The organism is Dethiosulfovibrio salsuginis (genome assembly GCF_900177735.1).
Taxonomy (GTDB): domain Bacteria; phylum Synergistota; class Synergistia; order Synergistales; family Dethiosulfovibrionaceae; genus Dethiosulfovibrio; species Dethiosulfovibrio salsuginis.
The window spans coordinates 1-57671 of the sequence record NZ_FXBB01000015.1; the positions used below are offsets into that span (position 1 = coordinate 1).

The following is a 57671-nucleotide window of genomic DNA, read 5'->3' on the forward strand; positions in this document are numbered from 1 at the left end:
ACCCTGTGGTACGGCAGAGATCCGATAATAGCTGGGGCAAATTATGCCAGCTCCCAACTGTGCTCTGAATGTGGCTACAAAAACCCACTGGTAAAGGATTTAGCCCTAAGGGAGTGGGTGTGTCCAAGCTGCGGCGTTCGCCACGACAGGGACGTAAATGCGGCACAAAACCTACTGAAACTAGCTCTGCCCACCGAAATTAGCACGGCAGTGTAGCTTTGGTACTCACGAGGTCGGGACGACCTTCAGAGCCTGGGGAAACTTGTCTCGTTAGAGATATTGACCAGGAAGCCCACACTTCTATAAGTGGGGGTAGTTCACGGAATATGCCGTACTGCACCGGCAGGGGCTTGTCCAGCCCAAGATACTGTACCACCGCCTGGACCTCCGCCTCGGTGGCGTTCTCCCTGACCATGAGGTAGACCGGGTTTCCCATGACGCTGGTGAAGACGAACACTATCAACGAGACCACGAAAAGGACCAGTACCAGCTGAATCAGTCTCTTCACTATAAACCGGAACACTTAACCGCCTCCATCCCTATGGCCGAGGGCGACGGTCCTTTTACCTCAGACCTGTCGCCCCCGTTTTTTTTGTGGTCTAGTCCTTAAACTCGATGTCCCAGGCGTAAACGTACTTGTTGCTTCTGGGCTGGTACTCTATGCGGCTGTTGTGGGCGTAGATATCCTCCTGGAAGTGAAGGGGGATGTAGGAAACGTCCTCCGCCGCCATGGCCCATACCTTGCGCATAATGCCGTCCCTCTCCGCGGGGTCCGCTGTGGCCATCGCCTGGTCTATTAGTGCGTCCGCATCGGGGTTGAGGTAGTAGCCTCTGTTGACCCCGCCGTAGCCTTCCTTGATCGGACCGTCCTGGGTGATGCTGTAGATCATATCCAGAGCCATAAGTGCGCTCTCGCCGCCTGAGTCGGCCCATCCGGTCATGCAGAAATGGGTGTTATCGCCGTTGCGGTTGTTCGCGCTTATATAGGAGAAGAACACCGTCCTGGACATTAGGTTGAGGTTCACCTTTATGCCCACCTTCTCAAGGTATCCCGCTACTGCGCTGGCTATGGCTCCGTCGTTGATATAGCGGTCGTTGGAGGCGTCTAAGGTGATCTCAAATCTATAGCCGTCTTTCTGCCTTGGATAGCCAGCCTCGTCCAGCAGCTTCTCCGCCAGCTTGGCGTCGTAGCCCAGCCTCGTGACGTCAGGGTTGTAGCCGTTGAATCCCTTTGGAATGTAGGTCGCGGCAGGCACGGCGAAACCGTTCATTATCTTGTCCACTATCTCTTCCTCGTTGATCGCCCTGTAGATAGCCTCCCTAACCCTACGGTCTTTGAGAGGGTTGGTCCCGTCTGGGGACTTCAAAGGCGACGCAGCGTCCTTGGAGGGAGCGTCGGTCCAGCCTGCCAGGTTCAGGTATATCACCCTCATGCTGGGCTCGGTCAGGATCTTTATGTTCTTGTTCCGCTCCAGGATCTTAAAGTCCCTGACAGGAACGTCCACCACCAGGTCCACCGCACCGGAGAGCATGTTGGCGGTTCTGGTTCCCTCGTTGGTTATGGGCTTGAAGGTCACCTTCTCCGCCTGGGGAAGCTCTCCCCAGTAGGAGTCGTTCCGACCGAAGACAAGCCTGTCACCTCTGACGTGCTCTATCAGCTTATATCTGCCCGTCCCCACGGGGTTAAGGGCTATCCAGTCGTTCTCCTTGCCCTAGCAGGTCTCCTTGTCCAGTATGGCGAGGTCCTTAAGGTGGGCCAACAGAAGGGCGTTAGGGGCCTTGCAGACGACCTCCACGGTGTAGTCGTCGATCTTTTTGTAGCTCTCCACCGTCGAAAGACAGTAGGTGAAGGCCGATCCCTCTTTAACCTTGGACCGATCGAAGGAGAATATCACGTCGTCGGCGGTGAAATCGTTGCCGTTGTGGAATTTGACTCCCTCCCTGAGATGGAAGGTCCAGGTCTTTGAGTCATCCGATATGTCCCAGCTTTCCGCTAAAGAGGGCTCTGGTTGAAGGTTCCTGTCCGGCGCCACCAGGCTCTCGAACATATGGAAATTCAGGGCGTTTGTGATGGTCTCGTTGAGTGGATATGGATCCAGCGAGTAGGCGTCCCCCGCTAGGGCGATAACCACCTCCCTGGAAGCTCCCATGGCTGTCGCTGCCATCGACGATACCAGCAGGGCCGTTCCGATAAAACCGGCGATTCTCTTCTTCACGATGTCTATTCCTCCCTTTTCTGCGTTTTTTTGCATACCGATGCATCCAAAGAAAGTATCCCTTGTTGTATCCATAATATCCGTTGCCAAATTAAAAGTCAACTCGGCAAATTGCGAAAGTGGTGTTGAGGTTTTTTGCTTGACAGATCGGATCAAAAGGTGTATAAATCCACCAATGCGTTTAAGACTTTCGGTCTGGAGGCCGGGGAAGGAGAATCACCGTGATAAACCTCAACAGCAAAAACAGCATGGCTGGATTCTTCTTTAGCTTTTATTACTACGTCAACGTGGGGCCTCCTGGGGAGACCGACGTCTAGGCGTCGTGCTCGTTTTTTCAGGACCGGTCCCAGGTTGGGACCGGTCCTTTTTTTATACCTATTTTCTGTTTTGCTCAGTACATCGCTAAACACAAAAAACATCACCGAGAAGGAGTGAACGATATGACAGGAGCTAAGCCGGAGTTCAGCGGTCTGAAGGATGCCCTCAAAAGAGTGTGGGAGGTGAAGGGCGTCTATTACCGCAGGATGGCCGAGATGGGGATTAGCCCTGACGACGTCAACTCCATGGAGGACTTTCAGTCCCTTCCTCTGACCACCAAAGAGGACATCAGGGACAGCTACCCCACCGGGATGATGGCCTGCGACCAGGCCAAGGTGGTCAGGTTTCACGCCTCTTCCGGCACGACGGGAAAGCCCACGGTTGTTCCCTACTCCGCAAAGGATCTGGATATATGGACCCAGTGCATGGCCCAATGCTTGAGGACCGCCGGGGTCACGGAGAAAGACGTATTTCAGGTCATACTTGGCTACGGCCTGTTCACCGGGGCTCTGGGATTTCACTACGGTGCCGAGGCGGTCGGTGCGGCGGTGGTCCCAACAGGAGGGGGATTCACCGACAGACAGCTGACCCTGATGGAGGACCTAGGGACCACCGTCTTCACCAGCACCCCGTCCTACGCCCTTCACCTGTGCGAGGAGATAGAGGCCAGAGGCATCAGGGACAGGCTAAAGCTTAGGCTGGCCATCTTAGGGGGGGAGGCCTGGACCGAGGCCATGAGGGACGAGATAGAGTCCAGGCTAGGTGTGGTGGCCCTGAACTCCTACGGCCTTTCGGAGATACTGGGGCCAGGGGTCGCAATGGAATGCCCCGACAAGGTCGGGATGCACTTTAACGACGAACACTTCTTCGTCGAGATACTGGACGAGGCCGGGAGGCCCCTTCCGGTAGGGGAGGAGGGGGAGATAGTCATCACATCCTTCACCAAAGAGGCCTTCCCCCTGATCCGCTACAGGACCAGAGATCTGGGGAGGCTGGTGGAGGCCCGGTGTTCCTGCGGAAGATCCGGCCTTATGCTGGACAGGGTGAAAGGAAGAAACGACGACATGCTGATAATCAGGGGGGTAAACGTATTTCCCTCCCAGATCGAGGCGGCCTTGGGACAGGTTCCGGGGCTTACGCTGAACTACATCATAGAGGTCGAGGAAAAGGGCCATCTCAAGGATATGACGGTCCTCTGCGAGTCCAGAGACTTCCTCGATCCCGGCCAGGGTAAGGAGCTTTTCAACCGCTCTTCCTCCAGGCTAAAAGAGATACTAGGGATAAGGGTGAACTTCCGTCTTCTGGAGCCGGGCACCTTGGACAGATCTACCGGCAAAGCGGTAAGACTGAGAAAAGTAAGCTGAAAAGGGGAGGTATTACGATGCAGTCCAACGAGATGAAGAAAACAGCGGTGGTATCGGAGTTAAAGGGAAACAACGACCAGAGGTCTCCCCTTTTCGACGTTGAGTACGGCCCAGAAGGGGCCTGTATGGCCTACAGCGATGTGATGGTAGAGGACAGACGGAGATAGTAAAGTGAGAGGGAGCCACTTAAGTGGCTCCCTCTGTACACGAAAAAATATTACGCCCCAAGCTGTTCTCCTATAGAATCAAGTATTAGCTGTGTGCTTTCTGGAAGAGGAAAAGATATCTCATCTACAATATTAAACATACAAAAACATTCACTTGAAAAATCAAAAATAATATAGTCGTTATCAAAACAATCAACTATTGGTAGTATTTTTTTGCTTACAAAATCCACATTAAGCTCTTGCTCTGCATTCTCGACTTCATTGATGCCCAAAATCCGCCAGCTATTTTTTTCGTTCACTTCAATAAATTTATTTTCAAATAAAAAAAGCGATAAAATTAACCTATTTATCTTTTTAACGCTATAGATGCTTTTTATAAGAGACATTTTGCTCTCTGTCAGAGAAAGTTGGCTCTCAATCGTTGTTTCTCGAAGTTCTTTCATTAGGTCGTTTAACTGCATTTTTGCACCTCCACCCTTGCTTAATGACGAAGAGAATTAGCTATTTTGTCGTAGGGGCCATTTGGTCTATGGATTCCTTGTTTATCGTGGTGGTCACTCGCGTGCATAGGAGCTATATTATCAGCCGTGTTTTTGCCGCCAAACTCCAGAGGTTGAATGTGATGCGCGTCATAACGATCTCCGGCTCTACGAAGAAGCTTTCCACTTTTTGTGTGTACATCGGTTTTATATGTAGGCCATTTTTGATCGTTATTTTTTTCCCAGCCCTCTATGATTTCATCTTTGTTCCCTGCGAACTCTTTTTTTCTTTCTGCGTATTCTTCTGGGCCAACTTTTTCCCAGTCGTCAACGTTTATCTCTTTGTTATTGCCTATGGCCTTATCCCCGACCTCATCGTTGTATTTACGTCCCTCTTGCCTAATGTCTATTTTTTCCTTATTGTCGATGTCATCGTATTCTGACTGGGAACGCTCATGTTGATTATTCCAAGATCCATCAAAATCAGATCCTGTCCGGCTGTTGTTAAAGCCCCTTTCTATGTTCTCTTCCCCTCTATTCCATGGACCATCAAAGCTGCTTTTGATCTGACTTTGAGCGCCCTTCTCTGCTTCTTTGCCTATATCGGTGCCAACATTGTTCCATGGGCCGTCAAAACCAGCTCCTGGCTTTTCTACGCCTGTTTTTCCCAATCCCTCAGCTATCTCAGGTATAACTTTTGCTATCTCTCCTCCTGTTATCACGAAGATCCACCCCTTTTTTAGTTAGCCATTTTCTTCATGATTATTGAGCGACGAGGGTTGCCAGCTAAGACTGTCCATAAAAAGTCTTCCCTTAATGCCTTTTTAGACTTTGTTGAGATAGTTGAGTCAAAAAGCAGTGTTTTAATGCCTTCCTCTAGAAAGTCATCCAGCGTACTGTAGTCCTGGTCGCTATCTTCCCATGATGCAAAAAGGCGTTTTGGAGTTTCTCCGTCTATTTTGTTGATGTAATAGCCAAAAAAGGGTGCTGTAAGATGGTCATGCATCAGAAGGTATTTCATGTCTGATCTGATCTTTTCCAGGTTTCCTTTGTTGTTGAACCAGTAATCCACAAACTCCTTATTCATTGAGATGCATTTGTCATAGCACCCAGGATATGTGCTATTAAGGCTTGAAAAGAGTGCTGATATATAAAAAATGGCATGACATGCAACATCAACCGTTTCGCTCCGCCGGACTCGACGTTGTAACTGTTGGCGGAAAGAAGCTCTAATTGTTTCTAGATTTTCAGCTTCTCCAGATAGCACAAGTAAGAAAGCCCCTATTATACCGAGATAAAGCTCCTCGTGGAATTTTCTAAAGTCTTGCCGGGCATAAAAAGTGGCAATACCGGGTATTTTTTCAAAGCCAGGGTAACGCATAAAAACAAAGGAATTTTCTCGGTGAAAGCTTTGCATATCGTTGGAGATGGCGTTGTCATCCAATATTTGGCATCCAGGCTCTTTTTCGAGGTCGATCTGAACGAGAAAGGCTTTATCCATTCCTTCTCGATGTATTACCGCTTGCCCCGGTTCTAGGAGACAGAGTTCTCTGCTCTGTTCGTCGGTTAGGTTCATGGTCGCCCCCACATAGTCACGGTCGTCCTTGGCAAGGGTGCGGTGAATGATTTTTACATTTGTGTTTTTTATCACATCTTCGGCAAGTTTTGATGGTATCTGATCAACTACGATTATCCCTTGCCCAAATTCTCTAATTTCGGATATCACATTGGTGAAAGTCTCTACAGCCTTGCCTCGTGAATTGCCAACCTCTGGAGAGACGTAATCTGGTACTCGTTTCAGAAGACGATGTGACTCTTCGATCAAGAGAACATGTTTTAGGGATGAGCCTATTCCACCTCTTTTTTCTCGATATTCATAAATCGCTGAAAGAAGAAGCCCCATCAGAAAGCATTTTTCTTCGTCGTCACCGATGTATTTTAATTCCAAGACAACCTTGTTGTTTAAAAGTTTATCGATCGGTGTCGATCGACGGGTGTTCAACATGAGTCCCTTACTTCCGGTTAACAGGCTTGATATTCGTGCCTTAAGAGCTGCTGAATAGTTCATGGTTTGCTCTATAGCATATTTTTTTGAATTAACTACGTCGTCTATTTTTTCTAGTAAATCTTGGAGCGTCGGTAAATAATCGTAAAAGTGCTCACTTTCAATATTATCGAGATAGCGGTTGGAGGAGGTTGCAAGTTCCCATCCTTTATCCTGATAAATCCCGATGATGGCCTCTTCCAGCATGTAGGGCATAGCTGCGTACATGGGAAATGCTGCACTAAAGACAGCCTTCAGAGAGTCGATATGAGTTAGAAGCTCACATCCTGGAACAAACTCAAAAGGATTGATTCTAAACGGAGAGATCGATTCAGTTCCTAGCGTGAAAATTTTTAGGTCGGGCATCTTTTTCAGCATTTGACGATATTCAGTTTTTGCTGGCTCTATTACCATGAAAGGCAGCTCTATGTCTCGGAGTAGCCGAATACAGGTGTTTGTCTTTCCTGAGCCTGTTACGCCACAGACGAAAGCGTGCTTTTGTAGTAAAGAACGAGGTATTTGATAAGGAAGCTCGTCAAGAGGCTTCCTCTTGTGTACTACACGACCTATCCGAAGGGCGTTTTCAGAAAGAGGAGCATAGTTGACGCCAAAAGCAGGGGCTTCACGTAGAGTTATTCCCTGTACCTCTCTGCGAGGTAAATTCATAACTATGGAAAGCTCTTCTGTGTTCAACGGTGTTCCTATCCCCCCAAGAACAGGACCGAGAGGATGCCCAAGATTTGTGGATTCTATCTCTTCCCACGCCTTATCAAGAACTTCCTGAGAATATTGTGCGGGCTCACGTCGTATTTTTTCAAGAATATCCGTGCTTGTTTTATCATCAGTATTTGCAATTATGCTTATTAATCTATCTACGCTTCCTGAGGCTATCTTTTTGGCCATATTTGCAATTCGTACACCCCAACCGATCGAATCGTTTAGTTCATTTTTCTGGATGCCGTATCGTAGCAAGTTGTATTGAGGATTGTTGAAGTTTGCGAGGTAGGCCATAACCGCATCAGTCTGGAGAGGAAGAGCACGAATTGGCTCCCAATATGTTTCGTCTCCGGCTAGCGAAGCTCGTAAAAGTCCCTGTCCTCTTAGTTGAGTGTATTTATCGCTTGTTAGGAGATAGATCCCTACGTTCCAAAATCCTAGGTTTTTTCCGCGCTGAAGACGTCTTATGTAACTTTCACATAGTTGTTCGCAGTGCATCGCAGTTCTGTTCAGAACCTCCTGAGATACGGAGGAGCTACGATTCCAACCTTTGGCGTAGCCGCCGAAGCCGCCACCTCCAAGGGTATTACCTGCGGTGTTCGCTATAGAGCGAGTGAAGGAATGCATTTGGGAGGCTGTGTTAGTGTTGGCTATAGACCTTCCGACACTTGAAGCTAGAGGCATTCCCATTGCAGAAGCGGCCATAGGAGCGGCAACTGAACCAAAGATACCTCCTATTTTGGCTCCTAATGTCGCTCCAATAATAGTTCCAGCTCCAGGTACTATTGATCCGACAAGTCCACCTAATAGACCACCGACAGCCATAGAAGCGGCTCCTCCAGCGGCAATAAGAGCTCCACCACTTCCTAACCTTGTGCTTCCCTCCTGAGTGCCTATTGTCTCTGATTGGCTATCGGTCGTTCCGTCCGTTTCAGCTGTTCCGCCTGTGCTGCTGTTCATAACTCCTCTCATGCCGAACATCCCAATGTTAACGGTGTCGGATGATCCCTTCATTTTTTGAACCGTTGCCTTGACGTTGGCATGGACATCCGATGAAAGGTCAAAGAGATTTTTTACCATTCCGTCCACCATAGGAACCCCTACCGGCTCAGCAATGCAGAGGAGAACGTAGTTCTCCCCACGCATTGCTTCGATAAAGCGATCTATCCCTTGTACATAGGGTCCCTTGCTATCCCGGAGAGATGGAATTCCTGTAAAGGCGGTTACCTCTCCGTGATCAAGCAACGGTACGACAACCTCGTTCTGAGTTTCCACTGCCGAAAGTGGCTTGAACTTAGCTCCAAGGAAGTTCCCGTGGATCGTCTGTCCAAGCATGCGAGCGTATTGGTCCGTTCCAAGGGTTCCGGCCCGGTCTCTCCTTTTGGCTAGGCCGTAATAGAGTGAAGTTTTTTGCTTATCGCCATGGATGACGGAGATAACGTTGTGAGAATCGTCCTTCATGGATGCTAAGACATTCTGAAAGTGCATCAGGTGCAGTCCAAGATCGACTTCCCCCTCATGGCTGATTTCGTCCATTCGAATCATTCGGAGGTCTGTGCGGTAGTCAAAGTTGCTTTCCGCGACGTTTTCACACAGTTCAAGGCGATCAGGACGCAGAAAATCAAAGTATCGTCTTTCTAAAGCGAATAAAAGATGTTCGTCAAAAGCAGGAACAGTCTCCTGAATTTCTTTCTGCGAAAGAAGCAATTTATTCATCACGTTCTGCCGCCTCTCTAGGTGTTTTTTTATTTGATATTAGTTTTTGAGCGGGAATCTCTCTATCTCCTGAATATCCTGGTTGTCCTTATCGCGCTTATACAGGAGAACCTCATCTTTTGTTACTACAGTTATTGTGGTGTTGAGTAAAGCGGATAGGTTCTCAATGGTATTGTCTTCCCCCAGTAGCCCTTGTTTTATCAATAGCACTACAGACCAAAAACCTCTATGCCAATCTAAGGGAGGAATTATAATGGGTGGATTTTTAGGGTCATATGAATTGTTTTTGTAGACATTTTTAGGGCTAGTGTCTAAAAATACTATTTTCAACGAACCCGTTCTTGCTAAATCGATGATCTTTATTTCAGTGGTATCGTTCTGATCGCTACCCCCAAAAGGCGACCATCCTGATGTCTTGCTAGGGGAGAGGGTGACGTCGGTGCTCACCTCCGAATTTGCCAAACGTCTGATAAGAACAGAATCAGATCCTGCTATTTTCATAATATCCTGTGCATTTAACTGAGGGGAGACTATGTCCGAACTATCTTTCCAAAGTGGTACATAGGTAAACCCAATCTGCTTATCCCCAGAAGCAATCTCTGTCTTTGATGTTTCTAAATTTTCTTTAGATCCTATAACTATTTTGAAGTCATAGGAATCATTTTTTTCGGTTGCAACTGTTTTATTTAGTTGCCATGACTCTACGGAGATGATGTCTAACTGCTCCTTGGCAAACAAGATTCCTTGAAGGAAATCGCTGTTGTCTGATTCTTCCTCCAAAGCACATATAATTTTGGTGTTTTTTGGATTCGATATCTGAGGTAGTAGTCCTTCCTTTTGAGCTTTTGCCGATGTTTCTGTTGAATCATCGGATGATATGTTCCTATCTATCTGTGTAGTTTCATTATTCTGCGCTATAAATTCGTTTTGGGATTGTCGTGTTCCCAATATATTAAACCGGTCCGATAAAAACCATCCCACGATAACTAAAGTCGCAACAATAAAAGCTGTTTTAAAAATCCCTCTACTCGAAGATGGTCTATCCGATGGTGATGGTCTGTGAGCCTTCTTCTCGGAAAAAATTTCTTTTTTCTGTTCTTTAGGTTCCGTCACGAGATGTTGTTGGGCCATTTCCTTTGTTATTGAATGTAACGCTAGTCCCTTGACCATAGTCTCTTGAGGATTTTCGCTCCATAGAATTTTTGCTTGGGAGAAAATAGACTCTATTTTTTCACGGACGCACCAAAGCTGTGCCGCTCCTCCGGCAAATAATATAGTCCCAATATCCTCTGGCTGTAGAAATGCTTTGCTTAATGCTTCCCAAACGGGCTCCATGATTTGGGGCATGATGTCCTCGAATAAGGCGTCAATTTCTGAACGAGAAAGAGAAATCAGGACGTTTTGATCCTCAATCCCGAAATTTTCTTCTATCTCAGGAGTTCCATTGGTGACGGCTACCGATAGACGTTCTTTCAGCCTTGTGGAAAAAGCAGCAGTTTCCTCTTCGGAGGGAAGGTTCCCCTTAAAATCACCCTTGCTCAAAAAATCATTCAACTTTTTGTCGACCAATAAATTTATCTGTTCATCAAGCTTATTCCCACCACAAGAAGGATTTCCTGTGGCTGCAAGTTGCTTCGGATTCCCCTCTGCATCTAATTCCGCCACTGCGATGTTCATCGATGCACTCCCTAGGTCGTAGATAAGGATCTTCCCCTGCCCTAGGGATGTTTCACTGTTGAGCTTTTTTAGATAAGCTACTAACGCGCTTGATTCGTCGATAATTCTTACATTGGGAAAGCCTGCTTGCTCAACAGCCTTTATATAAGTGTTTTTTTGGATTTCATTCCAACCAAAAGGATATCCTATGGTGGTGACAGATTCGGCAATAACTGACGACTCCGACATAGTGCGTCCATTCAAACAAGCTTTCTCCAGATCGACTCTAATCTCACCGAGAAAAGCCACGATGATTGCATCGGCAGAAAGGGCTCCGTTGCTCGCTTTTACAAGATCTTTTCCACCTAAAAAAGACTTCAATCCTCCTTTGGCGCAAGGGAAAGATACTTTCCCTTGCTGGAGATTTTTCTGTTGAGAGTTTTTTTCACAGGCGTATATCTTAAGGTATTCAATCTCCTCATCGGTGTTTTGACTCAACGATTGAGGTGAGCATGTATAATAAGCCGCCAGTTTTTTGGAGCCGATGTCTATCGCAAAAAAATGATTCATCTAGCTCTCCCCCTTTATTTTTTGAATCTATTTAGTATTTTCTATTGTTACATCCAAGTGAACTTCGCACCCAGACCCCACATTTAACCAGCCGCTATAATTTGAGTTGGGTATTCCCGTATAGTCTAATAATTCTCCGGAGTCAGTATCGATGTCTATCATGAAAATGAATAGTCTAGAGTTAGATTTTGTATACCAAGTAAAGCTTTCATTGACGGTTCTCTGGGGTGTATCTGTATATGATCGCTGGTCTCTAGGAAATACTTTGATAGGGAGAAAATCGCCATTTTCGTATATGGCTATCACAAGTTTAACGTCAGGATCCCCTTCCGTAAGTCTTTCTCCCCAAGGACTATAATTAGTTTCTTTTTTTGCAACCTCACTATTTATGCGATATTTATTTATTTTTATTGAATATTTATCAATATAATACTCTAAACTAGCCCCCATGGCTGACGCTGCCTTGCTAACATTAAATAAAAAACAATAAACATCAGAATTAATTCTAAGTGAATCTATGGAATAGAGTTCATCTATTAAATGCTTTTGATAAACTGCATCGGCAGCTTTTGAAGTTGTTAATGGAAAAGATTGGACATCGTAAGGATGCTTGTTATAACGTTTATAGTAATCGATAGCTGTCTGTGCATAGGCAGAAAGGGCTTGTTTTGCCTCCCATAGCTCAGGGATACTGCCTTTAACATCTAGCGTGGATAGCTCCTTTTGTATGGCTGTTATTAGGGATATATTTTTATCCTCTTGGGCTTTTTCTAGTTTTTCAGCTACATACATTATTTCAAGTAATGTTTTTTCGTTGATTTGTTCTTGAGATTTTCTTGAAGTAGGTAGGTTAGTAGTTTTGCTGGAAATCGATTCTGCTGTTCCGCCCGTGTCTTTTAAACTATTATTAGTTTGATTTCCTGACACAGAAAACAGAGCGAATATTGCTACTATAAAGAAGCTGATAACGCATATTTTAAAGATATTTATCTTTTTGCCTGTTTTTTTGCTCGTATATGGATCTGGTAACATAGGATAGGTTTCATCCGATGAGGAAGAGTTGCTTTTATTCCCGTAAGGTGTCTTTATTACAGCTTGGTCTGAGCTTTCAGATGTCGCTCTTATTTGCTCTTTACCACATACCAAGACCTTTGAGTAAAGAGCTAAGCCCTTCGATACAGCTTCTTGTGGATTTGCGCTTCGAAGAATCTGGGCGTTGGGGAACATCTCCTTCAACTTTTCTCGGGCAAAGTAAAATCTTCCAGATCCGCCGGTCAATATGACTATGTCTATATCGGATGCGTCTAGCGAAGCTCCGCTCAGGGCATCCCATAATGGCTCTGAAAATCTAGTTATCAAATCAGCGTTCATCGTTTCAAAGGATGTGACGTCCATAGAAAACGTATCTCTGTCACCTTTACACTGTAAAATAGGGATAGTTTCGCTTGCTGAGTTACCTTTACCCTCGACAGCGATAGAAAGTTTTTCCTTCAATCTGCGTGAATGACGGCGTACCCAGGCCTTATCTCTGTTCGACATTTTTGTTTTATAGGTCTCTTGAAGTAGCTTTTCCTCCCAGGCTGAGGCGATTATCTCATCAAAGTTGCGTCCCCCAAGATCGGCTATTCCAGACGTGGCGATAACTCTTGGTTCCTCTGCGCCGGTCGTAGATATGATCGCCACATCGGAGGTTCCTCCTCCAAAGTCATATACTAAAACTTTCTGGACCTTATCCAGAGAAAGGTCTCCGAGGTAATAATGGTAATACAGTGCTCCTATTGGCTCTTCACATCCCTCAACGTTTGGAAAGCCGGCTTCCTCTGCCATCGAAATGGTAGCCTTTCGTTGAGCCTCACTCCAGCCGGAAGGGTGGCCGATAACGGTCTTTATCCCCTCTTTTGCGTCAATTTCCTTTAGAGGTGAGTTGCCGAAAAGCCCTCGTTCAATCTTTTCCCTCAGGTTGCGGAGAAAAATGATTCCTATATCACGAGCTGTCCCTGGTCCTTCTGGAAGCTGCAATATGTCCTTTGACGCTACCTTTAACTTAAATTCGTAAAACGTCCTTTCTGGTGCATCCCCTATCTCTTCCCAAGCTCTTAACCCGATGATCTCGATCTCATTTCCATCGGTTAGGCGCACCACACTTTCCGTTGTCCTTTGATTATCGATCTCGATGAGTTCTGGTTCAAAGGTTGCACTGATTCTAGTGCATGATATTGCGGTTGTGGTCGTTCCGAAATCTATTCCAATTAAATATTTCACTTAAAGCACCCCCCTATAAAAGTAATGTGGTTTGTTTTTTTGCGGTCATCGTTAATGTTGTTTATTTCATGTGCATTGTTTCCCAAGAGTTTATGGCAAATCTCTTTGTCTTGATAATGCTAGCACATATTAGGCTATCGTTGTAGTTCTAAAATAAATGTCCTGGCTTTTTATGATTATATGCGGAACAGAATAGTAACTCCGGGGGCATGTCAGCCACTATAAACTGGACAAATCCCCCTTCGGGATGGCTTATGGTCTCTATAGGTGTTGGGGTGGGTATGTCGTATCCGTCTTTCTCCCTGAAGTATAGACATTCCTCCAGGACCGCCTGAGCCTCGAGTATCACTTCCTCAACGGTGTCGCCGCAGGTAAAGCAGTTTTCCAGATCGGGAAAACGAGCGGTCCAACCGTCGTCGTCGGGACATATAATTGCGGGGTATCTGTAGTGTTTAGGTGGCATATTTCCAGCTCCTTCCGTGGTAATTTCAGAATCTAACCTAAAGGTCCAGCTGTCATTTTATCTGCCATTCTTCGCTATTTCCATGAGCCTGTCAACGTGCAAGAAAGTCTATCGATAATCCATATCAAAAAGCCCCCGGCAGTCACACCGCTGAGGGCTTTTTTGTTGTAAACTTATCCGAGGCTAACAGAGCTATCGAGAGGAGGTTTTTATATGGGAGAGGCGATAATAGATGTCTCCGGCCTGGGGAAGTCCTTCGGGGCGGTGCAGGCTGTGAAGGACCTGTCTTTTCAGGTGTTTAAAGGGGAGATCTTCGGCTTTTTAGGCCCCAACGGGGCGGGGAAGACCACAACGATCAACATGCTGACAGGCCTGGCAAGGCCCGATACTGGGACCATAACCATAGGGTCGACGGACTGCACCTCCGACAGGACGTTGGTCCAGCACCTCATGGGTATAGTTCCCGACGAGAGCTCCCTGTACCCCGAGCTTACGGGTTTTGAGAACCTGTGTTTCTGCGGTGCCCTCTACGGCATGAGGAAGAGTGACAGGGAAAAAAAGGCCAAGGAGCTGTTGGAGAAGGTTGGCCTTTCAGAAGCAGGAAAGCGTCGTTTCGGCGGCTATTCAAAGGGGATGGCCAGGAGGCTGTCCATCGCTGCGGGGGTTATCCACGAGCCGCCTATACTGTTTTTAGACGAACCCACCACCGGCATAGACGTTATGAGCGCCAGGACTGTTCGGTCTATGCTCAAGGAGCTCAACGACCGTGGAACCACGGTTTTCATAACGACCCACTACATGGAGGACGCCCAGAGGCTCTGCGACAGGGTAGCCTTCATAAACTCGGGCAAGGTGGTCCGCTTCGGCACTATGGAGGAGCTTCTGTCCGAGGACAGTGAGCAGGTGTTTTTTTCCCTGTTCCCCTACGACGGTGAGGGGCCTGTTGAGTCCATGTCACGGCTTTTCCCCGATATTTCCTTCAAAGATCAGGGAGAGGGCCTGTCTGCCTGGTCGTCGTCGCCTATCCCTGTCGGATCGGTGGTCTGTGCTCTGGAGCGAGAGGGATGGTCGGTGGCGGAGGCTAAAAAGGTTCCCCTCACGCTGGAGGACGTGTTTATGGCGATAACCGAAGGGGGGAAACCGCTGTGAGAGACTTTACGCTGCCCTCTTGGTGGATACCTTTTTGGAATATCCTTCTAAAGGATATAAAAGCCTACTATCTCAAGCCCCCTAACATCAGCTGGGGGATAGTGTTCCCTCTGGTCTGGACGGGGATGTTTCTCATTCGGTCCGGTGGGTCCATCGAGGACGTTCAGGGGCTTATGCCGGGGATAATATCCCTCTCCATACTTTTTGGCACCACCTCGGTACTGGCGGTGACGGTGACCTTCGAGAGGAAAGGGCGATCTTTCGACCGGCTCCTTCTTGCCCCTCTGTCTTTAGAGGCCCTCATGGCGGCGAAGACCTCCGGGGCCATCGTCTTTGGGGTCCTAAACGGCATGATTCCGTTTCTGATGGGAACTTTTATCTACGATCTGTCCCAGGTCTCTGCCCTGTATATCGGGTTTGTCGGCCTGTTGATGTCGGCGGTCTGCACTTTTTTGGGGCTGTTTATCGCGGTGTCGGTGAAGGAGGTTTTCGAGGCCCAGACTTTGTCGAACTTCTTCCGCTTCCCCATGCTGTTTCTCTGTGGGCTGTTCTTTCCCATCGAGGTTCTGCCGGTGTTTTTAAGGCCTCTGTCCTATCTCCTGCCTCTGACCTACGGTGCGGACCTGCTTCGCTGGATCCTGAAGGGACAGGGGACCATCAGCCCTATGGTGGACTCTGTAGCCCTGGTGGCTTTTGCCGGAATTCTCTTCGTCTTGAGCCTGCGATCTATACGCAAAAGATGGATATTATGATACTATCGATCTGAAGCGTTCCATATAATTTCTTTACTAGGAGGATACCTGGATATGAGAAAAATAAGTGTACTGGCGGCGTTTTTAGCGGTGGCTGTTCTCGCCGGGACGGCTTTGGCCTCTCAATCGGTCAAGGCCTACACCACGCTGGAGGAGCCTCTGGCTAAGGCCCTGTTCGACCGGTTTACCGCTGACACGGGCATAGCGGTGGAATGGGTGAGGCTCTCAAGTGGCGAGGCTGTGGCCCGTATGGAGGCTGAAAAGGCAAATCCTCAGGCATCCGTGTGGGTCGGTGGGGTGGGAACGCTCCATATCGACGCTAAGGCCAAGGGTCTCACAGCTCCTTATCGCTCAAGGGTCGCCAAGAACGTGTCCCCCAAGCATAGGGACGCCGACGACTACTGGATAGGTCTCTACGTTGGTCCTATAGCCTTCGCCATGAACACCGAGAGGGCCAAGGATCTGGGGCTCTCCATGCCCACCAGCTGGGCGGACATGATCAAGCCTGAGTACAAGGGATACATCAGGATGGCCAACCCCAGCACCTCCGGCACCGCCTACAACGTCATCACCAACGTGATCCGCATATTCGGCGGAGAGGAGCAGGGATTTGAGTATCTGGCCGCCCTGAACGCAAATATCGATCAGTACACCAAGTCCGGTTCCGCTCCCGGAAAGAACTGCGCCATAGGCGAGATCCCCATAGCCATAGGCTACCTTCACGACATGATCCGTCTAAAGGAGCAGGGAGCTCCTATAGAGATAGCGGTACCCTCCGACGGAACTGGATTCGAGACAGCCTCTATGTCTATGGTCAAAAACGGCCCCAACCCCGTAGAGGGCAAGAAGCTCTACGACTGGGTGCTCGGAAAGACCGCCCAGGATATCGTAGCCCAGTGGTACGTTATTCCCCTCTCCGAGGAGGCCGAGGCCCCTAAGACCGGTTTCAGCCTAGCGACTATGGTCCTCGTCGATCAGGACGACCAGTGGGACGCGGCTAACAAAGCCCGCCTTGTGGAGCGTTGGAACAAGGAGATCCCTGGAAACAAATAGTGTTTTCCGCCGTGGTATAAATCGGACAGGCGGGGCGGAGCTATGCGCCTCGTCTGTCTTTTTTTAGGAGGTTGGAACTCTATGTTCACTAAAAAGAGAGTATGGCTGGTGTTACTGTCTATAGCGATTTTCGCCCTGATGGACTGGTGGATAGTCAGCAACATCACTGGCTCTTTCCTGTCCCTTCAGGAGGGCAGTCGCAGTCAGATGATGGAGACCACCGTCGAGTCCGTTCCCGACCAGGACGTAGATGGCTGGATCCATAGGTTGATGAAAGGCGATCGGCCTTTCGATCTGGTTTACGTCCAAGGCCTTCCTGGGCTGGACGAGAGTGTGGAGGTCCACGGCGAGGGCTCGATTTTAGATTACTATAGCTCCTCCGTAGGGGTTGGCCCTTTCGATAGGGCGGTGGAGAGCGTTTCCTACAACGAGCCTTTCACCTTCGCCTCCTCGGCCAACTGGGGTGACGGTCCCAGGCAGGTGGTGTTCGCCCCGGTGAAAGATTCGGAGGGCTACGTGTCCTCTATGGCGGTGTTCGCCTTCCCCATCTCCGGCGACCTGGGCTATCTGAGGCTTGTTAGGGGCCTTGGACTGCTGGCTCTGGCTTTTTTCTCCGTGATGATTATGGTAGGCCAGTTCAGTCGAGATCCTTTCACCGGATACGTTATCTTCGGTCTGTTCGCCATGGTGGCGGTTTTCGTGGCCTATCCTCTCTTCGAGGCGGTGAGGCTGACCTTTATGAAAGACGGTGCCTTTTCCCTGGAGACCTGGAGGTCCGTCCTGAGGGGGCGACAGTATATGGACGCCCTGAAGGGCAGTATCTCCCTTGGGGTTTTGACGGCGACCTGTTCAACTTTGGTGGGGTTCCTGTTCGCCTTTATCCTAGGTCGAACCAGGATAGCTGGCAAAAAGTTCTTCGGTGCCATGGCGACTCTGCCGGTAATATCGCCGCCTTTCTCTTTAACCCTGTCGGTTATCCTGCTGTTTGGGAACAACGGTCTCGTAACGAAACAGTTTTTAGGTCTCGACGGCGTGAGCGTCTACGGTCTGCCTGGGCTGGTTCTGGTCCAGACCATGGGGATGTTCCCTATAGCCTTTTTAACCATGGCCGGGATACTGGAGTCCATCGATTCGACCCTGGAGGACGCCGCTATGGACCTGAGCGCCAACAAGTGGACGACTTTCTCAACTGTGACACTGCCTCTGGCCATGCCGGGGATACTGAGCGCCTGGCTGCTGGTGTTCACCAACTCCCTTGCCGATTTCGCCAATCCTCTAATTCTGTCGGGGAGCTTCCGGGTCCTGTCCGTCGAGGCCTATATGGAGGTCACAGGGATGAACCGTCTGGACACAGGGGCGGCTCTGTCGATTATGTTGCTTCTGCCCACCCTTACCGCATTTTTGGTCCAGCGTTTCTGGGTTACCCGACGGTCTTTCGTCACAGTGACGGGAAAGCCTTCCGGCAGGCTAACAGAGCTGACCTCAAGACCCGTTAAGGTAGCCCTTGTGACCGCTATGGTGCTGATAGTCGCCTTTTTGCTGTCCCTCTACGGGACCATCGTTGCGGGGTGTTTCGTCAAAAACTGGGGTATAGACTACAGCTTCAGCCTTGAGAATATAGTCGAGGCTTTCCAGAGGGGAAAGACCGCCCTAATGGACACCACAATGTTGGCCGCCATGGCGACGCCTATCGCCGGTATCACCAGCATGATAGCGGCTTTGATGTTGGTTCGCAGGAAATTCCCGGGCAAGAGGTTTCTTGAGGCCCTCATAATGACCCCTTTCGCCCTTCCCGGGACGTTGGTAGGTATCAGCTATATTCTGGCCTTCAACAAGGCCCCTATCATACTGGTTGGGACCGCGGCGATTATAGTCATAAACTACGTGGTGAGAGAGCTCCCCGTGGGTGTAGAGGGAGGAGTGGCCTCTTTAAGGCAGATAGATCCCTCCATAGAGGAGGCGGCCCAGGATCTCGGTGCCGACAGTCCTACGGTGTTTAGGACCGTTGTATTACCTCTAATCCGCCCGGCCTTTATATCGAGCCTTTCCTACACCTTCGTGAGGGCCATGACCGCCGTCAGCGCTGTCATTTTCCTTATATCGGCCCGGTGGTATCACCTGACGGTGCTCATATACAACTTTTCCGAGAACCTTCGGTTCGGCCTTGCAAGCGTGCTGGCCACCACCTTGATAGTAATAGTCCTTGGGACCTTCGGCCTGATGAGGCTCCTGGTCCGTCGCAACGAAAACCTTGAGAAAAGCCTCAGCCTATAGGGGGAGTTTAAGATGAACCATCACAGCAAAAGGGTCGCCCTTGAAGGGGTGGCAAAGGTGTTTAAAGATCCTACCGCCGGGAGGAACGTCACCGCCGTCAAGGACTCGGATTTCGTCATAGAGCCAGGGGAGCTGGTGACCCTTTTAGGGCCTTCCGGCTGCGGAAAGACCACCACCCTCAGGATGATAGGGGGATTTGAGGTTCCCACCAGAGGCAGGATATTTATAGGCTCCGACGACGTGACCTATCTGCCTCCAAACCAGAGGGACACGGCGATGGTGTTCCAGAGCTACGGCCTTTTTCCCCACATGAACGTCTTCGACAACGTGGCCTACGGCCTTAAGCTCCGAAAGGTGCCGTCTCAGGATATAGAAAAAAAGGTGACCGAGTTTTTGAGGATGGTGGGCTTGGAGGAACTGGCAAAGAGGCCCCCTTCGAGGCTTTCGGGAGGTCAGCAGCAGAGGGTGGCACTGGCTAGGTCCCTGATAGTGGAGCCAGGGGTGCTGCTCCTGGACGAGCCTCTTTCCAATCTGGACGCCCTCCTCAGGGAGCAGATGAGGGTGGAGATACGGCGGATCCAAAAAAGCCTCAACATCACCGCGGTATACGTTACCCACGACAGAGTGGAGGCCATGAGCCTTTCCGATAGGGTTATCGTCATGGACAGAGGTGAGGTCGTCCAGATAGGGACTCCCTCCCAGATATACTGCGATCCGGTCAGCTCCTTCGTGGCTGGCTTTGTGGGGAAGGTGGCCTTTTTCCCCGGCAAGGTAGTGGAAATTATGGAAGGGCGTCACAGGGTTTTGGTCAAGGGGATGGAGTACTCCCTGTCTTTGGCCTCCCCTGAGCTCAAAGAAGGGGATCAGTGCAACGTGATGTGTCGCCCCGAATCTCTGGTCATGGACGAGCCGGGGAAGGGGGTCACCGACGGCAAGGTGATAACCAACGTCTACCTCGGCCACAGTCTCGAGAGCTACGTCGACACCGACCTAGGGGAGATGTTGGTCCAGATAGATAACCCAGGAGGCAAGAGGATCTACGCCGAGGGAGAGCCGGTTTCCGTCGGTTTTAACCCTGACTGTGCCAAGGCTCTGCCCCTTTAGGATCTATTGGGCGAAACAGGGCGCAGGCGGGACGGTCTCTCCGAGGGGACTCAAGTGTGAGTTTTTAGAGGTTCCCTATTAGTGTTTGTGATGGCATTCTCTATTCTTAATATCCCATTGGCATATTCCCAACTCTCCTGTATGATGCTTTATGTCCGACCATGTTGTATATTGGATACAAAGGAGATGCTTTTATGGAGATGCACATGATAGATGAGGCTCGCCGCTGTATAAGGTGTGGAGCCTGCGTTAGAGGATGCCCCGTTCATACGGAGATACCGGAGATGATTCGACTGCTGATGGACGGTCAGATACTTTCCGCCGGGGAGATGCTTTTCCACAACAACCCTCTGTCGGTGGTCTGTTCACTGGTCTGTCCCCAGGAGAAACAGTGTGAGGGCCACTGCGTTTTGGGCAATAAGGGAGCCCCTATCCGTATCAGCGATATAGAGCACTACATATCGTCGTTCTATCTGAACGTGATGAACCTGGAGCCAACCGCAAAGAAGGGCAAGAGCGTAGCCATAATAGGATCGGGCCCGGCTGGGATAACCATAGCTTTTCTCATGGCGTTGAGGGGCTACGATATAACGATCTATGAGGGAAAGGACCAGATAGGAGGGGTGTTGCGATACGGCATACCACAGTTCCGTCTGCCCAAGGAGGTCATAGACAGGCTGGATATGCAGCTTAGGCGTCTTGGGGTGGTGATCCGTCCCAACACCACCATAGGGACAAGCATCACCATGGACGATCTTTTCAGGGACGGCTTCTCAGCCGTGTTCGTTGGAACCGGGGTGTGGCGTCCCAGGCCCTTATCCATCCCAGGGGAGTCGCTGGGGCATTGTCATTTCGCCATCGACTACCTTAAAAATCCCGACGTCTATCGTCTTGGCAACAAAGTCTGCGTCATAGGGGCTGGAAATACCGCCATGGACGTGGCCAGGACGGCCCTCAGGCATGGGGTTAAGGACGTTATAGTCATGTACCGAAAGGGCTGGGACGATATGCCTGCAAGAAAGATAGAGGTTGAATACGCCCAGATAGACGGGGTGCAGTTCATGCTGGATGCCTCCCCTGTGTCCATAAACCGAAAGGGAGTCAGGTTTTCCAGGGATGGCGAGGAGGATTTTCTGGACTGCGATTCGGTCATAGTGGCGGTGAGCCAGGGGCCTAGGTCCCTGATAGGATCGGAGAAGGACGGCATAGAGGAGAGGCAGGGATTTTTGGTAGCAGACGAGTGTGGCAGAACCTCCCGCCCGGGGGTCTTCGCCTCCGGCGATGTGGTCACCGGGGCGAAGACCGTGGTCGAGGCGGTAAGGTTCTCAAAGAAGGTCGTCGAGGCTATGGATTCCTACCTGAGCGGTGAAGGTGTCACGGACTGAACTATAGAGTCCCACACCGCCGTGACCGCCTCTCCTCGGTAGACCATGGTGTCCATCGGTCCGTCCCAGGGGGTTTTTGTCTCGTCCCAGTCGGGGAAGTTTACCTTTATGAGCCTCACAAGCTCCGATCTTGAGACGAAGTTGGTGCCCTCGCTGCGGTAGTTTTTTCCGAAGGCCTTAGCCAGCATGTCCATGACCTGAAACTCCTCCATCGGGAGGATGGCCCCGAACATCTTTGGGGACATAGGCTCCAGAAAGCCGTAGAGTGTTGCCGCCTGGACGCCCCTCCAGTGGCGGTGGTCCAGCCCTACGTCGTGGAAGGAGAAAAGGGATATCCTGCTTCTGCCCTTTAAAATTTCGTCCTGCACCAGTATGACCGGCAGGTCTCTAGGCTGAAGGCCGTATCTCGCCGACAGGGCCGCCGTGGCACCGGCGGCCTGTCCTGTGAGCAAGGTTATAGGCTGTAGCCTGGTGGCACCGTTGGCCAGCCTCGAGACCGACAGGTTTTTCTCCGCCGCCAGAAGTCCGTCCACTTTCTCCGGTATTAAAGTACCGTAGGGAACCTGAAATACCCCTTCGTCGGACCTCCACTGGTGGGGATAGTCCTCTATCGTCTCGTTTAGATACGATTCCAGGCTTCCTCTTAGCCTGGATCCGTGGATATCCATAGGATACTCTCCTAAGGCTATGGAGTTGGTTCTGTTGACGAGAGCTCTGCCGAGCTGAGGGGATCTGGCGGAGCTCTTCGCTGTTAAGGTCTCGATCCCTACGATCCTCCGGCTCTCCCGGACGTAGGGAATCGGCGGGAAGTGGGCCAGCAGTCCATCGTTGCCGTCGTCCAGGACGATAGCTCTCTCCCTGACCGAGTCTCCTCTGCCGTCGTAGCCCTGGGAAAGGTCTACCGTCCAGTCGGTCATTCCAAGCTCGGTCTGGATATAGTGGATCAGCCGGAGGGTCCGGTTTACCGCCTCGCCGTTGATGAGCCTGCGGTAATCCCTGTCCTCCAGGTACCTAGCGGTGAGGCCCGTATGGTCCCCTCCGTTGCCCGGCACGTCGTTGCCCCAGTTGAGCCCCGTCCTGGTTATCCACTTCCATGTCTCCGAGTCCCCTCCATCGATAGGGTGAGGATTTTCCCGGTCCGGCAGTCCTCGATAGGCTTTGAAGCTTGGGACGTCGAAGGGGTAGTTTCCCGGCCAGGTGGAGCCGTCAAGCCTGACTACCTTTCTGAATCTCCCTACGTCTCTCCGGTATCCCTCCGGTTCCTTCGCCGTCAGTTCAGGCCCTATGTTACTTTGCTCCCTGATAACCGCTACCCAGGTTATGTCCTGGATCTCTCCGTCCAGGTTTATGTTAGGGGACACCGAGTTGCCCGATCTGTATCTGGCCGGGGTTAGAGGTATAAAATCGCCACACTCGGTGGCGTCGATGGTGACCTGCCCTTTTAAGGTGGTCTCTACCCCGTTTTGGTCCCTGAAGGAGACTCCCTTTACCCTGTTTCCGTCCATAACAGCCTTGATGACCTCTTGGTGAAGGTAGAGGTCTACCTTACCGGGCTTTGCGGTGGACAGCATCTCCAGGAGAATGGCCTCCGCCACCACCGGTTCCGCCGCTATGGTGTCGGTGGCCCAGTAGCATATGTTGCTCGCCGTCCCTGTGGCATCGTAGCTTTCCCTGATCCTCTGTATAAACTCCAGGTAGATTCCCGAACGGTTGTGGGTCACGTCGTCCATGGTGGAGACCGCCGCCGCGGTTATCTGACCGCCAACCCATCCTGTCTCCTCCACCAGGGCCACCGAAGCTCCCGATCTGGCTGCCTGCACCGCCGCCGCCGACCCTCCCGATCCAGCTCCTACTATAATCACGTCGTAGGCTTTACCCTCGCCGTTCGCTGAGGCGGGATGTGCAGCTAGGATAGGGATAATCGCTAAACATAACGCTAAAAATCGTCTCAATCTGTTTGTTCTCCTTTGTATTTAGGGTAGTTTTACAACAGTAAAGCCGAGTATGGCCTGTTTCCAAAGGATCATGCCTAAATAATCCTGTAGAGGTTTATCGGTCGTCCTACGGACCGGTGTTCCTGATCCACCGAGGCCTGGCCTATGGATACCAGGTGTTCCAGGTATCGCCTTGCTGTTACCCTCGAGACTCCCGTTGTGGCGGCTACCTCGTCCGCCGAGAGTCCTAGGTCCGATTCGTTAAGGCAGCACAGGACTTTCTCAAGCTGTATGGCGCTTAGCCCTTTAGGCAGGCACCCATCTCTGGTCCTCCTGGCTTCCCGTCTCATTATGCTGTCTATGTCCTTTTGATCCAGCTCGCCTTTCTTTTTGAGGTAGGTTCTGTAGCCCTCCATCGCCTGGCTCAGCCTTTCGTAGGTGAAGGGCTTTACGACGTAGTCGAAGGCCCCAAGCCTCATGACCTCCCGAACAGTATCTATCTCGTGGGCCGCCGATACCACGATGACGTCCAGATCCCTTCTGTCCTGTCTTATGCGCCTTAATGTCTCCAGGCCGTCCAGTTCAGCCATGTATATGTCCATTATTACGAGGTCTATATCGGTTCCCTTCAGTGCCTCAAGGGCCTCCTTGCCGTTTTGGGCCGTGGCCTCCACGGTGAAGCCGGAGAAAGATTGGACAAACCGTCTGTGTATATCCATGACCATAGGGTCGTCCTCGACGATCATAAGCCTTATGGGGTTCAACGATTATCACATCCGTTCGGAAGGTTTATCAGGAACTCGGTATATGCCCCCTCCACCGAGTCGAGGGATATCTCCCCTCCGTAGGTTTCCACTATGCTCTTTACGCTGTGGAGCCCTACACCTCTGTTAGTGCCTTTTTTGGTCGAGAAACCTTTCTCGAATATCCTCTCTCTCAGCTCTTCCGGTATCCCGGGTCCTCGGTCTTTTACCGATACTATTATCTTCCCCGATTCGTCGAATATAGCGAGCTCCAGGATCCTCCTATCCACCGCTACCTCCAGCAGGCTGTTCATGCCGTTTTCAAGCAGGTTTCCCACTATGACGACGAGAGAGTTTGAGTCTATTCTACCCTGAGGCCCTAGGTAGCTGTCCGGGTCGATCTTAAAGTCGATTCCCAGCTCCCTACACTGTCCCATTTTGCCAAGTAAAAGCCCCGCCACAGACGGGTTTTTTATCCTGCTGGTGATAAAAGACATTGTCGAGTGGGTGAACTGGACGGTCCTGGATATGAAGGAGAGGGCTTTGTCCGACTCCCCTAGCTGTATAAGCCCGCTGATGGTCTGGAGTTTGTTCATAAATTCGTGGTTGCTCACTCTGAGTGCGTCTAAATAGCGATTGACGCTGGTCAGTTCCTCCGCCATGGCGGTTATCTCCGACATGTCTCGAAAGCTGGCGATCGCTCCTACCACTTTGCCCTTGGAGGTTATAGGAACTCGGTTGGTCATGATCCTGATTGCTCCCAGCAGTTGCTCTCTGTCGTATTCCGGCACGCCGGTGTTCAATACCTCCGGGAGGCGGCTGTTAGGTATGGCCTGTTCAACCGGTTTTCCTATGACGCCCGATCCAGGCAGTTCAAGAAGCCCTCTGGCCTGGTTGTTGACTAAGGTTATTTTGCCCTCGCCGTCCACCGCCACTAATCCCTCTCTGACCGAGTCCAACATCGCCTCTTTTTCCCACAGAAGTCGGTCTATCTCCTCGGGCTCCAGCCCTCTCATAGAGCTTTTCACCTCGTCAGCCAAGGTCGTCGCCCCTATAACCCCTACGATAAGCCCCAGCAGGAGAGCCAGCAGTATGTTAATGGTTATGCTCCAGATTTCCCGTCTGACGTTGTCCAACAAGGTTCCCACCAGCACCGCCCCGACCTGAACGCCCTCTCTGTATATAGGCACAAAGGCCCTGAGGGACGGTCCTAGGGTCCCTACTGCCCTGGATATGTAGCTTCTGCCCTGGAGAGCCGGCCCCTCGTCTCCCCCTACCACCTTTTTGCCGATCCTCTCTGGAACCTTGTGGGAATATCGGATGCCCCTCATGTCGACTATCACGATAAACTCAGCGCCGGTCTCCCTCCTGATGGAGTCCGCCAGTGGCTGAATCTTCGACGATCCGTCGGTTTTCCCCACGTTTTCGACTATGTCCGGGATTGTGGCTACCGCTATGGCTATGTTCATGGTGTTTTCCGCCATTCGCCTCTCAAACTGATGTATCACCGTGGTTCTCACCACGAAGCCGGTCACCAAAAGGCTCAGGGCGAACAGGCCTAGGATCAGAAAAATCAGCTTTCCCCTGAGGGAGAGCTTTTTTCCAGGTTGTAACCAAACAGTCATGTCCATCATCTCCCAAAGGGGCTGTGTATGGACATTATAGCTTTATCTGGGATAACATACCGACGGCTACAGATCGTGGCCTGAACTTTATGTTCAAAATCATTTTTTATGTCCGAATAGGTTGTCTATATGCCTCTGTCGCTGTAAATTGAGACAGTAGAGTTTTGTCCGGCCTATCTGGGAATTGCGAAGGGAGAGTTTGCTATGAGCGACATGGATATCTACGGTGAATCACTGGAGGCCCACTCCAGGGCTAAGGGAAAGTTGACGGTGGACAGCAAAATTCCGGTGGAGGATATGCACGATCTGGCGGTGGTCTACACCCCTGGCGTGGCCGAGCCCTGCCGAAAGATCCACGAAAATCCCGACGACGTTTACACCTACACCACCAAGGGCAACATGGTGGCGGTTGTCACCGACGGCAGTGCGGTCTTAGGCCTCGGGGATATCGGTCCTGCCGCCGGTCTGCCGGTTATGGAAGGTAAGGCGGTGCTGTTCAAGCGTTTTGCTGGGGTCGACGCTTTTCCTATATGCGTAGGCAGCAAGGAAGTCGACGTTGTAGTCGAGACTACCGCCATGATCGCCAGCGGTTTCGGCGGCATAAACCTGGAGGATATCTCCGCTCCACGGTGTTTCGAGATAGAGAGAAAGCTGAAAGAGCGGCTGGATATCCCGGTGTTCCACGACGACCAGCACGGAACGGCGGTCATAGTCCTGGCGGGGCTTATAAACGCCCTTAAGATAGTGGGTAAGTCCATCGAGGACGTCAAGATAGTTATGAACGGCGCCGGTGCCGCAGGGATCGCCATATGCAAGCTCCTTCAGTCCGTAGGTGCCGGAAACGTCGTCCTCTGCGACAGGGCCGGAGCGATTTACCGGGGCAGAGAGGCCAACATGAACTGGATCAAAGAGGAGATGGCCCAGGAGACCAACCGAGACAACGAGAGCGGCGAGCTCGGTGACGTCATAAAGGGAGCGGACGTGTTCCTGGGGCTGTCGGGCCCGGGGCTCTTTACGTCCCAGATGGTGGCGGAGATGGCCAAAGACGCAATAATATTCGCCATGGCTAACCCTACGCCGGAGATATATCCTTCCGAGGCACTGGAAGCCGGGGCGGCGGTGGTGGCCACCGGCAGAAGCGATTTCCCCAACCAGATAAACAACTGTCTAGGGTTTCCCGGCATATTCAGAGGGGCTTTAGACGTCAGGGCAAGGGATATCGACGAGTCCATGAAGCTGGCCGCTGCCTACGCTTTGGCCGGTCTAGTTAGCGATAGCGAGCTGTCACCTCAGCACATAATTCCAGAGGCCCTCGATAAAAGGGTGGTGCCAGCGGTAGCCCAGGCGGTAGCGGAGGCCGCCCGGAAGTCCGGTCTGGCTCGGGTCTAGAACGGGAAGGGAGACGGTATCTATGGTGCAGTCGGAAAACAGGTCCTTTACGATAGGCGGAATGTCCCCGATGCTTTTCGGGGTGGCTATGGCTTTGGTGATCGCCGCGGTGCTCCTGGGCAAGTTGCCTAAGGGCATGATAGGCGCTTTCGCCGTTATGATGACCTTAGGGGCCATAATGGACGTCATCGGCAGCAAAACCCCTCTGGTCAACGAGTATCTCGGTGGAGCTCCTCTGGTGTGTATTTTCGGCACCGCCGCACTGGTCTATTTCGGGATTATGCCTGAGGATACGGCGAAAATAGTGTCCGATTTCATGAAAGGCGGAGGGTTCCTTAATTTCTACATAGCTGCCCTTATCTGCGGCAGTATCCTTGGTATTAGCTCCGACCTTCTCATCAAGGCTGGGGTGAGATACGCTTTTCCTCTTATCGCCGGTGTTGTGGTCGCCTGTGGATTGGCTGCGGGGGCGGCCGGTCTCATGGGTTACGGTTGGCAGCAGGGGATCATGCACATAGCTATGCCTATAATGGGTGGCGGTATGGGGGCGGGGGCCGTGCCTATGGCCCAGATATTCAGCTCCGTCACCAAGATGGAGACGAAAGAGATACTCTCCATCCTGATCCCTGCACTGGCTCTCGGGAACGTTATGTCCATAGTGGCGGCGGGGCTGCTGGATAAGCTGGGCAAGATGAAGCCCTCCCTTACAGGCAACGGACACCTGATGAAGGACTTTAAGGTCGAGAAGGAAGCGGAGATGGTCCCTAATCTGGAGATGATGGGGACGGGGATAACGGTCTCCTGTCTGTTTTTCGTCTTAGGCAATCTACTGAACAAGTTTGTTCCTATGATTCACGGCTACGCCCTTATGATAATAGCGGTAGCCTTCTGTAAGATATTCGACCTGATTCCCGAAATAGTCCAGAAGAGCTGTAATATGTGGTATAAGTTCGTAGCAAAGAACTTCACCGCCGCCCTTCTGGTGGGTATAGGGGTGGCCTACACCGATTTAGGTGCGGTCATAAACGCCATCTCGGTGCAGTACGTGGTTCTGGTTGCGGTGGTCGTGCTAGGTGCGGTCATAGGTTCCGGCTTCGCCGGTATGATGGTGGGCTTCAATTTCGTCGAGTCCGCCCTGACAGCGGGGCTCTGTATGTCCAACATGGGTGGGACCGGAGATGTGGCGGTCCTTTCCGCCGCAAAGCGGATGGAGCTTATGCCTTTCGCCCAGATTTCCTCCCGTCTCGGAGGCGCTTTGATTCTCATAATGGTGAGCCTTATTCTGCCGATTTTAGGTTAGGGGAGGTCTATAAGAAGCGCCGGAGAACCCCTCCGGCGCTTTTGTCTGTGGGGGTGCTTTTATGGACGTGGTTAAGACCGCTGTTGCGGGCTCCATGGAGTCCAACGACGCTATGGTCACAGTAGAGCCCGGTGTCGAGGTTTCCGTTACGGTGGAAAGCGTGGTCATGGCCCAGTTCGGAAGGGCTATAGAGGATTCGGTACTGTCGGTGCTTCGTGATATGGAAGTCTCCGACTGTTCGGTAACGGTAAGGGATAGAGGAGCTCTGGACTGCACCATCCGAGCCAGGGTCGAGGCCGCTGTCCTCAGAGGAAGCAGGAGTACCTCATGAGGCGGCGAAGTCTGCTCTTTGTGCCGGGAAACAACCCCGGTATGGTGGTGAACTCCCAGGTGTTCGGCTCCGATGGTGTTATATTCGATCTTGAGGACGCGGTAGCCCAGGACCAGAAGGACTGCGCTAGGATACTGGTCCGAAACTGTCTCGCTTTTTTTCGGTCCTGGAGGGGAGAACGGATAGTCAGGATAAACTCGTTGGACACCCCTTTCTGGCGGGAGGACGTGAGAGAGATGGTCTCAGCTGGAGCGGATACGATTATGTTGCCTAAGGTCCAATCGGTTCAGGACCTGATCTCCCTGGACCAGGCCCTCTCGTCGGAGGAGGCCGGTGCTAAGAGCCGCCTGTCGGTCATGGCGCTTATCGAGACCCCTGAGGGGGTGGAAAACGCCAAGGCCATAGCAGGAGGCCCCAGGGTCGGCGGCGTGCTCCTCGGTGCGGAGGATCTGACCGCTGCTTTAGGGGTCCAGAGGACCAAGGCAGGTTCTGAGATATCCTACGCCAGAGGGCGACTGGTGATGGCCGCAAAGTCCTGCGGTGTCGACTGTATAGATACCCCTTTCACCGACGTCGACGATATGGAAGGTCTTAAGGCGGATTCGGAGCTCGCCAGGTCGTTGGGGTTCGACGGAAAGGCGGTTATCTCCCCTCGTCACGTGGAGGTGGTGAATCGCTCCTTCACCCCTTCCGACAGGGAGATAGAGTGGGCGAGGCTGGTGGTGGACGCCCTCGAGGCTGGGGAGAGGTCGGGCAAAGGGGTAGTCTCGGTGGGAGGCAAGATGGTGGACGCTCCCGTCGCAGCCAGGGCCCAAAAGATCCTTGCCCTGATAGGAGGGGATTAACGTGGGTTTGGATAAAACGGTGGCAGGGCTGGCTCAGGCCCTTGCAGAGGCGGGGCTCAGAGATGGCATGACGCTGTCCTTTCATCATCACCTTAGAAACGGCGACGGGGTGCTGAACATGGCCCTGGACGGAGCGTCGTCCCTCGGCGTTAAAGGTTTAAAGGTCGCCGCTAGCTCTATCTTCCCCGTCCACGCTCCACTGGTCGGCCACGTCAAAAACGGCACTGTCACCGATCTGGACGTAAACTACATGAGCGGTCCTGTGGCGGACTTGGTGTCCTCCGGTGGAGTGAGCAGCACCGTCACCTTCAGGACCCACGGTGGTCGTCCTAGGGCTATCGAGTCCGGGGAGCTATCCGTCGATATCGCCGTAATAGCCGCTCCCACCTGCGACTGTCGGGGGAATATATCCGGGGTTATCGGTCCCTCCGCCTGTGGCTCTCTGGGCTACGCCATGGCCGACGCCGCTCACGCTAAAACGGTCATAGCTGTCACCGATAACCTGATTTCCAGGGTTGTTCCGGCCTCTATAGACCAAAGCCTTGTGGATATAGTCGTTCCGGTGGGTTCCATCGGCGATCCGTCGGGGATAGTGTCGGGAACGACGAAAATCCCGAGAAATCCCGTCGCCCTGACCATCGCCAGGTACGCCGCCTCGGCCATAGACGCATCTGGGCTTTGGCGTGAGGGAGTGTCGTTCCAGACAGGAGCAGGGGGAGCGTCCCTTGCGACGGCCCTATATCTCAGGGAAATCATGGTGGACCGTGGTTTTCGAGGGAGCTTCGCCATGGGGGGAATAACCTCCCAGATGGTCCGTTTTCTCGAGGATGGACTGGTGGACAACCTTTACGACGTCCAGTGTTTCGACTTAGACGCCGTTCGTTCCCTTGGAGTAAATCGAGGTCACGTGGAGGTGTCGGCGTCCCTCTACGCCAGTCCAGGCAATAAAGGCCCTCTGGTGGACGATCTGGACGTGGTCATACTGGGTGCGGCGGAGATCGACCTGGACTTCAACGTAAACGTCCATACAGATTCGTCGGGAAGGATAATCGGCGGTTCCGGCGGCCACAGCGATACCGCCGCCGGGGCCAAGCTTACGGTGGTGGTCGCCCCTCTGGTGAGGGCCAGGCTTCCTATGGTGGTGGACAGGGTCATAGCGGTCAGCACGCCGGGGAGCACCGTGGACCTGCTGGTCACCGAGAGGGGAATGGCGGTAAATCCCTCCAGACCCGAGCTTAAGGAGGCCCTTGAGAGGGCCGGATTGCCTGTATTCTCCATCGGACACCTGAGGGATATAGCCCTGTCCATGACCGGGATTCCCGAGGAGGTCAGGCCACAGGGGCGGGTCGTGGCGGAGGTGGAGTACAGGGACGGTAGGATAATAGACCGTATCAGGGCTATCGAATGAATAGCTCTCTACAGTCTATTCTGAGGGCCAGAGAGGAGCGATGGGAACTTAGGCAGGAGCTAGTCAAAGAGTATCGTAAGCCACTTTTGTCCCTCTCTATGGTCATACCCGGTCCCGATAAGAACCGTCCTGGGGTGCTAGACGGTTTTATCGCCCTGCTTCGGGCTGTGGAGGCTTCGTTGGGAGATAGAATTTTACAGACCTCCCAGGTTTACGGCGAGGACGGACCGTCCAGACATTGGGTGGTCGATATGGCTCCTAGGGGCCTAAAGGCCTTGTCCGTAGGTATAGAGGAAGACCATCCTCTAGGGAGGCTGGCCGACCTTGACGTCCTATGTGAGGATGGAGAGCCTTTAGGCCGTGTCGATATAGGATATCCTCCCAGAAAGTGTCTGCTCTGTGACAGATCGGCAAAGGAGTGCGGTGCCGCAAGGGTCCATCGACTGGAGGAGCTTATAGAGGAGGTAGACCGTATTTTAGGGAACCTCTAAAAACGCTGCTCCTCGGAGAGATCGTTCCGACGTAGCCCATTTGAGCCCGTATGCTCGACCTGCCGTCGTGTAGTGCGAATGGGGCGACAGGACGTCGCCCCAAGCCGAGGGGGCACAGGACGTGCCCTCCGAGGCGGTTCGTACGAAACAGGCAGGTCGAGTATACGATTGGGCGAAACAGGGCGTAGGCGGGACGGTCTCTCCGAGGGGACTCAAATGTGAGTTTTTAGAGATTCACTTCAAAAGAACAGGGAGAGGATCTCTAGAGGTCCTCTCCCTATTTTCGTCTTACTGAGGTTCTTTCACCGGTTTTTTCCTGCCCCTGGACGCCAGCACTTTACGGAAGTGTCTCATCTCCACCGTGGGCTGCCCGGTCTCTCCAGCCCGGATGTACTCCCTAACCGCATCGGTGGCCGCCATACGGCAGATCATGGATATCTCCCCTCCTGTAGCCCCTTCGGTGGCTTTGGCGAGCTCCCCTAGATCTACGTCCTGGGCGAGAGGTTTTTCCCTTAAGTTGACCTGGAATATGGCCCTCCTGCCGTCGTGGTCCGGCAGAGGCAGCTCTATGACCATATCGAACCTGCCAGCGCTGAACATCGCCGGGTCTATCAGGTCGATTCTGTTTGTGGTCGCCAGAACCATGACTCCGTCCATGTCCTCCATGCCTCCCATCTCGGAGAGAAACTGGCTTATGACTCGATCGGTAAACTGGGAGGAGGCCCCTCCGTCTTTTCCCCTCACCGGGACCAGCGATTCAATTTCGTCGAAGCACAGCAACGACGGGGCCGCCTGCTTTGCCTTTCTGAATACCTCCCTGATGGCCCTCTCGCTCTCGCCTACGTAGCGGGACATGAGGGACGGGCCTTTAACGGAGATGTAGTTCGCCCCGCTCTCCCTGGCCAGTGCCTTCACCATAAGGGTCTTTCCCGTCCCCGACGGGCCGTGGATCATTATTCCCTTAGGTGGAGAGATCCGAAACCGACGAAAGACGTCGCCGTGCTCCAGGGGCCACTGAACCGCTTCCCTCAGCTCCATGGCCACGTCGTCCAGTCCTCCTACGTCGTCCCAGGTGACGTTAGGCCTCTCGACGAAGACCTCCCTTATGGCGGAAGGCTCGACCTCCCGTAGCGCTGAAGAGAAGTTCTTCATGTCTATCTCCATGGTCCTGAGCCTATCGTAAGGGACCTGAGGGTCCTCGAAGTCCATAGAGGGCATTATCCCCCTCAAAGCCGCCATTGCCGCCTCTTTGGCGAGTACCTCGAGGTCCGCCCCTACGAAGCCGTGGGTTACCTCGGCGATTCTGCTTAGGTCCACGTCTCTAGCTAGAGGCATCCCTCTTGTGTGGATCTGGAGTATCTCCTCTCTGCCCTTTCTGTCGGGGATAGGGACCGGGACCTCTCGGTCGAACCGGCCGGGCCGTCTCAGAGCGGGGTCTATGCTGTTTGGGAGGTTTGTCGCCGCTATGACAACTATTTGACCTCTGGCCTGGAGTCCGTCCATCAACGCCAACAGCTGAGCCACTACCCGCCGCTCGACCTGTTTTTCTCCGCCCATTTCCTCCCTCTTAGGGGCTATGGCGTCTATCTCGTCTATGAAAATTATGGACGGAGCGTGGGCCTGGGCCTCCTCGAAGACCTGTCTCAGCCTCTGTTCGCTCTCGCCGTAGTATTTTCCTATGATCTCCGGTCCAGATATATGGGTGAACCAGGCCTCCGTCTCGTTTGCCACAGCTTTCGCTATGACCGTCTTGCCGGTCCCGGGAGGTCCGTAGAGAAGTACCCCTTTCGGTGGCTCGACTCCCAGTCGCAAAAAAGCCTGGGGAAAACGGAGTGGAAGCTCTATCATCTCCCTTATTCGGCTCAGCTGGCCGGAGAGGCCTCCTATGTCTTTGTATTTGACCCCTTCGTTTCTGTCTCCAGCGGTCCTTTTCTCCACCGTGAGTTCAGTAGCGGGCCCTAGCATGACCGAACCTCCGGGCTTGGTGGATACTATCTGGAAGTCGCAGTCCCTGCCGCCGCCCAGGGAGAGCCTGATTCGATCTCCCTTTATCACCGGCAGGCCCCCTATCTTTTCCTTAAGGGGCTTAGGGTCCAGGTCCTTCTCCAGTAGGTGCATGGTGGTCATAGGCTTTATGGTCACCTCCATGGCGAAGTCCACCTGGACCTTGTGTACCGAGACCCGATCGTCCAGGGACAGCCCTGCGTTGCCTCTGGTCAGGTTGTCCATGAACAGAGCCTCCTGCCCACAGTTATCGTGGTCTGTCGCCAGAAGCCTGACAGGGGTTCGCCTGGTTCCCTTTATCTCCACTATCTCTCCGTCGGACAACCCCAGCCTTCCCATGTCGGCGGGATCCATTCTCACTATCCCTCTACCTATGTCCTTTTTGCTTCCGTCCTTGACCTGCAACATACCGAGACCTCTTTTCGAGTGAACTTTTGTACATCAATTTTAGCATAAAAAACAGGTGTCCCATCGCATTTTAGGATATCATGTCCTATACTGAAAGGTCCAGCAGGATATAAGGGAGTGTGTTTTATGGCTGAAAGCAGAAAGAGCGTAGCGGAGATAAAGGCGCTGCCTGTGGGGGAGAAATTCTCCTCCATCGGAGTGGTGCTGGAGATACACGAGAAAAAGGACAAAAACGGTAAGAGTTTCTGGACCCTTACCATAATGGATCAGACCGGGGCCATAGACGCCAAGGTCTGGGGAAACTCTCAGTGGTGGGACTATAAAGAGGGCGTAAAGTCGGAGATAAAGGATCCAGCCTCTTCGAGCCTTGTGTCAAACCTGAAGGGAAGCACCATCGGGGTCAACGGCACTGTTGCGGAGTTTAAGGGCAAGAGCCAGTATAACTTCAGTCAGGTCTATTTGGTGGATCAGGAGAAGGAAGAGTATCGTCCCGAGTCCTTCGTCCAGACCGCTCCCATAGACCCCTCGGAACTGGAGGAGAGGTTCGACCTCCTGGTGGAGGGCTGTTCCGGGGAGATCGGGGATTTCCTTCGTTTTCTATTCGACAAAGAGGGAGAGACCTGGAAACAGTTTCGGATAATGCCCGCCGCGGTGTCCCATCACCACGCCTACGTCCATGGACTACTGGAGCACTCTATCACCGTGACCGAGTTGGCACTGTCCATGGCCAAGGCGGTTCAGGGGCCCGCCAGGCCCGACCAGTCGACGGTGGTAGCAGGTGGGCTTCTGCACGATCTCGGGAAACTGGAGGCCTACGTTCTGAACCCCGGGCCCGGTATGACAGTTCAGGGAACGGTCATAGACCATATCGCCCTGGGCTTCAGCCGTTTCAACCGTATGGCGGATGACTTTGGCCTGTCGGTGACCGCCAAGACAGCCTTGGGGCATATACTGCTCAGCCACCACGGCCATAGGGAGTTCGGATCTCCTGTCCTTCCTGCCACCCCAGAGGCCCTGGTTGTCTCCGCGGCGGACGAGCTCGACTTTAAGCTCTTTTGCTGGAGTGATTCGGTGTCCCAGCTTAAGGGCGGAGATCTTCCTGAGGACTCAATCTCCGAGCTCAATTACTCCACCCAGAGGCGCTTCTGGAAGTGGCGTCCCGATCAGGAGTGATAGCTTGGACCGGTTCAAGGTGTCGTCCCATCAGGACGGTAGGCGGCTGGACAAGGTAATCAGGGGAATATGGCCCTCACTGCCCCTCGGAGCCATGATGAAGGCTTTCAGAAAGAAACAGGTTCGAGTGGACGGGGTAAGGGCCACCTTCGATCAGCGGCTAATGGAGGGCCAGGAGGTGGTGGTCCCATGGGAACCGGCGGAGGATCCGGTTGTGGTCTCGAGCAAAGGTTCGCTGGAGACCATCTACAGAGATGACCATCTCTGGGTGATAGATAAACCTCCCGGCCTTCTGAGCCAGCCTGACAGCAAAGGCGGCGATTCGGTGGTGACCAGGGCCCAGTCTATAGGTGGGGAGTTCAAGCCTCAGGCGGTTCACAGGCTGGACAGAAACACCTCCGGCGTGATGATACTGGCCCTGTCGGGAAAGGTGCTGAGGGAGCTCTCCTCTATGTGGAGAGGTAGGGAGATCACCAAAACCTATTGGGCGTTGGTCTCAGGGGAGATAAAAGAGGCCGGTCGGGTCGACGCCCCTTTGCTAAAGGATCAGGATAGCAACAAGGTCAAAGTAGACCGTAGAGGACAGGATGCCCTTACGCTGTACACCCCTCTGGCCAGTGGAGAGGGTTGCACCCTTTGCGAGGTGGTTCTGGTCACCGGCCGAAGCCACCAGATAAGGGTCCACATGGCCCATATCGGTCGCCCACTGTTAGGGGATATCAAATACGGTCCTCCTCACCAGAGGGAGAGGCGACCTATGCTTCACGCTCGGTCCATATCCCTCTCCATGGCGGCCACTGGGGACCTGCTTTTTGAGGCCCCTCTGCCCGACGATATGGTCCAGGCCTGTCTGAAGAGATCGGTGGACCTGGATTCCCTATAGGGCATCCCTGGAAACTCGCCTTTGAGTCCCCTCGGAGAGACCGTTCCGCCTACGCCCTGTTTCGCCCAATCGTATACTCGACCTGCCTGTTTCGTACGAACCGCCTCGGAGGGCACGTCCTGTGCCCCCTCGGCTTGGGGCGACGTCCTGTCGCCCCATTCGTACTCAAAGGCGGCATGTCGATTATACGGGCTCAAATGGGCTCCGTCGGAACGGTCTCTCCGAGGGTCAGCGTTTCAGAGCTTCCCTACAGGGCATCTAGAACATTTTTTTATGGACTGACGAGAAATACCAAAATATGTGTTGTGTCATATACCCTCTCATGGTATAATAGGTTCAGTAAATCATACCATGGAGGTGTGGATTGTGAGAGATCTTAAATTAAACGTCACAGATAGAGCTAAAGAGAGAATTATGGAGATAGGGCCGGAGGTCACCGTCTTTCAGGGTACCATCGGAGCTGGCTGAGGGGCCAGACAGGCCGTTCTCGTGAAGAGCGGCGCACCTGAGTCCACCGACAGCTATCAGGTACTGAAGTCCGACGGTATGTCCGTATGGGTTCCCGAGTATTTGGGGTTTGACGAAGATACGGTTTCAATAGACCTTCAGGGTTTTCTCTGGATGGTCAACCTGGTGGTTACCTCCGCCTACGTGGAGGAGACCTCGGGCTGCGGCGGCTGTACCGGCTGCCACTGATAAAAAAGAGCCACTCCCTAGGGAGTGGCTCTTTTTTTACATCGCCGGTATCGCCGACTCTACCCTGCCGGGGTAGGCCTCGAGGCCCGCTTTCAGTATGTCCATGGCCTTCGCCAGGTCCTCGTCTTTCAGGACGTAGGCCAGTCTAGCCTCGTTTCTGCCAAGGCCAGGGGTGCTGTAGAATCCCTCGGCGGGGGCTATCATAGTGGTCTCGTTGTTCACATCGAAGTGCTCCAGCATCCACACCGCAAACTTCTCTGCGTCGTCTACAGGCATCTTTATGACCACGTAGAACGCCCCTTTAGGCTCTTCGCATATAACCCCGGGCATCTCCTTAAGTGCTTTGTAGAGGGTGTTGCGACGCTTCTGGTATTCCTCGTTTACCTCGTCCAGGTAGGACGTAGGAGTTCCGTAGAGGGCGGTCGCTCCGACCTGCTCCAGTGTCGGGACGCAGAGCCTTCCCTGGCAGAGTTTGAGGACCTGCTTGGAGAAGTCCTTGTTTTTGGACGCCAGAGACCCGATCCTGGCTCCGCAGGCGCTGTACCTTTTGGAGACCGAGTCGACGATGATAACACGGTCGGCGATCTCGGGCAGGTTGCCGAAGCTGGTGTACTTAAGGCCGTCGTAGACGAACTCACGGTATACCTCGTCGGCGACGATGGACATGTCGTGTTTCCTGACTATCCGGGAGAGCATGTCCATCTCCTCCCTGCTGTATATGACCCCTGTAGGGTTGCCTGGATTGCTCAGGACGATGGCCCTGGTCTTCGGGGTTATCCTGCTCTCTATCTCCGCCTCCGAGGGAAGGTGGAATCCCTCCTCCGCTTTTGTGGTGATAGGGACTACGTTGACGTTGATGCAGCGGCTGAAGGCGTTGTAGTTGGCGTAGAAGGGCTCCGGGACCAGTACCTCGTCTCCTGGATCGCAAAGGGCCATCATGGCGAACATCAGGGCCTCGCTGCCTCCGTTGGTTATCAGAACCTCGTCTGATTCAAAGTGCATATCGTATCCCTTGTAATACTCGATGATGGCGTCGATGAGTTTAGGATCTCCAGGGGATGTGGCGTAGGCTATGACGTCCTGGCTGAAGTCCCTTATGCTCTGGAGGAAGGACGGCGGAGTCGTTATATCCGGCTGGCCTATGTTGAGGTGATACACCTTCTTACCTTTTGCTTTGGCTGCTGCTGCGATAGGCACTAGTTTTCTGATAGGTGATTCGTTCATTGACCTGATGCGATCTGAAAACCTCACTGACAACATCTCCCTCGAAAAAAAATATTGTTTGAGTTTCCCCGAGTTCATGATAACATAGAAAGGGTCGAATTTATATTGCGAATAATTCTTCTAGGGCGGTTGATCCAAAGATTTTGTCTCGACTTCCCTTTTTCGTGATTTTTTCGACGGATATTCAAGCCCATGCAGAGAGGCTTTCGAGGAGGTGAAGGCGGTTAAGGTGTAGAGACCGTAGGCAAGAGGTGCCCCCGAGTGGGGCGTGGAGGCTTTCTGAGTTATATACACGAGGAGGGGTTTTTCTCCATGGAAGCGGTAATGAGGATTAACGGCATAGTAAACGGTTTTGTTTGGGGTCCCTGGACCCTTACCCTTTTGGTCGGTACCGGTATTTATCTGACCGTCATTTTAGGAGTTCCTCAGATAAGGTATTTTGGTTTTATGTTCAAAGAGGTTTTCGGCAGTCTAGGCAAGAAGCAGGGTAAGACCGAGGGATCGATCTCCTCCTTCGCAGCCCTGGCCACGGCCCTGGCCTCCACGGTAGGTACAGGCAACATAGCCGGTGTGGCCACGGCCCTCCACCTCGGCGGACCGGGCGCTCTTTTCTGGATGCTGGTCTCCGCTGTTTTCGGCATGACCACCAAGTTCGCCGAGGTTACCCTGGCGGTCCACTTCCGGGAGAAGGACGAGGGTGGTCAGTGGAGAGGCGGCACCATGTACGTCCTGGAGAAAGGTACTGGCCAGAAATGGCTCGCCTGGGCGTTCGCCTTCTTCGCCTCTTTCGCGTCCTTCGGCATAGGCAACGCCATTCAGGCCAACTCCACCGCCGAGGGGCTTTCCCTGGGATTTGGGATACCTCACCTTGCCACCGGTATAGTACTGGCTATCCTGACGGCGGCGGTCATAATGGGCGGTATCTCCGGTATAGCTAAGGTGACCACCTATCTGGTCCCCTTCATGGCGGTTTTCTACATAATCGGAGCGGTTATAACCGTAGGAGTCCACGGCGCTAACATACCTGATGCCTTTGCCAGCGCGATGAAGTACGCCTTCTCCGACCCTATGGCCATGCCCGGCGCTATTGCGGGATGGTCCATAAAGGCAGCTTTGACCAGAGGTATAGCGAGAGGAGTCTTCTCCAACGAAGCCGGTCTTGGATCTGCGCCTATGGTCCACGCCGCCGCTACCGTCGATCACCCTGTCCGTCAGGGAGTCTACGGGCTGTTTGAGGTTTTCACCGACACCATCGTGATCTGTACCCTTACGGCTCTGGCGATCCTCACCTCCGGCACCCTTATAGCGGAGCCCACTCTCACCGGTGCCCAGCTGAGCCTCTCGGCTTTCCAGTTGGTTCTCGGTCAGACAGGGGTCATGATACTCTCCGTGGGGCTGGCCCTTTTCTCCTTCTCCACCATACTGGGCTGGTACTGGTACGGCGAGACCAGCGTGACCTACATCCTCGGCCACAGCAAGCCGGTGGTCAACGGATTCAAGATCCTCTGGATCGTGGTCCTTCTGGTCGGAGCTTCCGGCGGGGGCGGGAAGTTTCTCTCCAACATCTGGGATATGTCGGATACTATGAACGGCCTCATGGCCATACCGAACCTGGTGGCCCTGCTCTGGCTCTCCAGCGAGATCAAAAAGCTGGTCAACGACTTCGACGATAAGCGTCGCAAGGGAGCCTTGAAGTAGGATCTTTCAGGTACAAAAAGGGGCGAGGGACCTTCGGTCTCTTGCCTCGGTTTTTTGCGGATAAAACAAAAGGGGGATGTTTTCTGTGGGATACAGGCCTAGCAGGATGGAGGTCAATCTGGAAAACGTGGCTTTTAACTACCGATCTATAAAAAACCACGTAGGGCCCTCCGTCCAGGTTATGTCGGTGATCAAGGCGGATGCCTACGGTCATGGGGTGCTTGAGGTGGCTAGGTGCTTGTCTAAAGAGGGATGCCAGCGGTTTGCCGTGGCTACCTCCGACGAAGCCTTTCACCTCAGGGATTCGGGGATAGGGGAATCTATCCTCATAATGGGCCCCACCTCCTACGGTGCTGCCGGAGAGATCGTTCGACAGGGGCTGGCGGTGTCTATCACCGATATGAACATGGCCAAAGCTCTGAGCCAGGCGGCGGTCAAAGAGGGATCCCGTGGGGTTATTCACCTCAAAGTCGATACAGGCATGGGGCGAATCGGCTTCCTCCCCGACGAGCTTCCCTCCGTCCTCGACGAGATAACCGCCCTTCCAGGTCTCCATCTGGAGGGCCTTTTTACCCATTTCGCCACCGCCGACGAGGGGAGGCTGGACTATACGGAGACCCAGTACGACCGTTACCTGAGGGCCCTGTCGATCCTCGAGGATCGAGGTGTAAGGGTTCCTCTAAGGCACGTATGCAACAGCGCTGGGACGTTAAACTCTCCGGAAAAGCACCTTGACTGTTGTCGGCCTGGGGTAATCCTCTACGGTATGTGGCCTTCATCGGACTGTATAAGGCCGATAGAGCTGAGGCCTACCTTCGAGGTTAAAACCTCTATCGCTGCCCTCAGGACTTTGCCTCCAGGTAGCGGTGTCGGCTACGGTCTTCGTTACATGACAAGAGGGGAGGAACGTATAGCTGTTTTGCCTATAGGATACGCCGATGGTCTATCTCGAGCTTTTTCGATGAAGATCAACGTGTTGGTTAAAGGCAGGATGGTCCCCCAGGTCGGCAACATCTGTATGGATCAGACTATGATAAACGTCACCGGATTGGACGTGTCGGTAGGCGATGAGGTGGTCATAGTGGGCAAACAGGGCGATCAGGTTATCTCTCCAGACGACCTCGCCGGAGCTAGACAAAACACGATTAATTACGAAATACCGATCATGTTCAGCAAAAGGGTTCCTAGGGTATACGTGGATAAAAGCAATTCTCAATAGACAGACTTTATTGGGGTTGGTATTGACGGGGAAATAGTGCTAATATCATGTGGGAATGTGGTTGTTATGCGATAAGTTAAAAATCGCACATTTTGCAGGAGGTGTAGTTTTATGGCAGTGGTGAAGCGTACTTCCGATAACGTGTTGCTCGATACGGCTCTTAAGAACTTTTATGCAGCGGCAGAGGAGATGGGCCTTGACGATGGTCTTGTGGAGATCCTAAGCCGTTCGGAGAGAAAGACCTGTGTGTCTATCCCCGTGGAGATGGACGACGGCTCTATCAAGGTTTTTGACGGATACAGAGTTGCCCACTCTACCGCTATAGGGCCCGCCAAAGGCGGAGTCAGGTTCCACCAGGAGGTCTGTGTGGACGAGTGTGAGGCCCTCGCCTTTATGATGACCTGGAAGTGTTCCCTCGCCGGGATCCCTTACGGCGGAGGAAAGGGAGGGGTATGCTGCAACCCTCTTGAGATGTCCCTTAAAGAAAAGGAGAGAGTCTCCCGTACCTTTGCCGCTCGCATCGAGCCCGTCGTAGGAGCCTGGACCGATATCCCTGCCCCTGACGTGAACACCGGTGGCCCCGAGATGGTTTGGTTTATGGACACCATCAGCAGAATGCGCGGCAGACTTGAGCCCGCGATATTCACCGGCAAGCCTATCTCCCTTTGGGGATCCAAAGGCCGTACCGCCGCGACTGGACTCGGTGTGGCAACCTGCGCTATCGAGCTTCTGAACGTCCTTAACGTCCCTGTAGAGGGAGCAACCGTGGCTATTCAGGGATTCGGCAACGTCGGAACCTACGCTGGACTCACCATGATCGACGCCGGTGCCAAAGTCGTAGCGATCAGCGACATCACCGGGACCTACTACTGCAAGGACGGTCTTGACATAAAGAAGGCTGTCGAGCACGTCACCAACCATCCCAAGAAGCTCCTTGAGGGCTTTGAGCAGGCCGGTCTCGAGAAGAAAGACCTGGCGGACCTTGTCCTAGTGGACTGCGACGTTCTCCTTCCCTGCGCCCTTGAGGGAGCCATCAACGGCAAAAACGCCGACGGCGTGAAGGCCAAGTACATCGTCGAGGGAGCCAACGGCCCTGTCACCCCTGAGGGAGACGCCATCCTCGACGCTAAGGGAGTTCTCGTCGTGCCCGACTTCCTCGCTAACTCCGGCGGAGTGGTAGGATCCTACTTCGAGTGGTGCCAGGATCTTGGCGGTTTCTTCTGGACCGAGGAGGAGTACAACCAGAGGCTTCTCCGTATCATGACCGACAACTTCAAGACGGTCTGGGACTACTCCCAGAAGAACAACGTCAAAATGCGTCGGGCCGCCTTCATGGCAGCTATCCAGAGGGTTGCCGATGCGGTGAAGATGAGAGGCGTATTCCTCTAGTATTCGCCACAATCGTTACAGCTAACGCCATCAGCGGGGCCTTTGGCCCCGCATTTTTTGTGCCTTGACATAGGAGAATCGGGCTGTTATAGTATCAGTAATGATTACTGATACTGAATGGAGGAGATATTATGTACCGTATCAACGATAAGGTTCAAGATTTCTCGACTATGGCTTTCCACCAGGGAGACCTGAAAAACATAGATTTTTCCCAATCTGACGGTAAATGGCGAGTGATGTTCTTCTACCCCGCCGATTTCACCTTCGTATGTCCTACCGAGCTCGGGGAGATGGCGGACTACTACGATAAGTTCGTGGAAGAGGGAGCGGAGGTCTTCAGCGTAAGCACCGATACCGAGTTCGTCCATATGGCCTGGCACGAGGCATCTCCTACGATAGCCAAGATAAAGTTTCCTATGCTGGCGGACCCTAGCGGGAAGATAAGCAGGGACTTCGGTGTATATCTGGAGGATTCCGGTGTCGCTCTAAGAGGGACTTTTATCGTAGATCCTAGCGGCGTTCTGAAGGCCATGGAGATCCACGATCTGGACATAGGCCGCAGTGCAAAGGAGCTTCTTCGGAAACTTCAGGCCGCCAAGTTCTCCGCCACTCACGGCCAGGTATGTCCCGCCAGTTGGGAGCCTGGAGACGAGGGTATGGTTCCCGGTAAGGATTTAGTCGGAAAGATATAGGAGGGGTTCTGAATGGAAGACCATGGTAAAATACTGGAGGCCCTTTCCTCCGGTCCTATGAGACCTGGGGAGGTTGCCGACGCTACAGGATTGGACAAAGATTCGGTCTCAAAGGCCCTAAAAAGCCTTAAGGCCGAGGGGAAAGTGATATCCCCTAAGAGGTGCTATTACGGCTTGCCCTAGGGGGTGTTAGCCTGGGGGTGAATGTATGGTTATACAGAGACGGTCTAAACAGAGGGATGCCGTCCTCGCCGTGGTCTCTCAGGAGGGGCTCCACCCAACCGCTGAGGACGTCCTCTTTAAGGTTCGGGAGGAGATGCCTAAGGTAAGTTTAGGTACGATCTACAGGAATCTGGATCAGCTCTGTGATTCCGGCGCTATATGGAAGCTTCCGGTCTCCGATGGCCCCTGCCGATACGAGGGAAATCCCGAGAGGCACCTCCACTCTATGTGCCCTCACTGCGGAGCTGTTAAGGATGTTTGGCCCTCTGGAGATCCTCTCGATCGTTCCTCTTTGCCTGAGGAGTACGGAGAGGCGGACTATAGGTTGCTTTTGATATCGCCTTGCGATAAGTGTAAAGACGGTGGATAGCCCTAGGGCTGTCCACCGTCTTTTTGCGGACTAGGGATTCAGCCTGTATATGGTCCTAGGCCAGGGAATAACCTCCCGTATATGATGAAGCCCGCAGATCCATGCGACGGTCCTCTCCAGCCCTATGCCGAAGCCGCTGTGGACGAAGGTTCCGTAACGACGGAGGTCCAGGTACCACTGGTAGGAATCCATGTCCAAGCCGTCGGCCTCCATCCGGGAGACCAGCTTGCCCAGATCGTCCTCCCTCTGGGAACCTCCTATGATCTCTCCGTATCCCTCCGGTGCCAGCAGGTCGGCACAGAGGACCGTCTCTACGTCGTCGGGATTCTCCTTCATGTAAAAGGCCTTGGCTCCTTTGGGGTAGCACTCGACGAATATAGGCCTGTCGTACTGTTGTGTAAGTACGGTCTCGTCCTCCGCCCCTAGGTCGTCGCCGAAGGCTATAGAGCTTCCCAATTCGTTCAGCTTGACCACCGCGTCTCTGTAGTTGATGTGATAGAAGGGTCCCTCTGTGACCGATTTTAGGGGGTCTAAGTCCCTCTCAAGGAGGGCCAGCTCCTTGGGGCAGTGCTCTAATACCTGCTCTACTGTGTATCGGACAAGCTCTTCCTGGAGGTCCATGTTGTCCTTGTGGTCGTAGAAAGCCACCTCCGGCTCGAGCATCCAGAACTCGGTGAGGTGCCTTCTGGTCTTTGATTTCTCCGCCCTGAAGGTGGGGCCGAAACAGTAGACCTTTCCGTAGGCCGCCGCTGCCGCCTCGGCGTAGAGCTGACCTGTCTGGGCCAAGTAGGCTTTCTGGTCGAAGTAATCCAGCTCAAAGAGCCCCGAGGCACCCTCCCCGATGGCTCCGGTGATTATAGGGCTGTCCACCAGCATAAAGTCCTTATTGTGGAAGAACTCCCTCCAGGACCATATGATCCTCTCCCTGACGGTCATTATTGCTCTCTGTCTCTGGCTTCTGAGCCAGAGGTGTCTGTTGTCCAGCAGGAAGTCGACGCCGTGGTCCTTTTTGCCGATAGGGTATTCGTCGGTGGGGTTGTGGACCACCTTGATCGACGACACCGATAACTCCACCCCTGATGCGGACCTATCGTCCGCCCTGACCGTTCCGGTCACCTCTAAAGAGGTCTCCATCCAGAGCTTTTTAGCCTCGTCGAACGCCTCCTCGGAGACCTCGTTTTTCACCATAACCGCCTGGACGAAACCCGATCCATCCCTTATCTGGAGAAAATGGATCTTCCCGGAGCTCCTTTTGTTGTACATCCATCCCTTGATGACCACCTCTTCTCCTAGGTGACCTATCATTTCTTTGATGCTTATCCAAGGTGTTCCCATGAGTAAAGCCTCCTCGTCGTTCTTTATCTTCCCGAAACAGGGCAAGTATATGATACACTAAGTTTGAGATTTCATTTTGTCACAGTGGGAGGGCTTTGCTTGGATTTTCCTCGACTTATGATAGCCGACGAGCGGCGGGAAGATGTAATTCCCCTCGGAATCGTTCTGGCGGCCACTATCAGATCAATGGGGATTCCTCTGAGGCTTTTTGCCGGAGGGATCGACGACCGCTATCTCAGGATGCTTTCCCTGGGAACCGGTCAGGAGGTATTTTCCATCGATCCTCTTCAGTTCAAAAGCGAATCGGAGGTTCGGTTTTTCTTCGGGTCTATGGCTAAGGGAGACTGTCTGAATCTAATTCTATCCCCCTTAGGGGTTGCCGTCGCCGAGGACCGAATGGTGATTAACCAGGGCACCGTGGACTTGGCCAGGATCCTCGACTGTGGCGTGGTCTCCATGGTCCACGCAAACCCCTTGGCAAGTATCACCGCCAGGGTGATGGCAGGGGTATGGGAGAGATTTTCGAAGGAAAACGTAGACCTCTACGGCGCGGTTTTTTCCTCGGTCCTTAATCCCAGGGAATACCAGCTTTTAGAGATAGAGCTGGGACGGTCCATTCCGTCTATGGCCCTGGGCTACGTCCCTAGATACATGGAGAGGCGTATGATTTCGGTGGTGGATCTCTGTTCCGATCCAAGGGTAGCTCAGCCTATAGTCACCTTAGGTTCCCAGCTTAAGTCTATGACGGGGCAGATAGACTGGTCCGCTCTCATGGCTTTCGGTGAATATCGAACTAATCTTGACGTGCCAGCAAAATCCATAGAGCCTCTGTCCGGTGCTCCTGCTGTGGCGATCATTACCGACGACTCTCTTTCCATGGGAATAGATAACGATATAGCCCTCTTTCGGGCTATCGGATGCCGGATTATCCCGGTGTCTTTGACCAGGGAGATTGTCCCACCGGAGGCTAAAGCGATCTACTTTCCTCACGGGCTAGGGCACGTGGCACTGAAGAGGCTGATCAACAACCGTCCTCTGTTCGACCAGGTAATTAACCTCCCTCTGAGGGGCAGGGCCACCTTGATCAACGGCGGCTTTTCCTCGGTATGGGGAAAGTGGTATGCCCTTTCGGAGGACAGCATGGATCGAGTCGCTGGGTTAGGCGCCTTCGAGGAAGGGGTTATCGTAGCTCCCCATTTTAGAGGTGAAGGTGTGGCGGTGGATATAGAGCCTCTACCGGGGGCCAGAGAGACCTTGCACTACGAGGAAGGGGAAAAGATGAGAGGCTACCTCTCGGGCTTTATGAAATCCTCCCTGGGAATCCCCGGTAAAGGGCTCTGTTCCTGGGCCCTTCGGGAATCGGACACGAAGAAAGAGCTAGGAGAGGCCATTTGGAAGATAAGAAAGACCGTAGGCAGTCAGGCAAAGATAGAGCTGTGGAGCTGTCCTGAGCTGATAAAGCGGTGGATCAGGACCGAGACCAGATAGATCTGGAGGTGGAGCGAATGGTCAGAATAGAGGATGTCGTAAGGGATAGATGGAGCGATGAGGACCCTATCCTTTGGTGGGACGGAACATGGTGGAAGGCGCAGGAGATTTTTGACCTCGCTTCCAGGATGGAGGCCTCTTTGGCAAGGGCAGGCTTTCTTAGAGGTTACCGTTTGGCGGTTTTGATGCCTAACTGCCCCGCCCTGTTGGCCCTGTCCCTGGCCTGTTGGAGGCTAGGGGGGACGGTAGCGTCTTTAAACCCCGCCTCCGGTGCGGAGGGACTGTTGGCCGCCTTAAAACACGGAGAGCCTTCGACGGTGGTGGTAGGGGAGTCTATCGCCGAGAAACTCGCCCCTGCGTTGGATCTAGCCGAGGTAGGGTGGTCGTCCATCTCCCCTGAAGGAGAGGGAGAGCCCTTTCGATGCGAAAGCTGTGCTCCCTCCAGCGACGACATAGCCCTGCTTTTCGCCACATCAGGCACTACCGGAAGGCCTAAGGCGGTTCCCCTTACCCATAATAACGTTATAAGCGACGTCCAGCAGTCTCTGGATAAAGTCAGGATGATAAACGAAGAGGACGTTTTCCTCAACGTGTTGCCTAACTTCCATACATTAGGTTTCGTGGTGAGCGGAATACTGCCCCTTATAACCGGTTGTCGGCAGGCGATTATGCCCTCTTTTATGCCCCCCGAGAGGGTCTTGGACTGTATAGATCTCTCTGAGGTCACCGTTATGGTTGGAGTCCCCACTATGCTTCGCTTCCTTGTCGCAGGAGCGTCTAAGGCCGGAAGGCGTTTCTCCTCCATAAGGCTGATAATCAGCGGTGGAGACCGTTTCCCACCTGAGCTTGACCGTCGGGTGGAGGACGTCTTCGGAGTCCCCGTTCTCGAGGGTTACGGTCTGACCGAGTGTTCCCCGGTGCTTGCGGTGAATCCCGATTATAGCTCCAGAAAACTTGGGACCGCAGGCCCCATTCTGGACCAGGTGGAGTGGCAGGTTAGGTCCGAGGATGGAGTGGTTTTGGACGTCGGCGAGGAGGGGATCCTGTGGGTGAGAGGCCCCTCTGTGGTGACCGAATACTTCGGAAGTCTCCCTGGGACAGGCGATAGGTTCGAGGATGGCTGGTTTAACACCGGCGATGTGGTTGTCGTCGATGGGTCCGGTTATGTCTCCATAATGGACAGGGCTTCCGATGTGATAATCGTAGGAGGTTTTAACGTATATCCTCAGGAGGTCGAGAACGTGTTGGTCTCTTTTCCTGGGGTTAAGGAGGCGGCGGTGGTGGGCCGTTCAAACTCGATGAGCGGACAGGTTCCCCACGGCTACGTTATCGCCGAAGGGGAGGATATCTCTTCCTCCGATCTCATAGCCTACTGCAAGGAAAAACTGGCTCACTATAAGGTCCCCAGGAAGATCCATTTTGTCCAGAATCTCCCTAGGAACAGTCTAGGTAAGGTCCTGCGGCGTGTTTTAAGGGACGAGTTAGGCGGAAAGCGATAGCCCTAAGGCCCTTATGGCGTCCTCTACCTTGGAGAACCTGAACTCCGAGTCCTTAAGGATGTTGCCTATGGCTATAAAATCCCCTCTTCCAAAGGCTTTGAGAGCGGCTCTGTCGCTGGCGGTGTCCCCAAAAAACAGGGGCCAGGATTTCCCCAGCCTGTGGCAGACCGTCTCAAGCCCTTCAGGAGAGGGTTTTTTTATTCCGTCGTCGGAACACACCGCTCGGTCTCCTGGGAGGTCCTCCCATCCAAGGGCGAGAAGGGCGAGAGAAAGTTCCTTTCTGGATCTGCCGGTGTATATGCCTACAGGCAGAGGGATTTTCCTCCAGTTGCGGTTAAGCAGAGGCCTCTCGTTTCTCCACAGCCCAGGATCTCCCTCGAACACCGGCTTTCTCCTGAGGATCTCGAGGGTTTTCTCCTCTCCAAAGTAGAGCTCTTCGCAGATCTTTCTGGTCTGCTCGTAGGGCAGAATGTCGCCTATAGACTCTTTTACCCACGCTGTAAAAGTTTGGCCGGAGTCTTCGGCCTCTTTCAGTTTTTCCTCCCACTCCCAGGGGGTCGGGAAGCTCTCATCTAGGCCGTTTTTGCCCTTAGCCGCCGCGAGGGAAAGGATTCCCCAGCAGATATCGTAATCGTCGTTTAAAAATGAAAATCTCTTGGAAACCTCAAAGTGCCTTACGGTGAAAGGGGATGAATCGTTATTCCGTCCCAGTATATGCTCCCATACCCTCGGTATGGATTCCCTTATTACCTCGGGGAAAGATTTGGCCGTATCCATCAATACCCCGTCTACGTCGAAAATAATGCAGTCCGCCTTTAGCGGTGATAGAATCGCCATAATTAACTCCTCCAGCTGATTAGAAATGACGATCTATTCTAGATGCTTATCGGTTTAAAGGCAAGGGGGTTACCTCAGGTAGTATGACAAGGAGGCTTATATTTATGATAGAGATTCCCCTTAGACGAAACTGTCCTACCCCTCTTTATCGCCAACTGGCGGATCACCTCGAAAGGATGATTCACCTAGGGGCCCTTTCGCCTGGAGAGAGACTTCCAGGCAGTCGGTCTTTCGCTCAAAGCCTGGGCGTCAGCAGGATGACCGTCGTCGAGGCCTATAGAGCTCTTGAGGAGAGGTCTGTAGTCGTCCAGAGAGGTAGAAGCGGTGCCTTTGTCTCCGGCGATTTCGATATCTCTCAGGATGTCCACGACGTCGCCTCTCCTCTTTGGTCTATGGATGGCGAATCCCCCTCTTCCTATCTGGTGCCGGTGGCGGAGCTTTCTCGCATAGCGAGGGACGTCCTCTCCAGGGAGGGAGCGGAGGCCTTAAGGGACAGTTCTTTAGCGGGGCTAGAGGGACTTCGCCACAGTCTGGTGCTCCACAGTGCGTCGAGAGGTATACCGGGGGACTGGCGGGACGTGATAGTTACATCTGGAGGAAGGCAAGGTCTCGTCGTGTCTTTTGCTTTTCTGAGAGGAATAGGGGTTTCCTCCATCCTGATGGACAGGTTAAACTACCCTGCTGCGTGGAGCCTTGCCCAGGCGGAGGGATTGAAGGTAGTTCCCTTCGACGATCACGACCATCTTCTGGCTCTCATGGAAAGTTCTCTGGAGGATAGTGCGGTTTACCTGGTTCCCAGCTTCGCTAACCCCACCGGCATGACCATAGATCTTACCGAGAGGGAGGCGATTCTAGACCTGTCCCATAAAAAAGGGCTGTGGATAGTGGAGGACGACGCCTACGGAGAGCTTCGGTACGGACAGACAAGCGTTCCCGCTATGAGGTCGATGGACGATGGTGAGAGACTGATATACCTGGGATCCTTCAGCCAGGCTCTGTTTCCCGGAATGAGACTGGGATATTCTATGGTTCCCTCTAAAGCGAGGGAGTCTTTTTTGTCCTCTCTAGGCCAAAGAGGGGGCCCGGCGTCCTCTTTGGTCCAGTGCATAGCCCGGAGATTCATATCCTCCGGGGGGTTAGAACTGGCCCTGGAGAGGGTTCGGTTGGAGATGGCCTGTAGGATGAAAAAGCTTTCCTCCGAGTTAAGCAAAAAAGGCCTACCTTGGCGTTATTTAATGCCTCAGGGAGGCATATACCTTTGGCTGTCCACCCCTGGGCTGGAGGGAGAGCAGGTGGCCGAGGTGGCCCTTAGAGATGGACTTTCACTCTCCCCTGGAAGGTCGTTTTCCATAGATGGATCTCCTGTCGAGGCGGTGAGGCTATCGGTTTCGGACATCGACTGTACTTCCATACCTCCAGCTGTAGAGTCGCTGTATCGCTCTTTGAGACGCTATTTATCCTGTTCAGGAGGAAAATAGCGGTGGATGTTTTTCTTCCAAAGCCATAGAGCTGTCGCAGCGGTGGCCGATCCTCCAAGAAGCCCTAGGACTATATAGTCTATCCTTCCTCGTCCCAGCAGATACCCTCCCATCCCCGCCAGGGCGTAGCCGTAAAGCACCAAAGTCGTTATCGATAGCCACATGACGACCATTCTCATAGATATCGCTCCTCTCCGTTTTGTCCGTAAATGATACCATAGGGTGGAAGGGGTTATGTTAACCGATAGGTTTTTTAAGTTGACGAATATCTACTGGGTATGTTAACCTACCAGGTGTTTGTTATCCTGCGAGGGGGAGTGGTTGACCATGAAGTCCGAGGATTTGCTTGAGCTTCTTAACCTGGATCTTGACGATCTGTTGGCTAGGGCCTATGAAGTGAGGTGCCAAAGAGGGGCGGTAGTTGAGCTGTGTTCCATCGTCAACGCCAAGTCAGGCTGTTGTAGCGAGGATTGCGTCTTCTGTGCCCAATCAGGTCGATGGGGATATTCGGGGCCTAAGGCGATGATAACTAAAGACCAGGCGTTGAGTGTCGGTTACCGCTGTCTGGAGTCGGGGATTTCCAGGTTATCGCTGGTGACCAGCGGAAGGTCCCTCTCCGATAGGGAAGTCGATTTTTTTTGCTCCATCTACGAGTCTCTATCCGAAATAGGGATAGGGCTCTGCGGGTCCCATGGCTTACTCTCCGAACCTCAGATGAGACGGCTCGCCACCTCTGGGTTATCCCGATATCACTGCAATCTGGAGACCGGTCCGAGGTTTTTCCCTCAAATATGCGCTACTCACGGCTTTATGGACAAGATCGAGACCTTGAAGGTCGCCAGAGGCTGCGGTTTAGAGCTATGCTCTGGAGGGCTTTGGGGGTTAGGTGAGGGTGACCTGGACAGGGCGGAGATGGTTCTGGCGTTAAGGGAGCTCAAGGTCGAATCGGTCCCTATAAACTGCCTTATCCCTGTCGGAGGAACCCCTATGGAAGGAGCTTCTCCTCCTAGGGTCGATACCGTTCTTCGGTGGGGTGCTGTCGCCCAGATAGCCCTGCCCTGGGCCACGATCCGTTACGCAGGAGGAAGATCGTGTCTGGGAGAGCAGGTTAGCAGAGGCCTTAAAGGAGGGATAGGGGGCCTCCTTACTGGGGACTATTTGACGACGTCTGGTAGCGATGTGAGCAAGGATGTGGGACTCATAAGGTCCCTAGGCCTTAAATTGTCCAATTTTTAACGGGCTGATGGTCTTGCCTAACTTAGTGGCCCTGATCGCCTTGGCTAAGTTGGTCAGCCTATCCCTCGAGGACTACGAGAACGACGGAACCCTTAAGTCCAGATAAAGATACGGAGCGCGAAGGGATATTACGTTCGCGCTCCAAGGCGAGATTGTATATCTCTTCTGTTCATGGTACTATTAAGACAATTGTACAATTCGTCTTTTTACGGGGGGAGATCAACCATGAGAGATTCGAGGATATACACTACTTCGGCAGATTACGCCTATCAGGAACTCAGGCACAAGATCATAACGAAACAGCTCAAACCCGGTCAGAGGTTGCCGGAGGTAAACGTGGCGGTCCAGATGGGGGTGAGCAGAACCCCGGTCAGAGAGGCCCTCAGAAGGCTGTCCAGCGAGGGTCTGGTGATAATAATACCTAACAGCGGGGCCCGCTTGGCGTCCCCTAGCGCCAAGGAGATGGAGGATACGTTTATAGTCAGGGAGATGCTTGAATGCCTCTCGGTGTCCGCTGCGGCGGAAAAGGTGCAGGATAAACATCTTCGCCGGATGGAGGAATACATTCTCGACGAGGTCAGGGCGGTGGAGGATAAGAACCTGGAGTTCTATCTGGAGGCTTACGAGGGGTTTCATCGGACCGTCGCTGAGGCCAGCAGCAACCGCATTCTGAGCGACTACATAGAGAATATCCTGGCCAGAACCAACGCCTATGTGGTTTTCTTCGATCCCTTTTACGAGCAGGACGAAAACCCCACCATAGGCGAGCATAAGGCCATAATCGGAGCCCTGGAGAAGAGGGACTCCTCTCTGGCTGTGGACCTTATGAGGTCTCATCTTCGGCGATCGGTTTCCTGCCTAAAGCTTTCCGACGAAGCCTAATACCCTAAAGCCTCGGTCTGTGAGAAAATAGGCCTTCTTCTGGGGATAAATATGGTGTGACATATTTTCTGAGACGAAAAGCTCAAGCATTGGAGGATATTAAATGACCAAGAGAACCCTTCCCACATTGGACCTTAAAAGAGGTTACGCCAGAATAAAGGACGAAATCGACGTAGCTGTAAAAGAGGTCTTTGAGAGCCAGTATTTCATAATGGGACCTACTCTGTCCGCTTTTGAGTCGGACGTAGAGCGCTATCTGGAGGTCCCGAGGGCTATAGGATGTGCCTCCGGCAGCGATGCCCTTCTCCTGGCCCTGATGGCCCTCGACCTCAAGCCTGGAGATGAGGTTATAACCACCCCTTACTCCTTTTTCGCCACCGTCAGCTGCATAACAAGGCTTGGAGCGACCCCTGTTTTTGCCGATATAGACGGGGATAGCTATAACGTAACCGCCGAGTCGGTACTTTCGAAGGTGACCGAGAGGACGAAGGCCTTTATTCCCGTACACCTTTTCGGACAGATGGTCCATCTTGAGAAAATGAGATCCGAGCTGGAGGGCAAAGGTATCGCCATAATAGAGGATTGCGCTCAGTCCTTCGGCTCCTGGAGGGAGATCGACGGTGCTCCCGTCCGCTCCGGTTCCTACGGTGTCATGGGCTGTTTCTCCTTCTTCCCGACGAAAAACCTGGGATGCTGTGGAGACGGTGGAATGGTGGTATCCAGAGATCAGGCCCTGGCCGACAGGCTGGCCAAGCTCAGGGTCCACGGTGCAGGGACGACCTACTATCACGATGAGGTCGGTCTCAATAGCCGTCTTGACGCTATTCAGGCCGCTATCCTCAGGGTTAAGCTTCGCCACCTGGATCGCTGGAATGAGGAGCGCAGGGCCGCGGCGGACAGATATAAGCTCCTGTTCGCGGAGAACGATCTTCTGGACTTGGTCACCCCTCCTTCGGAGGATGAGGGTAACTACCACATCTATCACCAGTACGTCCCCAGGGTTCAGGGCGACAGAGATGGTCTGGTGGATTTTTTAGGAAAAGAGGGTATCACCTCTCGGGTCTACTACCCTGTGCCTCTTCACCTTCAGAGATGTTTCTCCTTCCTCGGTTACGGAGAGGGCGATTGTCCTGTCTCGGAGAAGCTCAGTAGGCAGTCCATAGCTCTTCCTATATTCCCTGAGCTCGAGGCGGACGAACAGGAATGGGTGGTTTCCACGATAGCCAGGTTCTACGGCAAAAATTAGTAAAAATACCGGTGTATTTTAGTCTGTTTTGAGGTAGTATATAGGGACAAAAAGACATTGGAGGTGAGGGAATGTTTCCCTTCTTTTTCGATCCAACGATGATGTTCCTGATACCCGCTTTGATTCTGGCTTTCTGGGCCCAGTCGAGGGTTAAGTCGACTTTTGCCCAGTACAGCCAGGTAGGTTCCCGAAAGGGGGTCTCCGGCTCCGACGTGGCCCAGGCTCTTTTAGGTCGTTTTGGGCTATCCGATGTCCCTGTCAGGGCCATCTCTGGAAGCCTTACGGACCACTACGACCCGAGAGACAGAAGCCTTAGCCTGTCCGAGTCGGTCTACGGAAGCACCAGTATCGCCGCCATCGGAGTAGCGGCTCACGAGGTTGGCCACGCTATGCAGCATCAGGAGGGCTATATGCCTCTCCAGATCAGAAACGCCATAGTTCCGGTGGTGAACATAGGTTCTACGGCGGCTTTCCCTCTGTTTTTCATCGGTCTGCTTTTCAAAGGCCAGATGCTCATGAACCTGGGTATAGTCCTCTTTCTGGGAGTCCTGGTGTTCCATGTGGTGACCTTGCCTGTAGAGCTTGACGCCAGCTCGAGGGCCCTGAGGGTTCTGGAGGGAACCGGTATGTTGGCTTCCGACGAGATAGTCGGTGCGAGGAAGGTCCTCAACGCTGCGGCCTGGACCTACGTCTCTGCGACGGTGATGGCGGCAGCTCAGTTGATAAGGCTTTTGGCCCTTAGAAACATGGTCGGTGGCGACGACTAAAGGGTATCTCTAGAAGCTCTAATCCTCGGAGAGATCGTTCCGACGTAGCCCATTTGAGCCCGTATACTCGACCTGCCGTCGTGTAGAACGAATGGGGCGACAGGATGTCGCCCCAAGCCGAGGGGGCACAGGACGTGCCCTCCGAGGCGGTTCGTACGAAACAGGCAGGTCGAGTATATGATTGGGCGAAACAGGGCGTAGGCGGGACGATCTCTCCGAGGGGACTCGAAGGTGACTTTCTAGAGGTTCTCTAAGGCCGAAAGGAAAGCCTTTTCATCCGGTACAGGCTATACTAAGATAGGGTGGCCCTCCTCAGGAGAGGCCACCTTTTACGTGTATTAAGAGAGGAGAACTCGGTATGCCTATACTGTTGCTTCTGTTGCTTCTTTTTTTCGTTCCCTGGATAGGCTTGGTGTTTTTTTTAGTCTTAGGGATATTCCTTCTGGCCCTGATACCCCTTGGTTTTGCCGCAGGGCCACTTTTATCGGTCCTCGCCAGACCGTCGCGGATCACGTCGCTTTTTTTCGACTCTAGGATAAAAAAAGTCCACGCTCTGGAGCATGGGACCTGCCACGTCCTCGCCAGAAGAGGTTATGTCGCTTCACCTGGGGAAGCGGACAGATACGGTTTCTCCCTCCGGTGCGGTTGCGATCCGTCGACGGTTCTGGAGTCGTCTAGGGAGGCTTTAGAGCTCCTGAAGTCGGGGCACAGGGAACTGGCGGTATTCCCCAGGTGTGGGGCTACCCTTGTAGCGACGAACCTGTGTATTTCGGTCATTTTCCTCGGAGCCCTGGCTCTTTCCGGCCACCTTGGGCTTTTTTCCCTGTCTTTAGGGCTTTTGTTGAGCTACGTCTCAGGTCCTATCCTCCTGCCCTTTGTCCAGCGGTGGCTGACCACCGACAGCGACGTCGAATCCCTGTCTATCTCAGGGGTAGAACTTAAATCTGGAGTAAGGCAGGTTGGGGGATTTTCGGTTATCATGTCTGACATGGTATATGTGTCCGTTCAGGAAGAACGTGGCGTTATAGAGGCGGAGGTAATTTAATGGTTTTTGAGAAAAAAGAAAAAAGCGGGCGGCCTTCCAGGCCACCTCGAGGGGGTACCAGGCCCCTTAGGGGCATAGAGGCGGCTCTGGAGGTGTGGCAGGACGTCAGAAAAGGGGCTTTTGCCAGCGAAAGCCTGAGGCGGGTGTCGGAGAAAGTCTCCAACAGAGATCGTCCTTTGACGGCTACCTTGGTTTACTCCCTGGTTCGGAGAGAATCCCTATGGCGTGAGATCGTAGGCCGTTTTTTAAAGACCGGCACCGGTGTCCCCCCTGCGGTTAAAGACGCCCTCATGATAGGTGCCGCCGGAGCCCTCGAGCTTAGGACCTTTGAGCCTAAGGTCCTGGTAAACGCGCTGGTAGAGTGGACTAAAGTGAGGGACGAAAGAGGGGCTAAGGTGGTAAACGCCGTGCTTCGCCGCATAGTAGAGGGAGGCGGGGAGATCCTCTCGGAGATCGAAAACAGCCACGCCTTCGCCGATGTGGCTATGAGGACAGGAACCCCTCTGTGGGTCGCTAGAGCCTGGGAAAATTGTTTTGGAAGGGAGGAAGGCAGGGCGCTGGTGGAGCTACAGTCACAGCCGGTATCCCTCTCTTTGAGGCTCTCTCCTGAGGTGGATAGAGATGGGCTTATCGAGAGACTTCTCGAAAGTGGATATAGCGCTGACCCTTCCCCTGTATCCGCTGGGGCGATACGTCTTCACCGAACCGCCCTCCCGACCGCCCTGCCTGGATTCGAATCGGGAGAGATAACCCCACAGAGCGAGTCGTCTATGGCCTTTTTGGAGAACCTGAGAGGCTCCGCTGTCGGCCCTTTCCTCGATATGTGTGCGGGGCGAGGGGTCAAGACAGGGCAGCTGGCCCAGATGTACCCCGATTCGGATGTAGAGGCCTGGGATCTCTCCGGTCCCAGGATAGGAGCCGCTAAAAAAGAGATGGTCAGACTCGGTATAGGCGAGAGGATATGCTTTGCCGTAGGCGACGCCCTGAATCTATCCCCTTCGGTAAAACCTCGTACCGTTATACTTGACGCCCCTTGTTCAGGAAGCGGGACATGGAGACGGCATCCTGAAGCCAAGTGGAGGTTCACCCAGGAGGATCTAGTCGAATACAGCGGAACCCAGGTTCGGTTGCTGAAAAGGGCTGTAGACCTTGCCGGTCCTGGAGGGACGGTGCTCTACGGTACCTGTAGCCTTTTCCGGGAGGAAAACGAGCAGGTTGTAGCAAGGGTTATGTCCGACCGTCCTGGCCTATTGGAGCTCGATCCTCCTTCCTCTATCTCCTCGATCTCCAGGAAGGGCAGACCTTGGGGACATTACCTCTGGCCCGACTCTCCCTGGTCCGATGGGTTCTACATGGCCCTTCTCGCCGTCAAGGACGAAGGAGGTGTTGGGCGGTGAAAAAAGTCGTTCGTCTAAGCTTGATCCTCGTCTTGCTGGCTATCCTTGGATCGGCTGGAATGGTTTTTTACTCGGTTTTTCTAGGTGGCGAGTCGGTGACCGTACCTCCTATGGTGGGGACCTCCGTCCTGGATGCCGTCTCCCAGGCGGAACGTATGGGGCTTAGGGTCAGGGTGGATCAGGAGGACTCTTTGGAGACCAGAGGCACCGTCATAGCCCAATGGCCTCAGGCGGGGGTAAAAATCCGTACCGAGAAGATCCTCATCCTTAAGGTCAGCAAAGGAGGGTACAGAAAGGCATTGCCCGACCTTCGGGGCTTGGAGTTCTCCATGGCGACTTCCAAGCTAGGCCAGATGGACTTCGTCTTAGGGGACGTAATAAGGGTGCAGAACCAAAAGCCCGCTGGAATGGTCATAGCCCAAAATCCCGCCGCTCCCGTCATGTTGAGCAGGTCGAGGCCCGTCAGTCTGCTGGTCAGCCTTGGGCCTGAAAGGGATCAAAGAGGGCACATAACCGTCCCGGATGTGCTAGGCAAAGACGAGGAGTCCGCCCGTAAGCTGGTTGCGGAAAGCGGTCTCTCCGTCTCGGTGGAGTACGTATACACTCAGGCATCGCCTCCGGGAATGGCTATTTCCATGGTTCCCAGGGCGGGCAATAAGGTCAATCCCGGATCCGCGGTGACCGTTAAGGTGTCCACTATGAAGCAGACAGGAAGCGCTCCTGCGGCA

49 protein-coding genes and 1 pseudogene (1 of these 50 running past the window's edge) are annotated in these 57671 nt (G+C 53.1%); 34 read left to right on the plus strand and 16 right to left on the minus strand.

What is annotated here, in order from left to right:
- Positions 1 to 216 (plus strand): zinc ribbon domain-containing protein (locus B9Y55_RS06800; protein WP_143340853.1); only part of this gene is annotated, 216 nt, incomplete at its 5' end.
- On the opposite strand, the gene B9Y55_RS13465 is transcribed toward B9Y55_RS06800, so the two are convergent.
- Both B9Y55_RS13465 and B9Y55_RS06810 read right to left on the minus strand, forming a co-directional pair.
- A complete protein-coding gene (locus B9Y55_RS13465; protein WP_085544615.1) occupies positions 200 to 523 on the minus strand; it encodes an ABC transporter permease family protein in 324 nt (107 codons plus the stop codon). The two genes, B9Y55_RS06800 and B9Y55_RS13465, sit on opposite strands and share 17 nt — an antisense overlap.
- A 76-nt stretch (positions 524 to 599) precedes the next feature.
- Positions 600 to 2291, minus strand: a pseudogene (locus B9Y55_RS06810) (ABC transporter substrate-binding protein).
- Positions 2292 to 2656: 365 nt separating this feature from the next.
- On the opposite strand from B9Y55_RS06810, the gene B9Y55_RS06815 reads away from it, so the two are divergent.
- Positions 2657 to 3898 (plus strand): phenylacetate--CoA ligase family protein, encoded by a 1242-nt coding sequence (locus B9Y55_RS06815; protein ID WP_085544616.1) that lies wholly within the window; start codon positions 2657 to 2659, stop codon positions 3896 to 3898.
- A 17-nt stretch (positions 3899 to 3915) separates the two neighbouring features.
- Positions 3916 to 4065 (plus strand): hypothetical protein, encoded by a 150-nt coding sequence (locus B9Y55_RS13240; RefSeq protein ID WP_159448268.1) that lies wholly within the window; start codon positions 3916 to 3918, stop codon positions 4063 to 4065.
- Between the two features lie 50 nt (positions 4066 to 4115).
- Here the strand turns inward: B9Y55_RS13240 and B9Y55_RS06820 are convergent, their stop codons facing one another.
- The 6 genes from B9Y55_RS06820 to B9Y55_RS06845 all read right to left on the minus strand — a co-directional run bounded on the left by B9Y55_RS06820 (position 4116) and on the right by B9Y55_RS06845 (position 13972).
- Positions 4116 to 4526, minus strand: coding sequence for a hypothetical protein (locus B9Y55_RS06820; RefSeq protein ID WP_085544617.1), 411 nt, complete (start codon positions 4524 to 4526; stop codon positions 4116 to 4118).
- A 20-nt stretch (positions 4527 to 4546) separates the two neighbouring features.
- Positions 4547 to 5266, minus strand: coding sequence for an HNH endonuclease signature motif containing protein (locus B9Y55_RS06825; RefSeq protein ID WP_085544618.1), 720 nt, complete (start codon positions 5264 to 5266; stop codon positions 4547 to 4549).
- Between the two features lie 17 nt (positions 5267 to 5283).
- Positions 5284 to 9021, minus strand: a complete 3738-nt coding sequence (locus B9Y55_RS06830) for an ATP-binding protein (RefSeq protein WP_143340855.1) — start codon at positions 9019 to 9021, stop codon at positions 5284 to 5286.
- 39 nt (positions 9022 to 9060) lie between these two features.
- The gene (locus B9Y55_RS06835; RefSeq protein WP_085544620.1) at positions 9061 to 11247 is read right to left on the minus strand and encodes an Hsp70 family protein; all 2187 of its coding nucleotides are present in this window, start codon (positions 11245 to 11247) and stop codon (positions 9061 to 9063) included.
- Between the two features lie 27 nt (positions 11248 to 11274).
- Complete coding sequence (locus B9Y55_RS06840) at positions 11275 to 13509, minus strand: Hsp70 family protein (protein WP_085544621.1); 2235 nt, start codon at positions 13507 to 13509, stop codon at positions 11275 to 11277.
- Positions 13510 to 13657: 148 nt separating this feature from the next.
- Positions 13658 to 13972 (minus strand): type II toxin-antitoxin system HicB family antitoxin, encoded by a 315-nt coding sequence (locus tag B9Y55_RS06845; RefSeq protein ID WP_085544622.1) that lies wholly within the window; start codon positions 13970 to 13972, stop codon positions 13658 to 13660.
- Between the two features lie 213 nt (positions 13973 to 14185).
- On the opposite strand from B9Y55_RS06845, the gene B9Y55_RS06850 reads away from it, so the two are divergent.
- The 6 genes from B9Y55_RS06850 (at position 14186) to B9Y55_RS06875 (ending at position 21689) form a co-directional block, all read left to right on the plus strand.
- Positions 14186 to 15121 carry an ABC transporter ATP-binding protein gene (locus tag B9Y55_RS06850; protein ID WP_085544623.1) on the plus strand — a complete coding sequence of 312 codons (936 nt, stop codon included), beginning with the start codon at positions 14186 to 14188 and terminating at the stop codon, positions 15119 to 15121.
- The gene (locus B9Y55_RS06855) at positions 15118 to 15873 is read left to right on the plus strand and encodes an ABC transporter permease (RefSeq protein WP_200806644.1); all 756 of its coding nucleotides are present in this window, start codon (positions 15118 to 15120) and stop codon (positions 15871 to 15873) included. Before B9Y55_RS06850 ends, B9Y55_RS06855 begins: the two co-directional genes overlap by 4 nt.
- Before the next feature lie 54 nt (positions 15874 to 15927).
- Entirely contained in the window at positions 15928 to 16926 is a 999-nt protein-coding gene (locus B9Y55_RS06860; RefSeq protein ID WP_085544624.1) for an ABC transporter substrate-binding protein, read from the plus strand.
- Positions 16927 to 17007: 81 nt separating this feature from the next.
- Positions 17008 to 19200: an ABC transporter permease gene (locus B9Y55_RS06865; RefSeq protein ID WP_085544625.1), complete on the plus strand. Its 2193-nt coding sequence runs from the start codon at positions 17008 to 17010 to the stop codon at positions 19198 to 19200.
- A 12-nt stretch (positions 19201 to 19212) separates the two neighbouring features.
- Positions 19213 to 20304 carry an ABC transporter ATP-binding protein gene (locus B9Y55_RS06870; RefSeq protein WP_085544626.1) on the plus strand — a complete coding sequence of 364 codons (1092 nt, stop codon included), beginning with the start codon at positions 19213 to 19215 and terminating at the stop codon, positions 20302 to 20304.
- 161 nt (positions 20305 to 20465) lie between these two features.
- On the plus strand, positions 20466 to 21689 hold the full coding sequence (locus B9Y55_RS06875; protein ID WP_268753287.1) for an NAD(P)-dependent oxidoreductase: 1224 nt from the start codon (positions 20466 to 20468) through the stop codon (positions 21687 to 21689).
- Here the strand turns inward: B9Y55_RS06875 and B9Y55_RS06880 are convergent.
- The 3 genes from B9Y55_RS06880 to B9Y55_RS06890 all read right to left on the minus strand — a co-directional run bounded on the left by B9Y55_RS06880 (position 21659) and on the right by B9Y55_RS06890 (position 25991).
- The gene (locus B9Y55_RS06880; RefSeq protein WP_159448269.1) at positions 21659 to 23641 is read right to left on the minus strand and encodes an FAD-dependent oxidoreductase; all 1983 of its coding nucleotides are present in this window, start codon (positions 23639 to 23641) and stop codon (positions 21659 to 21661) included. The two genes, B9Y55_RS06875 and B9Y55_RS06880, sit on opposite strands and share 31 nt — an antisense overlap.
- A gap of 77 nt (positions 23642 to 23718) precedes the next feature.
- The gene (locus B9Y55_RS06885) at positions 23719 to 24387 is read right to left on the minus strand and encodes a response regulator (protein ID WP_085544629.1); all 669 of its coding nucleotides are present in this window, start codon (positions 24385 to 24387) and stop codon (positions 23719 to 23721) included.
- Positions 24384 to 25991 (minus strand): ATP-binding protein, encoded by a 1608-nt coding sequence (locus tag B9Y55_RS06890; protein WP_159448270.1) that lies wholly within the window; start codon positions 25989 to 25991, stop codon positions 24384 to 24386. The genes B9Y55_RS06885 and B9Y55_RS06890 overlap by 4 nt, the downstream gene beginning before the upstream one ends.
- 204 nt (positions 25992 to 26195) lie before the next feature.
- On the opposite strand from B9Y55_RS06890, the gene B9Y55_RS06895 reads away from it, so the two are divergent.
- From B9Y55_RS06895 to citX, 6 genes are all read left to right on the plus strand, one after another.
- Positions 26196 to 27380: an NAD(P)-dependent malic enzyme gene (locus tag B9Y55_RS06895; protein WP_327078435.1), complete on the plus strand. Its 1185-nt coding sequence runs from the start codon at positions 26196 to 26198 to the stop codon at positions 27378 to 27380.
- Positions 27381 to 27402: 22 nt separating this feature from the next.
- On the plus strand, positions 27403 to 28680 hold the full coding sequence (locus tag B9Y55_RS06900; RefSeq protein ID WP_085544631.1) for a 2-hydroxycarboxylate transporter family protein: 1278 nt from the start codon (positions 27403 to 27405) through the stop codon (positions 28678 to 28680).
- A gap of 61 nt (positions 28681 to 28741) precedes the next feature.
- On the plus strand, positions 28742 to 29011 hold the full coding sequence (citD, locus tag B9Y55_RS06905) for a citrate lyase acyl carrier protein (protein ID WP_085544632.1): 270 nt from the start codon (positions 28742 to 28744) through the stop codon (positions 29009 to 29011).
- Positions 29008 to 29856 (plus strand): HpcH/HpaI aldolase/citrate lyase family protein, encoded by an 849-nt coding sequence (locus B9Y55_RS06910; RefSeq protein WP_085544633.1) that lies wholly within the window; start codon positions 29008 to 29010, stop codon positions 29854 to 29856. Before citD ends, B9Y55_RS06910 begins: the two co-directional genes overlap by 4 nt.
- A 1-nt stretch (position 29857) precedes the next feature.
- Positions 29858 to 31264 carry a citrate lyase subunit alpha gene (citF, locus tag B9Y55_RS06915; RefSeq protein WP_200806645.1) on the plus strand — a complete coding sequence of 469 codons (1407 nt, stop codon included), beginning with the start codon at positions 29858 to 29860 and terminating at the stop codon, positions 31262 to 31264.
- Positions 31261 to 31755 (plus strand): citrate lyase holo-[acyl-carrier protein] synthase, encoded by a 495-nt coding sequence (gene citX / locus B9Y55_RS06920; RefSeq protein ID WP_085544634.1) that lies wholly within the window; start codon positions 31261 to 31263, stop codon positions 31753 to 31755. Before citF ends, citX begins: the two co-directional genes overlap by 4 nt.
- 288 nt (positions 31756 to 32043) lie before the next feature.
- Here citX and B9Y55_RS06925 read toward each other — a convergent pair whose 3' ends face one another.
- On the minus strand, positions 32044 to 34167 hold the full coding sequence (locus B9Y55_RS06925; protein ID WP_085544635.1) for a CDC48 family AAA ATPase: 2124 nt from the start codon (positions 34165 to 34167) through the stop codon (positions 32044 to 32046).
- Positions 34168 to 34293: 126 nt separating this feature from the next.
- On the opposite strand from B9Y55_RS06925, the gene B9Y55_RS06930 reads away from it, so the two are divergent.
- The 3 genes from B9Y55_RS06930 to B9Y55_RS06940 all read left to right on the plus strand — a co-directional run bounded on the left by B9Y55_RS06930 (position 34294) and on the right by B9Y55_RS06940 (position 36919).
- Positions 34294 to 35340 (plus strand): 3'-5' exoribonuclease YhaM family protein, encoded by a 1047-nt coding sequence (locus B9Y55_RS06930; protein ID WP_085544636.1) that lies wholly within the window; start codon positions 34294 to 34296, stop codon positions 35338 to 35340.
- Between the two features lie 4 nt (positions 35341 to 35344).
- Positions 35345 to 36223, plus strand: a complete 879-nt coding sequence (locus B9Y55_RS06935; RefSeq protein ID WP_085544637.1) for an RluA family pseudouridine synthase — start codon at positions 35345 to 35347, stop codon at positions 36221 to 36223.
- A gap of 489 nt (positions 36224 to 36712) precedes the next feature.
- Entirely contained in the window at positions 36713 to 36919 is a 207-nt protein-coding gene (locus B9Y55_RS06940) for a hypothetical protein (protein ID WP_085544638.1), read from the plus strand.
- A 36-nt stretch (positions 36920 to 36955) separates the two neighbouring features.
- Here B9Y55_RS06940 and B9Y55_RS06945 read toward each other — a convergent pair whose 3' ends face one another.
- Positions 36956 to 38179, minus strand: coding sequence for a pyridoxal phosphate-dependent aminotransferase (locus tag B9Y55_RS06945; RefSeq protein ID WP_234986166.1), 1224 nt, complete (start codon positions 38177 to 38179; stop codon positions 36956 to 36958).
- A gap of 276 nt (positions 38180 to 38455) precedes the next feature.
- Between B9Y55_RS06945 and B9Y55_RS06950 the strand changes: the two genes are divergently transcribed.
- The 6 genes from B9Y55_RS06950 to B9Y55_RS06975 all read left to right on the plus strand — a co-directional run bounded on the left by B9Y55_RS06950 (position 38456) and on the right by B9Y55_RS06975 (position 43733).
- A complete protein-coding gene (locus B9Y55_RS06950; protein ID WP_085544666.1) occupies positions 38456 to 39841 on the plus strand; it encodes an alanine/glycine:cation symporter family protein in 1386 nt (461 codons plus the stop codon).
- Positions 39842 to 39926: 85 nt separating this feature from the next.
- The gene (gene alr / locus B9Y55_RS06955; protein ID WP_085544640.1) at positions 39927 to 41060 is read left to right on the plus strand and encodes an alanine racemase; all 1134 of its coding nucleotides are present in this window, start codon (positions 39927 to 39929) and stop codon (positions 41058 to 41060) included.
- A gap of 111 nt (positions 41061 to 41171) precedes the next feature.
- Positions 41172 to 42449 carry a Glu/Leu/Phe/Val family dehydrogenase gene (locus B9Y55_RS06960; protein WP_085544641.1) on the plus strand — a complete coding sequence of 426 codons (1278 nt, stop codon included), beginning with the start codon at positions 41172 to 41174 and terminating at the stop codon, positions 42447 to 42449.
- A gap of 131 nt (positions 42450 to 42580) precedes the next feature.
- The gene (locus B9Y55_RS06965) at positions 42581 to 43141 is read left to right on the plus strand and encodes a peroxiredoxin (RefSeq protein ID WP_085544642.1); all 561 of its coding nucleotides are present in this window, start codon (positions 42581 to 42583) and stop codon (positions 43139 to 43141) included.
- Between the two features lie 12 nt (positions 43142 to 43153).
- On the plus strand, positions 43154 to 43324 hold the full coding sequence (locus B9Y55_RS06970; protein WP_085544643.1) for a winged helix-turn-helix domain-containing protein: 171 nt from the start codon (positions 43154 to 43156) through the stop codon (positions 43322 to 43324).
- Positions 43325 to 43349: 25 nt separating this feature from the next.
- The gene (locus B9Y55_RS06975; protein WP_085544644.1) at positions 43350 to 43733 is read left to right on the plus strand and encodes a Fur family transcriptional regulator; all 384 of its coding nucleotides are present in this window, start codon (positions 43350 to 43352) and stop codon (positions 43731 to 43733) included.
- Between the two features lie 30 nt (positions 43734 to 43763).
- Here the strand turns inward: B9Y55_RS06975 and asnS are convergent, their stop codons facing one another.
- Entirely contained in the window at positions 43764 to 45068 is a 1305-nt protein-coding gene (gene asnS, locus B9Y55_RS06980; protein WP_085544645.1) for an asparagine--tRNA ligase, read from the minus strand.
- Between the two features lie 99 nt (positions 45069 to 45167).
- On the opposite strand from asnS, the gene B9Y55_RS06985 reads away from it, so the two are divergent.
- Positions 45168 to 46556: a P-loop NTPase family protein gene (locus B9Y55_RS06985; RefSeq protein WP_085544646.1), complete on the plus strand. Its 1389-nt coding sequence runs from the start codon at positions 45168 to 45170 to the stop codon at positions 46554 to 46556.
- Entirely contained in the window at positions 46532 to 48055 is a 1524-nt protein-coding gene (locus B9Y55_RS06990) for an AMP-binding protein (protein ID WP_234986167.1), read from the plus strand. The genes B9Y55_RS06985 and B9Y55_RS06990 overlap by 25 nt, the downstream gene beginning before the upstream one ends.
- Here B9Y55_RS06990 and B9Y55_RS06995 read toward each other — a convergent pair.
- Positions 48038 to 48892, minus strand: coding sequence for an HAD family hydrolase (locus B9Y55_RS06995; RefSeq protein ID WP_085544647.1), 855 nt, complete (start codon positions 48890 to 48892; stop codon positions 48038 to 48040). The two genes, B9Y55_RS06990 and B9Y55_RS06995, sit on opposite strands and share 18 nt — an antisense overlap.
- Before the next feature lie 104 nt (positions 48893 to 48996).
- Here B9Y55_RS06995 and B9Y55_RS07000 point away from each other — a divergent pair, with 104 nt between their 5' ends.
- Positions 48997 to 50370: an aminotransferase-like domain-containing protein gene (locus B9Y55_RS07000; RefSeq protein ID WP_159448271.1), complete on the plus strand. Its 1374-nt coding sequence runs from the start codon at positions 48997 to 48999 to the stop codon at positions 50368 to 50370.
- Here the strand turns inward: B9Y55_RS07000 and B9Y55_RS07005 are convergent.
- Positions 50343 to 50549 carry a hypothetical protein gene (locus B9Y55_RS07005; RefSeq protein WP_085544649.1) on the minus strand — a complete coding sequence of 69 codons (207 nt, stop codon included), beginning with the start codon at positions 50547 to 50549 and terminating at the stop codon, positions 50343 to 50345. The genes B9Y55_RS07000 and B9Y55_RS07005 overlap by 28 nt on opposite strands.
- Positions 50550 to 50697: 148 nt before the next feature.
- Here B9Y55_RS07005 and bioB point away from each other — a divergent pair, with 148 nt between their 5' ends.
- The 7 genes from bioB to B9Y55_RS07040 form a co-directional block, all read left to right on the plus strand.
- Entirely contained in the window at positions 50698 to 51606 is a 909-nt protein-coding gene (gene bioB, locus B9Y55_RS07010) for a biotin synthase BioB (RefSeq protein WP_085544650.1), read from the plus strand.
- 225 nt (positions 51607 to 51831) lie between these two features.
- Positions 51832 to 52488: a GntR family transcriptional regulator gene (locus tag B9Y55_RS07015; protein ID WP_085544651.1), complete on the plus strand. Its 657-nt coding sequence runs from the start codon at positions 51832 to 51834 to the stop codon at positions 52486 to 52488.
- 103 nt (positions 52489 to 52591) lie between these two features.
- Positions 52592 to 53734 (plus strand): DegT/DnrJ/EryC1/StrS family aminotransferase, encoded by a 1143-nt coding sequence (locus B9Y55_RS07020; RefSeq protein WP_085544652.1) that lies wholly within the window; start codon positions 52592 to 52594, stop codon positions 53732 to 53734.
- Positions 53735 to 53805: 71 nt separating this feature from the next.
- Positions 53806 to 54501 carry a zinc metallopeptidase gene (locus tag B9Y55_RS07025; protein WP_085544653.1) on the plus strand — a complete coding sequence of 232 codons (696 nt, stop codon included), beginning with the start codon at positions 53806 to 53808 and terminating at the stop codon, positions 54499 to 54501.
- A 358-nt stretch (positions 54502 to 54859) separates the two neighbouring features.
- The gene (locus B9Y55_RS07030) at positions 54860 to 55546 is read left to right on the plus strand and encodes a DUF6391 domain-containing protein (RefSeq protein WP_085544654.1); all 687 of its coding nucleotides are present in this window, start codon (positions 54860 to 54862) and stop codon (positions 55544 to 55546) included.
- Positions 55546 to 56943, plus strand: a complete 1398-nt coding sequence (locus B9Y55_RS07035) for an RsmB/NOP family class I SAM-dependent RNA methyltransferase (RefSeq protein WP_085544655.1) — start codon at positions 55546 to 55548, stop codon at positions 56941 to 56943. Before B9Y55_RS07030 ends, B9Y55_RS07035 begins: the two co-directional genes overlap by 1 nt.
- Positions 56940 to 57671, plus strand: the 5' portion of a protein-coding gene (locus B9Y55_RS07040; protein ID WP_085544656.1) for a PASTA domain-containing protein. It continues 477 nt past the right edge of the window; only the first 732 of its 1209 coding nucleotides appear in the window; it begins with the start codon at positions 56940 to 56942; its stop codon lies off the right edge, out of view. The genes B9Y55_RS07035 and B9Y55_RS07040 overlap by 4 nt, the downstream gene beginning before the upstream one ends.

Excerpts from the sequence above, each read along its gene's own strand:
- B9Y55_RS06815 (WP_085544616.1), top strand. The coding sequence starts at position 2,657 with ATGACAGGAGCTAAGCCGGAGTTCAGCGGTCTGAAGGATGCCCTCAAA.
- B9Y55_RS13240 (WP_159448268.1), top strand. The coding sequence starts at position 3,916 with ATGCAGTCCAACGAGATGAAGAAAACAGCGGTGGTATCGGAGTTAAAG.
- B9Y55_RS06820 (WP_085544617.1), bottom strand. The coding sequence starts at position 4,526 with ATGCAGTTAAACGACCTAATGAAAGAACTTCGAGAAACAACGATTGAG.
- B9Y55_RS06830 (WP_143340855.1), bottom strand. The coding sequence starts at position 9,021 with ATGAATAAATTGCTTCTTTCGCAGAAAGAAATTCAGGAGACTGTTCCT.
- B9Y55_RS06835 (WP_085544620.1), bottom strand. The coding sequence starts at position 11,247 with ATGAATCATTTTTTTGCGATAGACATCGGCTCCAAAAAACTGGCGGCT.
- B9Y55_RS06845 (WP_085544622.1), bottom strand. The coding sequence starts at position 13,972 with ATGCCACCTAAACACTACAGATACCCCGCAATTATATGTCCCGACGAC.
- B9Y55_RS06850 (WP_085544623.1), top strand. The coding sequence starts at position 14,186 with ATGGGAGAGGCGATAATAGATGTCTCCGGCCTGGGGAAGTCCTTCGGG.
- B9Y55_RS06860 (WP_085544624.1), top strand. The coding sequence starts at position 15,928 with ATGAGAAAAATAAGTGTACTGGCGGCGTTTTTAGCGGTGGCTGTTCTC.
- B9Y55_RS06865 (WP_085544625.1), top strand. The coding sequence starts at position 17,008 with ATGTTCACTAAAAAGAGAGTATGGCTGGTGTTACTGTCTATAGCGATT.
- B9Y55_RS06870 (WP_085544626.1), top strand. The coding sequence starts at position 19,213 with ATGAACCATCACAGCAAAAGGGTCGCCCTTGAAGGGGTGGCAAAGGTG.
- B9Y55_RS06875 (WP_268753287.1), top strand. The coding sequence starts at position 20,466 with ATGTTGTATATTGGATACAAAGGAGATGCTTTTATGGAGATGCACATG.
- B9Y55_RS06890 (WP_159448270.1), bottom strand. The coding sequence starts at position 25,991 with ATGACTGTTTGGTTACAACCTGGAAAAAAGCTCTCCCTCAGGGGAAAG.
- B9Y55_RS06895 (WP_327078435.1), top strand. The coding sequence starts at position 26,196 with ATGAGCGACATGGATATCTACGGTGAATCACTGGAGGCCCACTCCAGG.
- B9Y55_RS06900 (WP_085544631.1), top strand. The coding sequence starts at position 27,403 with ATGGTGCAGTCGGAAAACAGGTCCTTTACGATAGGCGGAATGTCCCCG.
- citD (WP_085544632.1), top strand. The coding sequence starts at position 28,742 with ATGGACGTGGTTAAGACCGCTGTTGCGGGCTCCATGGAGTCCAACGAC.
- B9Y55_RS06910 (WP_085544633.1), top strand. The coding sequence starts at position 29,008 with ATGAGGCGGCGAAGTCTGCTCTTTGTGCCGGGAAACAACCCCGGTATG.
- citX (WP_085544634.1), top strand. The coding sequence starts at position 31,261 with ATGAATAGCTCTCTACAGTCTATTCTGAGGGCCAGAGAGGAGCGATGG.
- B9Y55_RS06925 (WP_085544635.1), bottom strand. The coding sequence starts at position 34,167 with ATGTTGCAGGTCAAGGACGGAAGCAAAAAGGACATAGGTAGAGGGATA.
- B9Y55_RS06930 (WP_085544636.1), top strand. The coding sequence starts at position 34,294 with ATGGCTGAAAGCAGAAAGAGCGTAGCGGAGATAAAGGCGCTGCCTGTG.
- B9Y55_RS06945 (WP_234986166.1), bottom strand. The coding sequence starts at position 38,179 with ATGTTGTCAGTGAGGTTTTCAGATCGCATCAGGTCAATGAACGAATCA.
- B9Y55_RS06950 (WP_085544666.1), top strand. The coding sequence starts at position 38,456 with ATGGAAGCGGTAATGAGGATTAACGGCATAGTAAACGGTTTTGTTTGG.
- B9Y55_RS06960 (WP_085544641.1), top strand. The coding sequence starts at position 41,172 with ATGGCAGTGGTGAAGCGTACTTCCGATAACGTGTTGCTCGATACGGCT.
- B9Y55_RS06965 (WP_085544642.1), top strand. The coding sequence starts at position 42,581 with ATGTACCGTATCAACGATAAGGTTCAAGATTTCTCGACTATGGCTTTC.
- B9Y55_RS06970 (WP_085544643.1), top strand. The coding sequence starts at position 43,154 with ATGGAAGACCATGGTAAAATACTGGAGGCCCTTTCCTCCGGTCCTATG.
- B9Y55_RS06975 (WP_085544644.1), top strand. The coding sequence starts at position 43,350 with ATGGTTATACAGAGACGGTCTAAACAGAGGGATGCCGTCCTCGCCGTG.
- asnS (WP_085544645.1), bottom strand. The coding sequence starts at position 45,068 with ATGGGAACACCTTGGATAAGCATCAAAGAAATGATAGGTCACCTAGGA.
- B9Y55_RS06995 (WP_085544647.1), bottom strand. The coding sequence starts at position 48,892 with ATGGCGATTCTATCACCGCTAAAGGCGGACTGCATTATTTTCGACGTA.
- B9Y55_RS07000 (WP_159448271.1), top strand. The coding sequence starts at position 48,997 with ATGATAGAGATTCCCCTTAGACGAAACTGTCCTACCCCTCTTTATCGC.
- B9Y55_RS07005 (WP_085544649.1), bottom strand. The coding sequence starts at position 50,549 with ATGAGAATGGTCGTCATGTGGCTATCGATAACGACTTTGGTGCTTTAC.
- bioB (WP_085544650.1), top strand. The coding sequence starts at position 50,698 with ATGAAGTCCGAGGATTTGCTTGAGCTTCTTAACCTGGATCTTGACGAT.
- B9Y55_RS07015 (WP_085544651.1), top strand. The coding sequence starts at position 51,832 with ATGAGAGATTCGAGGATATACACTACTTCGGCAGATTACGCCTATCAG.
- B9Y55_RS07020 (WP_085544652.1), top strand. The coding sequence starts at position 52,592 with ATGACCAAGAGAACCCTTCCCACATTGGACCTTAAAAGAGGTTACGCC.
- B9Y55_RS07025 (WP_085544653.1), top strand. The coding sequence starts at position 53,806 with ATGTTTCCCTTCTTTTTCGATCCAACGATGATGTTCCTGATACCCGCT.
- B9Y55_RS07030 (WP_085544654.1), top strand. The coding sequence starts at position 54,860 with ATGCCTATACTGTTGCTTCTGTTGCTTCTTTTTTTCGTTCCCTGGATA.
- B9Y55_RS07035 (WP_085544655.1), top strand. The coding sequence starts at position 55,546 with ATGGTTTTTGAGAAAAAAGAAAAAAGCGGGCGGCCTTCCAGGCCACCT.